52 protein-coding genes (2 of these 52 only partly in view) are annotated in these 56020 nt (G+C 66.7%); 31 read left to right on the top strand and 21 right to left on the bottom strand.

Annotated features, from left to right (window positions below):
• From DVT68_RS05465 to DVT68_RS05430, 8 genes are all read left to right on the top strand, one after another.
• Positions 1-314, top strand: the 3' portion of a protein-coding gene (locus DVT68_RS05465) for a DUF885 domain-containing protein (protein WP_114823984.1). It extends 1489 nt beyond the left edge of the window; only the last 314 of its 1803 coding nucleotides appear in the window; the start codon falls outside the window, past its left edge; the stop codon is at positions 312-314.
• Between the two features lie 74 nt (positions 315-388).
• Complete coding sequence (locus DVT68_RS05460) at positions 389-1135, top strand: Do family serine endopeptidase (protein ID WP_147281668.1); 747 nt, start codon at positions 389-391, stop codon at positions 1133-1135.
• A gap of 90 nt (positions 1136-1225) precedes the next feature.
• Complete coding sequence (locus DVT68_RS05455) at positions 1226-2569, top strand: sigma-54-dependent transcriptional regulator (protein ID WP_114823982.1); 1344 nt, start codon at positions 1226-1228, stop codon at positions 2567-2569.
• Positions 2570-2641: 72 nt separating this feature from the next.
• Positions 2642-2938 (top strand): hypothetical protein, encoded by a 297-nt coding sequence (locus tag DVT68_RS05450; protein ID WP_114823981.1) that lies wholly within the window; start codon positions 2642-2644, stop codon positions 2936-2938.
• A gap of 28 nt (positions 2939-2966) precedes the next feature.
• On the top strand, positions 2967-4349 hold the full coding sequence (locus DVT68_RS05445) for a sensor histidine kinase (protein ID WP_114823980.1): 1383 nt from the start codon (positions 2967-2969) through the stop codon (positions 4347-4349).
• A 68-nt stretch (positions 4350-4417) separates the two neighbouring features.
• On the top strand, positions 4418-5374 hold the full coding sequence (locus DVT68_RS05440) for an SPFH domain-containing protein (protein WP_114823979.1): 957 nt from the start codon (positions 4418-4420) through the stop codon (positions 5372-5374).
• 12 nt (positions 5375-5386) lie between these two features.
• The gene (locus DVT68_RS05435; RefSeq protein WP_114823978.1) at positions 5387-5833 is read left to right on the top strand and encodes an NfeD family protein; all 447 of its coding nucleotides are present in this window, start codon (positions 5387-5389) and stop codon (positions 5831-5833) included.
• A 1521-nt stretch (positions 5834-7354) separates the two neighbouring features.
• Positions 7355-8629, top strand: a complete 1275-nt coding sequence (locus DVT68_RS05430) for a threonine/serine exporter family protein (protein WP_114823977.1) — start codon at positions 7355-7357, stop codon at positions 8627-8629.
• 69 nt (positions 8630-8698) lie between these two features.
• Here DVT68_RS05430 and DVT68_RS05425 read toward each other — a convergent pair whose 3' ends face one another.
• The 3 genes from DVT68_RS05425 to DVT68_RS05415 form a co-directional block, all read right to left on the bottom strand.
• The gene (locus tag DVT68_RS05425) at positions 8699-9025 is read right to left on the bottom strand and encodes an H-NS histone family protein (RefSeq protein WP_114823976.1); all 327 of its coding nucleotides are present in this window, start codon (positions 9023-9025) and stop codon (positions 8699-8701) included.
• 285 nt (positions 9026-9310) lie between these two features.
• On the bottom strand, positions 9311-11008 hold the full coding sequence (locus tag DVT68_RS05420; protein ID WP_114823975.1) for a proline--tRNA ligase: 1698 nt from the start codon (positions 11006-11008) through the stop codon (positions 9311-9313).
• A 108-nt stretch (positions 11009-11116) separates the two neighbouring features.
• On the bottom strand, positions 11117-11554 hold the full coding sequence (locus tag DVT68_RS05415; RefSeq protein WP_114823974.1) for a DUF4124 domain-containing protein: 438 nt from the start codon (positions 11552-11554) through the stop codon (positions 11117-11119).
• A 110-nt stretch (positions 11555-11664) separates the two neighbouring features.
• Here DVT68_RS05415 and pssA point away from each other — a divergent pair, with 110 nt between their 5' ends.
• The 3 genes from pssA to rimI are packed head-to-tail and all read left to right on the top strand — an operon-like array spanning position 11665 to position 13393.
• Positions 11665-12438, top strand: a complete 774-nt coding sequence (gene pssA / locus DVT68_RS05410; RefSeq protein WP_114823973.1) for a CDP-diacylglycerol--serine O-phosphatidyltransferase — start codon at positions 11665-11667, stop codon at positions 12436-12438.
• Complete coding sequence (locus DVT68_RS05405) at positions 12438-12917, top strand: hypothetical protein (protein WP_114823972.1); 480 nt, start codon at positions 12438-12440, stop codon at positions 12915-12917. Before pssA ends, DVT68_RS05405 begins: the two co-directional genes overlap by 1 nt.
• Positions 12918-12922: 5 nt before the next feature.
• Positions 12923-13393 (top strand): ribosomal protein S18-alanine N-acetyltransferase, encoded by a 471-nt coding sequence (gene rimI, locus DVT68_RS05400; RefSeq protein WP_114823971.1) that lies wholly within the window; start codon positions 12923-12925, stop codon positions 13391-13393.
• Between the two features lie 338 nt (positions 13394-13731).
• Here rimI and DVT68_RS05395 read toward each other — a convergent pair whose 3' ends face one another.
• The 5 genes from DVT68_RS05395 to DVT68_RS05375 form a co-directional block, all read right to left on the bottom strand.
• Positions 13732-16539, bottom strand: coding sequence for a valine--tRNA ligase (locus tag DVT68_RS05395; RefSeq protein WP_114823970.1), 2808 nt, complete (start codon positions 16537-16539; stop codon positions 13732-13734).
• 275 nt (positions 16540-16814) lie between these two features.
• On the bottom strand, positions 16815-17882 hold the full coding sequence (hemE, locus tag DVT68_RS05390; protein WP_114823969.1) for a uroporphyrinogen decarboxylase: 1068 nt from the start codon (positions 17880-17882) through the stop codon (positions 16815-16817).
• A gap of 81 nt (positions 17883-17963) precedes the next feature.
• Positions 17964-18224 carry a WGR domain-containing protein gene (locus DVT68_RS05385; RefSeq protein ID WP_114823968.1) on the bottom strand — a complete coding sequence of 87 codons (261 nt, stop codon included), beginning with the start codon at positions 18222-18224 and terminating at the stop codon, positions 17964-17966.
• A gap of 193 nt (positions 18225-18417) precedes the next feature.
• On the bottom strand, positions 18418-19518 hold the full coding sequence (gene aroB / locus DVT68_RS05380; protein WP_114823967.1) for a 3-dehydroquinate synthase: 1101 nt from the start codon (positions 19516-19518) through the stop codon (positions 18418-18420).
• Positions 19515-20054, bottom strand: a complete 540-nt coding sequence (locus tag DVT68_RS05375) for a shikimate kinase (RefSeq protein ID WP_114823966.1) — start codon at positions 20052-20054, stop codon at positions 19515-19517. The genes aroB and DVT68_RS05375 overlap by 4 nt, the downstream gene beginning before the upstream one ends.
• A gap of 58 nt (positions 20055-20112) precedes the next feature.
• Between DVT68_RS05375 and DVT68_RS05370 the strand changes: the two genes are divergently transcribed.
• Positions 20113-20967, top strand: coding sequence for an SDR family oxidoreductase (locus DVT68_RS05370; protein ID WP_114823965.1), 855 nt, complete (start codon positions 20113-20115; stop codon positions 20965-20967).
• A gap of 297 nt (positions 20968-21264) precedes the next feature.
• Entirely contained in the window at positions 21265-21609 is a 345-nt protein-coding gene (locus DVT68_RS05365) for a YbjQ family protein (RefSeq protein WP_114823964.1), read from the top strand.
• An 11-nt stretch (positions 21610-21620) separates the two neighbouring features.
• Here the strand turns inward: DVT68_RS05365 and DVT68_RS05360 are convergent, their stop codons facing one another.
• Positions 21621-22451 (bottom strand): kinase, encoded by an 831-nt coding sequence (locus DVT68_RS05360; protein ID WP_114823963.1) that lies wholly within the window; start codon positions 22449-22451, stop codon positions 21621-21623.
• Between the two features lie 40 nt (positions 22452-22491).
• Between DVT68_RS05360 and pdxH the strand changes: the two genes are divergently transcribed.
• Genes pdxH through DVT68_RS05345 form a run of 3 tightly spaced genes read left to right on the top strand, consistent with a single transcriptional unit; the run spans position 22492 to position 24382 of the window.
• Complete coding sequence (gene pdxH / locus DVT68_RS05355; RefSeq protein ID WP_114823962.1) at positions 22492-23079, top strand: pyridoxamine 5'-phosphate oxidase; 588 nt, start codon at positions 22492-22494, stop codon at positions 23077-23079.
• Between the two features lie 36 nt (positions 23080-23115).
• The gene (locus DVT68_RS05350) at positions 23116-23553 is read left to right on the top strand and encodes a secondary thiamine-phosphate synthase enzyme YjbQ (protein ID WP_114823961.1); all 438 of its coding nucleotides are present in this window, start codon (positions 23116-23118) and stop codon (positions 23551-23553) included.
• 4 nt (positions 23554-23557) lie between these two features.
• A complete protein-coding gene (locus DVT68_RS05345) occupies positions 23558-24382 on the top strand; it encodes a cobalamin-binding protein (RefSeq protein ID WP_114823960.1) in 825 nt (274 codons plus the stop codon).
• A 749-nt stretch (positions 24383-25131) separates the two neighbouring features.
• On the opposite strand, the gene DVT68_RS05340 is transcribed toward DVT68_RS05345, so the two are convergent.
• Genes DVT68_RS05340 through proC form a run of 3 tightly spaced genes read right to left on the bottom strand, consistent with a single transcriptional unit; the run spans position 25132 to position 28635 of the window.
• Positions 25132-27189 carry a M13 family metallopeptidase gene (locus tag DVT68_RS05340; protein WP_114823959.1) on the bottom strand — a complete coding sequence of 686 codons (2058 nt, stop codon included), beginning with the start codon at positions 27187-27189 and terminating at the stop codon, positions 25132-25134.
• 49 nt (positions 27190-27238) lie between these two features.
• Positions 27239-27814, bottom strand: coding sequence for a YggT family protein (locus tag DVT68_RS05335; protein WP_114823958.1), 576 nt, complete (start codon positions 27812-27814; stop codon positions 27239-27241).
• Entirely contained in the window at positions 27811-28635 is an 825-nt protein-coding gene (proC, locus tag DVT68_RS05330) for a pyrroline-5-carboxylate reductase (RefSeq protein ID WP_114823957.1), read from the bottom strand. Before proC ends, DVT68_RS05335 begins: the two co-directional genes overlap by 4 nt.
• Before the next feature lie 318 nt (positions 28636-28953).
• On the opposite strand from proC, the gene DVT68_RS05325 reads away from it, so the two are divergent.
• Together DVT68_RS05325 and DVT68_RS05320 are read left to right on the top strand one after the other, a co-directional pair.
• Positions 28954-29991 (top strand): type IV pilus twitching motility protein PilT, encoded by a 1038-nt coding sequence (locus DVT68_RS05325; protein WP_114823956.1) that lies wholly within the window; start codon positions 28954-28956, stop codon positions 29989-29991.
• Positions 29992-30030: 39 nt separating this feature from the next.
• A complete protein-coding gene (locus DVT68_RS05320) occupies positions 30031-31197 on the top strand; it encodes a PilT/PilU family type 4a pilus ATPase (protein WP_114823955.1) in 1167 nt (388 codons plus the stop codon).
• 84 nt (positions 31198-31281) lie between these two features.
• Here the strand turns inward: DVT68_RS05320 and DVT68_RS05315 are convergent, their stop codons facing one another.
• Complete coding sequence (locus DVT68_RS05315) at positions 31282-31647, bottom strand: BON domain-containing protein (protein ID WP_114823954.1); 366 nt, start codon at positions 31645-31647, stop codon at positions 31282-31284.
• A 334-nt stretch (positions 31648-31981) separates the two neighbouring features.
• Between DVT68_RS05315 and DVT68_RS05310 the strand changes: the two genes are divergently transcribed.
• A complete protein-coding gene (locus DVT68_RS05310; RefSeq protein ID WP_114823953.1) occupies positions 31982-32755 on the top strand; it encodes a hypothetical protein in 774 nt (257 codons plus the stop codon).
• A gap of 170 nt (positions 32756-32925) precedes the next feature.
• Here DVT68_RS05310 and DVT68_RS05305 read toward each other — a convergent pair whose 3' ends face one another.
• The 6 genes from DVT68_RS05305 to gshB all read right to left on the bottom strand — a co-directional run bounded on the left by DVT68_RS05305 (position 32926) and on the right by gshB (position 38749).
• The gene (locus DVT68_RS05305; RefSeq protein WP_114823952.1) at positions 32926-34689 is read right to left on the bottom strand and encodes a hypothetical protein; all 1764 of its coding nucleotides are present in this window, start codon (positions 34687-34689) and stop codon (positions 32926-32928) included.
• 93 nt (positions 34690-34782) lie between these two features.
• On the bottom strand, positions 34783-35709 hold the full coding sequence (locus tag DVT68_RS05300; protein WP_114823951.1) for an aspartate carbamoyltransferase catalytic subunit: 927 nt from the start codon (positions 35707-35709) through the stop codon (positions 34783-34785).
• Between the two features lie 26 nt (positions 35710-35735).
• Complete coding sequence (ruvX, locus tag DVT68_RS05295) at positions 35736-36161, bottom strand: Holliday junction resolvase RuvX (RefSeq protein WP_114823950.1); 426 nt, start codon at positions 36159-36161, stop codon at positions 35736-35738.
• Complete coding sequence (locus DVT68_RS05290; protein ID WP_114823949.1) at positions 36158-36733, bottom strand: YqgE/AlgH family protein; 576 nt, start codon at positions 36731-36733, stop codon at positions 36158-36160. Before DVT68_RS05290 ends, ruvX begins: the two co-directional genes overlap by 4 nt.
• A 172-nt stretch (positions 36734-36905) precedes the next feature.
• A complete protein-coding gene (locus tag DVT68_RS05285; protein ID WP_233523351.1) occupies positions 36906-37775 on the bottom strand; it encodes a cell envelope integrity TolA family protein in 870 nt (289 codons plus the stop codon).
• A complete protein-coding gene (gene gshB, locus DVT68_RS05280) occupies positions 37772-38749 on the bottom strand; it encodes a glutathione synthase (RefSeq protein WP_114823948.1) in 978 nt (325 codons plus the stop codon). Before gshB ends, DVT68_RS05285 begins: the two co-directional genes overlap by 4 nt.
• A 458-nt stretch (positions 38750-39207) precedes the next feature.
• Here gshB and pilG point away from each other — a divergent pair, with 458 nt between their 5' ends.
• From pilG to DVT68_RS05245, 7 genes are all read left to right on the top strand, one after another.
• Positions 39208-39564, top strand: a complete 357-nt coding sequence (gene pilG / locus DVT68_RS05275) for a twitching motility response regulator PilG (RefSeq protein WP_199535991.1) — start codon at positions 39208-39210, stop codon at positions 39562-39564.
• Positions 39565-39595: 31 nt separating this feature from the next.
• Entirely contained in the window at positions 39596-39967 is a 372-nt protein-coding gene (locus DVT68_RS05270) for a response regulator (protein ID WP_114823946.1), read from the top strand.
• Positions 39968-39974: 7 nt separating this feature from the next.
• A complete protein-coding gene (locus DVT68_RS05265) occupies positions 39975-40514 on the top strand; it encodes a chemotaxis protein CheW (protein WP_114823945.1) in 540 nt (179 codons plus the stop codon).
• A 108-nt stretch (positions 40515-40622) separates the two neighbouring features.
• Positions 40623-42653 (top strand): methyl-accepting chemotaxis protein, encoded by a 2031-nt coding sequence (locus DVT68_RS05260; RefSeq protein ID WP_114823944.1) that lies wholly within the window; start codon positions 40623-40625, stop codon positions 42651-42653.
• Positions 42654-42735: 82 nt separating this feature from the next.
• Positions 42736-48795 carry an Hpt domain-containing protein gene (locus DVT68_RS05255; RefSeq protein WP_114823943.1) on the top strand — a complete coding sequence of 2020 codons (6060 nt, stop codon included), beginning with the start codon at positions 42736-42738 and terminating at the stop codon, positions 48793-48795.
• On the top strand, positions 48788-50470 hold the full coding sequence (locus DVT68_RS05250; RefSeq protein ID WP_114823942.1) for a chemotaxis protein CheB: 1683 nt from the start codon (positions 48788-48790) through the stop codon (positions 50468-50470). Before DVT68_RS05255 ends, DVT68_RS05250 begins: the two co-directional genes overlap by 8 nt.
• Positions 50467-50943, top strand: coding sequence for a chemotaxis protein CheW (locus DVT68_RS05245; RefSeq protein ID WP_114823941.1), 477 nt, complete (start codon positions 50467-50469; stop codon positions 50941-50943). The genes DVT68_RS05250 and DVT68_RS05245 overlap by 4 nt, the downstream gene beginning before the upstream one ends.
• Before the next feature lie 116 nt (positions 50944-51059).
• Here the strand turns inward: DVT68_RS05245 and DVT68_RS05240 are convergent, their stop codons facing one another.
• A complete protein-coding gene (locus DVT68_RS05240) occupies positions 51060-51794 on the bottom strand; it encodes a 16S rRNA (uracil(1498)-N(3))-methyltransferase (RefSeq protein ID WP_114824404.1) in 735 nt (244 codons plus the stop codon).
• 174 nt (positions 51795-51968) lie between these two features.
• Here DVT68_RS05240 and DVT68_RS05235 point away from each other — a divergent pair, with 174 nt between their 5' ends.
• Entirely contained in the window at positions 51969-52325 is a 357-nt protein-coding gene (locus DVT68_RS05235) for a hypothetical protein (RefSeq protein ID WP_114823940.1), read from the top strand.
• Between the two features lie 6 nt (positions 52326-52331).
• Here the strand turns inward: DVT68_RS05235 and DVT68_RS05230 are convergent, their stop codons facing one another.
• Entirely contained in the window at positions 52332-53693 is a 1362-nt protein-coding gene (locus DVT68_RS05230) for an adenosylmethionine--8-amino-7-oxononanoate transaminase (protein ID WP_114823939.1), read from the bottom strand.
• Between the two features lie 62 nt (positions 53694-53755).
• On the opposite strand from DVT68_RS05230, the gene gspN reads away from it, so the two are divergent.
• The 4 genes in view from gspN to cysQ are tightly spaced (at most 9 nt apart) and all read left to right on the top strand, a layout consistent with a single transcriptional unit that may run on beyond the window.
• Positions 53756-54541 (top strand): type II secretion system protein N, encoded by a 786-nt coding sequence (gspN, locus tag DVT68_RS05225; protein ID WP_114823938.1) that lies wholly within the window; start codon positions 53756-53758, stop codon positions 54539-54541.
• Entirely contained in the window at positions 54538-55326 is a 789-nt protein-coding gene (locus DVT68_RS05220; protein ID WP_114823937.1) for an inositol monophosphatase family protein, read from the top strand. Before gspN ends, DVT68_RS05220 begins: the two co-directional genes overlap by 4 nt.
• A gap of 9 nt (positions 55327-55335) precedes the next feature.
• Positions 55336-55893: an ADP compounds hydrolase NudE gene (nudE, locus tag DVT68_RS05215; protein WP_114823936.1), complete on the top strand. Its 558-nt coding sequence runs from the start codon at positions 55336-55338 to the stop codon at positions 55891-55893.
• Positions 55890-56020, top strand: the beginning of a protein-coding gene (gene cysQ, locus DVT68_RS05210) for a 3'(2'),5'-bisphosphate nucleotidase CysQ (protein WP_114823935.1). It continues 697 nt past the right edge of the window; only the first 131 of its 828 coding nucleotides appear in the window; it begins with the start codon at positions 55890-55892; its stop codon lies beyond the right edge, outside the window. Before nudE ends, cysQ begins: the two co-directional genes overlap by 4 nt.

The following is a 56020-nucleotide window of genomic DNA, read 5'->3' as shown; positions in this document are numbered from 1 at the left end:
AGCGCTGGACGCGCCAGCAGATGGTGGACTTCTTCCATGCCCATTCCAGCGAGGACGAGCCGGATGTGCAGGCGGAAACCGACCGCTACATCACCTGGCCGGGCCAGGCGCTGGCCTACAAGATGGGCCAGCTGAAGATCCTGGAGCTGCGTGAGCGCGCGAAGAAGGAGCTGGGCGACAAGTTCGACATCCGCTCCTTCCACGATGAGATCCTGGGCAGCGGCGCGCTGCCGCTCGACGTGCTGGAAGCGCGTACTGACGCTTGGATCGCCGCGGTGAAGTCCGGCAAGGCGCCGGTGCATCCGAAGTCGTGAGAAACGGGGCGCGCCGCCATTGCGCGGCGCGCCTTGCGGAGGGATGCATGAAGGGAAGGACAAGGACATGGCTGATGTCTGCGCTGCTAATGCTGCCGGTGGCGGCGTCGGCGGGACATTGGGTCTACCAGTCCGACAGCACGTTGCGTTGGCATGACGACGGGCGATACCTGCACCTGGCCGTCGACAAGCGGGGTGGGGTGGATGTGCTGGGCGTCACTCCGGCCGGCCTGTGGGGCCTGACCGAGGGTGACACCATCGTGCAGGCGGACGGTCGTCCGGTGACTGATGTGGCCGGCTTACTGACTGCGCTGCGCGTCCACGGCGAGACGCCCCTGCCGCTGGTAGTGCGCCACGCCGGCGTCGAGCTCGGCATGCTGCTGGCCAGTGAGGCGCGGACGCTGGTGGCCATGCACCAGCCCGCTGCGCCTTCCGCCGCGTCGCCGGGGCCGGCCAATGCTGTACCGGGCCACCTGGTATTCCAGAGCGACAACAGCCTGCGCTGGAGTAGCGAGGGACGCCGCCTGCATCTGGTTACCAGCAAGGGCAAGGATGGCGTGGACGTGGTGGCGCTGGAGCCGGAGTCGCTTTGGGGCCTGGCCAAGGGCGACCGCATCCTTGCGATCCGGGGCGAGCCGACGCATAACGTGGCCGAGTTGCTGGGGCGTCTGGGCGCATCGGGGGATGCGCCGATTCCGCTTACGGTGCGCCGCGGCGACACCGAGCAGACCATCCAACTGGCCGCTGGCGCCCACGAACTGGTAGCGGGCGCTGCACCCGTTTCCCCGCCGTCACCACCACCTGCGACTAAGGCCCACTGAAGTCATACGGAGTGGTTCGCGACGAATGACGCGAACCGTGTCAACCTTTTGGCGTGGAGCTGCATCCACGTCTACATGTGCAAGCGACGAATGCGAACCGTACTGATCATTGACGATAACCCGGCCGTGGGCGAGGCGCTGTCCCTCGCGCTTTCGCTGCATGAAATCCGTCCGCTGACCGCGCTGACGCCCGAGGAGGGCCTGGCGCTGCTGGAGAGCGAGCGGATCGACGTGGTGATCCAGGACATGAACTTCACCGCCGACACCACCTCCGGCGAGGAAGGCATCAACCTGTTCCGGGCCATCCGCCAGCGCCATACCGACCTGCCGGTGATCCTTCTCACTGCATGGACCCATCTGGAAACCGCTGTGGAGCTGGTCAAGGCTGGCGCCGCCGACTATCTCGCCAAACCCTGGGACGACGCCAAGCTGCTGGCGACGGTGGAGAACCTGCTGGAGCTGTCCGAATCCACCCGCGAGGTCACGCGCGCCCGCAACGAGCGGCGCAAGCGCCGCGAGGACCTGCAGCGCCGCTACGAACTCGATGGACTCGTGTTCGCTTCCGATGCGATGGCGCGCACGCTGGAGCTGGCCTGCCAGGTGGCGCGCTCGGACGTGCCGGTGCTGATCACCGGCCCCAACGGCGCCGGCAAGGAACGCATCGCCGCCATCGTGCATGCCAACTCCGGAGCCAGGCGCGGCTCGTTCATCGCGGTCAACTGCGGCGCGTTGCCTGGTGAGCTGATCGAGGCCGAGCTGTTCGGCGCCGAGGCCGGCGCCTATACCGGCGCCAACAAGGCGCGCGAAGGCCGATTCGAAATGGCCGACGGCGGCACGCTTTTCCTGGACGAGATCGGCAACCTGCCGCTGTCGGGCCAGGTGAAGCTGCTGCGCGTGCTGGAGACCGGGCAGTTCGAGCGGCTGGGCTCGGGCCGCACCCGCCATGTGAAGGTGCGCGTGCTCAGCGCGACCAATGCGGACCTCAAGGCCATGATCCGCGCAGGCAGCTTCCGCGAGGATCTGTACTACCGCCTCAACGTGATCGAGGTGAACCTGCCGGCGTTGTCCGAGCGCACCGATGACATCCTGCCGCTGGCCGAACATTTCCTGGACGGTCGCGCCGAATTGACCGACGCCGCGCGTGAGGCGCTGCTGTCCTATCCGTGGCCGGGCAACGTGCGCGAACTGAAGAATGCGATCGAACGCGCGGCGCTGCTGGCGGCGGACGGTCGCATCACGCCCGAACAGCTCAACCTTCCGCAGGGAGCGGTCTCGGCGGTACGCAACCTGGACGAACCCAGCCGCGAGACGGTGGAAGCGGCGCTGGAGAAGGCCGGCGGCGTGGTCAGCCGCGCCGCCTCGGCGCTCGGACTGTCGCGCCAGGCGCTGTACCGTCGCATGGAGCGTTACGGCCTGGCGCAGGCCAACGGATGAACCGGTTGGCGTGGGCAATTGCTCCCACGTCCGAGGGCGAGGATGATGCCCGTCGTGCCGATGGAGTCTCTCATGCGCTGTCGCCACCTGCTGTACGTCACTGCACTGCTGTGCGCCAGCGCCGCCGCGCAGGACGCGGCGCGGCCCAACGACAGCTGGAACGCCGCGCCTGCGCCGGCCAGCAGCAGCGATGGCGCCTACCGCAGCTCGCTGAGCGCGGCCACCAGGGACGCCCAACGTTTCAACTTCAGCAACCAGCCGCCGAAAGACAACTTTCCGCCCGATCAGGGGCCGATCCGCGTGATCATCAACAACGGCCATGGGCCACATGTGAACTGCATACCGATGGCGAGTGGCGCGTGTCATTGAAGCCGGCGTGGACAGGGAGGGTTGGCCGATGCTGCGTGGCCTGAGTTCGCTCGAGGCCCGCATGGTGCTTCTGCTGGGCCTGGCCGGGCTGGCTGGCGCGCTGGTGTTCGCCGGCGTCACGCAGTGGCCGTTGCCGCAACTGCTGGTATGGATGCACCACGACCTTGGCATCGACCTGGGCGCCCCGGCGCATTTCAGTTTCTACGGCGGCCTGCTGATCTCCGTGGCGTTCCTGCTGCCGTTGTCGATCTGGCTGGGGCATCGCGTGATGTCGCCCGTCACCAAGTTGTTGCGCGCGTTGGAAGGCGCCGTGGCCAGCTATCGCGACGGCGATTTCAGCTTTTCCATCGCCTCCAACCGCCGCGACGAACTCGGCCAGCTGATCCGCATGCACAACACGCTGGGGCACACCTTGCGTGACCAGCGGCAGAATCTAGCCCAGCGCGAGTTGCTGCTGGATACGGTGGTGCAGAACACGCCGGTGGCGCTCGTGCTCACCGATGCCGGCGGGCGCGTCACCTACGCCAATATCGCGGCCCGGCACCTGTTCAACGAGGGGCGCACGCTACACGGATTGAACTTCGTCGAATTGCTCAGCGACAGTCCCGAAGCGCTGCGTCGCGCGGTGGAAAGCGGCGAGGACGCGCTGCTGACGGTGGAAATGGACGGCAGCGAGGAAACCTTCCACCTGTCCCAGCGCAACTTCCGCCTGCAGGGACGTCCACACCGGCTGCAGCTGTTCCGGCGCATGACGCGCGAGCTGTCGCGCCAGGAAGTGTCCACCTGGAAACGGGTGATACGCGTGATCAGCCACGAGCTCAACAATTCGCTGGCGCCGATTTCCTCGCTCGCGCATTCCGGGGCTGAGTTGGCCCGTCGCGGCGATGTCAGCCGCTTGCCGGGCGTGTTCGCCACCATCGGCGAGCGCGCCAAACACCTGCACAGCTTCATCGCCGGGTATGCGAGCTTCGCCAAGTTGCCGGCGCCGCAACCGATATCGATCGCCTGGCAGCCCTTCCTCGAAAGCCTGTCGCTGCACTGCAAGTTCAAGCTGCGCGGGGCCTTGCCCGAGCAACCGGGCTGGTTCGACGCCGGGCAGATCGAACAGGTGCTGATCAACCTGGTGAAGAACGCCCACGAGTCCGGCAGTGCGGACGACGAGGTGTCCCTGTCCCTCGCGGTGATCGGGCGCGATCTGCGCATCGAGGTGGCCGACCGTGGCCCCGGCATGAGTGAAACCGTGCTCGCCCAGGCGTTGCTGCCGTTCTACTCGACCAAGCGCTCGGGCACCGGCCTGGGCCTGGCGCTCGCGCGCGAAATCGTCGAGGCGCACGGCGGGCGCATCGCCCTGGCCAACCGCGAGGAAGGCGGGTTGCGTGTCAGCCTGCTGCTGCCGCTGGGACCGAGATAGCCTGACGCCCGGCGGCCACGGCGCTCGCCTATACTCCGGGCATCTTTCATGGACGCGGGGGATCGGCAATGGGTCAGCTGTTGGCGTTGTTGGTGGTTGTGGTCGTCGTCATCGTGCTCGCCAGGCTGGTGCGCATCGTGCCGCAGGGTTACGAGTGGACCGTGGAACGCTTCGGTCGCTACACCCGCACGCTGAGCCCGGGCCTGCATTTCCTGGTGCCGTTCATCTACGGCATCGGACGCAAGATGAACATGATGGAGCAGGTGCTCGACGTGCCCTCACAGGACGTCATCACCAAGGACAACGCGGTCGTGCGGGTGGACGGCGTGGTGTTCTACCAGGTGCTGGACGCCGCCAAGGCCGCCTATGAGGTCGCCAACCTCGAGCAGGCCGCGCTGGCGCTGGTGATGACCAACATCCGCACCGTGCTCGGTTCGATGGACCTCGATGAATCTTTGAGCCAGCGCGATGCGATCAACGCCAAGCTGCTCACCGTGGTCGACGAGGCCACCCACCCGTGGGGCGTGAAGGTCAACCGCATCGAGATCAAGGACATCGCGCCGCCGCGCGACCTGGTCGATTCGATGGCGCGCCAGATGAAGGCCGAGCGTGAGAAGCGCGCGAACGTGTTGGAGGCTGAAGGCTTCCGGCAGGCCGCCGTGCTCAAGGCCGATGGCGAGAAGCAGTCGGCGATCCTCGCCGCCGAAGGCAAGAAGGAGGCCGCCTTCCGCGAGGCCGAGGCACGCATCCGCCTGGCCGAGGCCGAGGCGCAGGCGACCAAGATGGTGTCCGACGCGATCGCAAGCGGCAACGTCAACGCGCTCAACTACTTCGTCGCCAACAAGTACGTCGAGGCGCTGAAGGAAATGGCGCGGTCGCCCAACCAGAAGATGCTGCTGTTGCCCATGGAAGCGACCGGCATCCTTGGTTCATTGGCGGGCATCGCCGAGCTGGCCAAGGAGTCGCTGGGCCAGCAGAGCCAGGCCAGCGACACGGGGCGCCGCGTGCCGCCTCCGATGGGCTGACGGAGCAGCACGATGGAAGACTTCGCGCTGCACTACATGTGGTGGATCATCGCCCTGGTGCTGATCGCCCTGGAGGTAATCCTTCCGGGCTACTTCATGCTGTGGGTCGGCATCGCCGCCGGCGCCACCGGGTTGGTGATGCTGGTCGCGCCAGGCCTGTCGATGTTGAGCCAGGCACTGGTGTTCGCCGCATTCACCTTCCTGTCCTGCGCCGCCTACTGGTACGGCCTGCGTCCGCGCCTGGCGCGTGACGAGCCGGGCGACGCCACGCTCAACCGACGCGGCGAACAGAAGATCGGCCACCGTTACGTACTGGCCGAGGCGATCGTCAACGGACGCGGCAAGGCGAAGGTCGGCGACAGCCTGTGGCTGGTGCGCGGACCGGATCTGCCGGTGGGGAGCATGGTGGAGGTCGTGGGGGTGGATGGGACGACGTTGTTGGTGAGGGAGGTGGAGTAGGAGCGGCGTGGCGAGCATCAGGGGTTCCGAAAGGTCACTCCTGCCGCGCGCTGGCCAAACACGTCATCCTTGCTAGGCGCGTTTCAACAGCTGAAGGGTGGTCAAGCAGGACGGGGCGCGAAGCGCTGAAAGCGCCCGCAGGGCGGCCCCGAAGCGCATTCTTGCCTCACGCTCCCACACCGGTCATCCCAGCGAATGCTGGGATCCAGTGACTTTGGCTCTTGGTTGTATGTTTGGCGTCCCCGCCAGCTTGCCGCCTGCGCGGCGGGCGTTTCGATCGCCTGCCGGCGCTCGAGTCACTTTTCTTTTGCTGGCCCAAAAGAAAAGTAACCCAAAGAAAATGGCCTTAAAGGCTCGTAGCGATATGTGGAATACAAGCCTGGCCGACTGCGGCCAGCCGGATCGGCTTCGTGCTACCTCAGGGACCGCGGCTACCCCGCAACGCGCCGTCGCGGAGAGGGGGCGCAGCGCTGCACGGCATACAAGCCGCGACGATTACGGCAAGCCGAATTCGTCGCGTGCTACCTCACGGACAGCGGCTACGCCGCGGGGCGGCGTCGTAGTGAGGACTCAAGGCAGTATTGCCCCTGTGCCATCTCACTTCGCAGCGCTCTTTGCTCCCTCTCGCCTTCAGGCGACCCGAACGAAGTACCCGTGAGAGAGAGGGTTGGGGCATTGCCACCTTTATGGCGGTGAGGGCCCGCTCTCGCGACCGGCACTTTCCAGTGCATTCGCAGGCGCTCCGCGCACATGGCCTTACCGTCAAACGCTGTTCCCGGGCTTTAAGCCCTCTCCGCATCGGCGCCCCGCGGTGTAGCCGCTGTCCGTGAGGTAGCAAGGCGCCAATCAGGCTGGCCTCAGTCGTCAGCGCTGGTATGTCGGGCAACGCTGCGCTCCCTCTTCGCCATGGCGCGTTGCGGGGTAGCGGCTGTCCGTGAGGTAGCACGTCACCGATCCGGCTGGGTCCAGTCCGCCGGGTTTGTATCCCGCGTATCGCTACGAGCCCTTGAGGCCATTTCTTTGGGTTACTTTTCTTTGGGCCAGCAAAGAAAAGTGACTCGAGCGTCGGCAGACGATCGAAACGCCCGCCGCGTAGGCGGCACGCTGGCGGGAACGCCAACCATAGAACCAAGAGACAAAGTCACTGGATCCCAACTTTCGCTGGGATGACGGGTGGGAGCGTGAGGCAACGAGGCTGTTCGGGCCCGCCCTGCGGGCATTCCGCGCGCTGTGCACTTGCCTGCGAAGCTCCCCTTCGATGACCAGACAGCATCACGAAGAGATGCCGAACAGAGAACATGAAGCAGCGCGCTCCAGTCCTGCCGGATATCCGCGAGGGCTACCCCATCATCGACCGCAATCCCGTGCGCCACTCCCACACCCGCAACCTGAAGCGCTCACCCCACTTACCATCCTCACCCCTGACAACAGCCATCCAAATCAGTTCTACTAGCAGTCATGCTGATGGCCACACTGCGCTTCGACCACCATGACTGACACTTCCACACCAGCGTGCGCGCGATGAATCAAGCCGCGGTCCTTACCCCGCTGGCGCTGGCGCCGCTCAATACGCGCATAGCGTTTTTGCTTGAGCTGGCCCGGCGCCTGCATCAATACGGCACGGCGGCGCCGCGCCTGGAAAGCGCGATCGGCGGCTCGGCGCAGCGGCTGGGGCTGCAGGCGGATGTGTGGTCCAGCCCCACGGCGATCATCATTTCCTTCACCGATCGCACCCAGGGCGAGGAGGAGGTGGCGCAGGTCACCCAGGTGATGCGCCTGTCGCCGGGCGATGTGAACCTGGCTCGCTTGTGTGAGGCCGATGCGATTGCCGACAAAGTGATCGCCGGCGACATCGAATTGCGCGACGGCTTCCGGCGATTGCGGGAGTTGGGGCGTCCCGATACACGTCGGGCCCAGGCTGGCGTGATCGCGAGCTACAGCTTGGCGGCGGCGAGCGTGGTGGCGTTGCTTCTGCATAGCTCGTGGGCGGACCTGGTCACGACGGCGCTGATAGGGCTCATCATCGGCACCATCACCGTGCTGTCCGCCACGCGGCCGCGACTGGCCGTGGCGAGCGAGGCGATCAGTGCACTGGTGGCCACCTTCATCGCCATCCTGGTCAGCGAGTTCCTGGTGCCGTTGGCGATCAAGTCGGTGATACTCGCAGGACTGATCGTGCTGATGCCGGGTATGGCGCTGACCACGGCGGTGCGCGAGATATCGAGCCAGCACCTGGTGTCCGGCGTCGCGCGCATGGGTGGCGCCATCGCCACGCTCATCAAGCTCACCTTCGGCACGGTTGCGGCCACTCAACTGTGCAGCGCCTTCGGCATCGAGGGTCGCGACTACGCACTGCCCCCGCTGCCGGCCTGGACCGACTTTCCGGCCCTGCTGGTGGGCGCCATCGCCTTTGCCGTTTCTTTCCGCGCCGCGCGGCGCGACTACCTGGTGGTCATGGCGGCGGTGGTGCTCGGTTACCTGGCGACCCGCTGGGGTGGCGCCCTGGCCGGAAGGATTCCAGCGGCGCCGTTCGGCGTGTTCCTGGGTGGGTTGGTGCTGGGCAGCCTGGCCAACCTATACGCGCGATTCGTGCACCGACCGGGCGCGATCATCCGCGAGCCGGGGATCATCCTGCTGGTGCCGGGTAGCGTGAGTTTCCGCAGCATGTCCTATCTGCTTGAGCGCGACACCACGCTGGGCATGGATACCGGCATCCTGCTGGTGACGCTGTTGATTGCGCTGGTGGCGGGGCTGTTGTTCGGCGACTTGCTCATTGCTCCGCGCCGTTCGCTCTGACAGGCATTATCCGGAATGGAAAACGCCGGCTTTGGCCGGCGTTTTGGTCAATGCGATCCCCGGTGGCGATCAGATCGCCAGGTCCTTTTCCTTCTTGCCGGCTTTCAGTGCATCGTTGAACCAGCGCGGGCGCTTGCCGCGGCCAGACCAGGTCTGTTCCGGATCGGCCGGATTGCGGTACTTCGGCGCGACCGTCGTCCCGGCGCGGCGGGACTTGGCGGCACGGGCGTGGCCGAAAATATCCTCGAACGTATAACCCTCGGCCTTGATCAGCGCGTGGATCTTCTCGCGCAGCTTGACCACCTTTTCCTTGCGCAATTCCTGCTGGCGAGTCTGCGCCTTGCTGATCAGGTCATTGAGCTGGTTGTGGTTGAGATTCTTGATATCAACGGCCATGAGTAACTCCCGGGGGTGAGCAATTGGCGAATGAGCGGCATTGCTGCTTGAGGCAATGCTTCGGTTAAGTCTTTGGATTCTTACCGATGCATCCAGATAATGCAAAGTGTAATAAACCATTGCCGGAGTGAATAAAAGGCATTAGACATTCGGCGGTTATTGCCGGCTAATGCGCCGATTAGCGCGGATGGAAAAGTGAATCCGTCCGGGAGTGCAAGGCGCATGACCCAAAAAACGAAAACGGCCGCTTTCGCGGCCGTTTTCACCGGGACAATCCCGGCGCCGTCAGCCGAGCAGGGCGAACAGCTCGTCCTGGGTGATGGCGCGCGCTTCGGCCTCGTGGCGGGCGCGATATTCCAGCGTCCCGGCAGCAAGACCGCGTTCGCTGACCACCACGCGGTGCGGGATGCCAATCAGCTCCATGTCGGCGAACATGGCGCCCGGGCGCAGGCCGCGGTCGTCGAGCGCGACTTCCACGCCGCGCTGCTTGAGCTCGGCATACAGCGCGTCGGCGGCCTGGGCGATGTCAGGCGAGTTCTTGGGATTGATCACGCACACGGCCACGCGCCACGGCGCCATCGGCTCCGGCCAGATGATGCCGGCGTCGTCGTGGCGCTGTTCGATGGCGGCGGCCACGATGCGGCTGACGCCGATGCCGTAGCAGCCCATCAGCATCACCTGGGCCTTGCCGTTTTCGTCCAGCACGGTGGCCTTGAGCGCCTCGGCGTACTTGTTGCCGAGCTGGAACACGTGGCCGACCTCGATGCCGCGAGCGATCTGCAGCGTGCCCTTGCCGTCCGGCGAAGGATCGCCGGCGACCACCTTGCGGATGTCCTCGACGCGGGTGACGCGGGCGTCACGATCCCAGTTGGCGCCGGTGTAGTGCGTGCCGTCCAGATTGCCGCCGCAGACGAAGTCGGCCAGCACGGCCGCATCGCGATCGACGATGACCAGGATCTCGGCGGGCAGCCCCGCCGGGCCGATGAAGCCGGGGCGCGCGCCGGTCGCGGCGAGGATTTCCTCTTCGCTCGCCAGTTCCGACTCGCCGGGCATGCCCGCCAGCTTGCCGGCCTTCACTTCGTTGACCTCATGGTCGCCGCGCACGCACAGCGCCACCAGGCCCTCGGCGCCACGCACCAGGATGGTCTTCACGCACTGCTGCGGCGTGACCTTGAGGAAGGCGGCGACCTCTTCGATGGTCTTCTGCGTGGGCGTGTCCACGCGCGTGAGTTCGGCAGACGGGGCAGGGCGCGTAGTGGTCGGCGCCAGCGCCTCGGCCTTCTCGATGTTGGCCGCATAGTCGGAACCGTCGGAGAAGATCAGCGCGTCCTCGCCCGAATCGGCCAGCACCTGGAACTCATGGCTGGCATTGCCGCCGATGGCGCCGGTGTCGGCTTCCACGGCGCGGAACTTCAGGCCCAGGCGGGTGAAGATGCGCGTGTACGCCTGGTACATCGCGTCGTAGGTGCCGGCCAGCGACTCCTGCGTGAGATGGAAGGAGTAAGCGTCCTTCATCAGGAACTCGCGCGCGCGCATCACGCCGAAGCGCGGGCGGATCTCGTCGCGGAATTTGGTCTGGATCTGGTAGAAGTTCACCGGCAGCTGCTTGTAGCTCTTCAGCTCATTGCGCGCGTAGTCGGTGATCACTTCCTCGGCGGTAGGCGCGTAGCAGAACTCCTGCTCCTTGCGATCCTTGATCTTCAGCAGCTGCGGGCCGAACTTCGCCCAGCGGCCGCTTTCCTCCCACAGCTCCTTGGGCTGGATGGTCGGCATCAGCAGCTCGACCGCGCCAGCGCGGTCCATCTCCTCGCGCACCACGGATTCCACCTTGCGCAGCACGCGCAGGCCCAGCGGCGCCCAGGTGTACAGGCCCGCGGCGAGCTTGCGGATCATGCCGGCGCGCAGCATCAGCTGATGGCTGGCGATTTCGGCGTCGGCAGGGACTTCCTTGACGGTGGCCAGGTGGAATTGGCTGAGGCGCATGTGGCGGATCCGGCGAGTGAAAGAGGCCGATTATAGCCATCCGCAGCGCCGGCTCCGCAGTGGGCCCATCCGGGAATTTCAGATGGGCCGACGTGGGTTTGCGATGGCTCAGGTGCCCGGGCAGTACTGCTTGTACTGGGCTTCGGCGGTGGAGGTCTGCTGTTGGCGCTGGTCGGCGTCGATCACCTTCTGCTGGCCGTTCTGCTCCATCACCACGGGACTGGACCCCTTCAGGGTGTCGAGGTTGCCCTTGAGGCTGCTGCAGAACTTGGCGCGGTTCTCCGGGGTGTCGGCCATGGGCTGCGCCGGCTGGGATGACTGGGATGGCTTGGCCGAAGCCGTTTCGCTGCTGCTGTTGCCCGAGGGCGCCGGTGCGGCCAGGGGTTCCACCGTGCCGGTGGTGGTGACCTTGTTGTACTTGGTGCCCTGCGGCGGCGGCGCATCGGAGTAGTGCACCGTGCCATTGGCGTCGGTCCACTTGTAGGCCTGGGCCGCCACCATGGGCGCGGCGATCAGTAGAGCGGTGGCGATCAGCAGACGGCGCATTGGGGCGTTCTCCGAGGCATGAGACAGGGTCCGCATTTGTTAACACCCCCTCCGCCCGGACTCAAGCGGAGGATGGTTTACACTGCGCGTATTCCGTCACGGATTGCTTCATGAGCGAGACTACACCCGCCCGCCCGCCGCGCCACCGGGGCATTTACCTGTTGCCGAACCTGTTTACCACCGGCGCCATGTTCGCCGGTTTCTACGCGATCGTGGTGAGCATCGGGGGGGACTTCAGCTCGGCGGCCATCGCGGTGTTCGTGGCGGCATTGCTGGACGGCATGGACGGCCGGGTGGCGCGCCTGACCAACACCCAGACCGAGTTCGGCGTCCAGTACGACTCGCTGTCGGACCTGGTCAGCTTCGGCCTGGCGCCGTCCCTGGTCATGTACACCTGGTCGCTCTCCACGCTCAAGGACTACGGCCCCACCTGGGGCAAGATCGGCTGGGCGGCGGCCTTCATCTATGCCGCCTGCGCCGCGCTGCGCCTGGCCCGCTTCAATACCCAGGTCGGCGTCATCGACAAGCGCTATTTCCAGGGGCTGGCCAGCCCGGCGGCGGCGGCCGTGTGCATGTCCTTCGTGTGGAGCATGGACAAGTTCGGCATCGTCGGCGAGGAGGTCTGCTTCCTCACTGCCGTGATGGCCGTGGTGGTTGGCCTGCTGATGGTCAGCCGCTTCCGCTACTACAGCTTCAAGTCGTTGCCGATGGGCGATGGCCGGGTGCCGTTCCTGTGGATCATCGTGGGCGTACTGATCCTGGTACCGTTCTTCGTCGATCCGCCGCGCGTGCTGTTCGTGGTGTTCTCCCTGTACCTGTTGTCCGGACCGGTGATGACCTTGTGGGGCCGCGCCACCCATCGCCGGCGCCGCGGGGTGGCGTGATGGTTGCGGTCGCCCAAGCCTCGCCGGCCCATCGCGAGCGTGTACTGCGCGCGATGGGCGTGACGCCATGGGTGCGGCGGGCCGCGCCACCGGCTGCAGTGGCCACGGCGGAGCCGGCAGAACCGAAGATGGCGCTGAGCGGCGACTGCGTGGTGGTGCTGCCAGCCGGGTGCTCGGCCCGTGAGCTGGATTTGCTGGGACGCGCCCTGGTCGCCTGCGGCCCGGTCGTGGCCCGCGCGCCGCGGATCGAGGTCAATGACGGCAGGTTGCCGGCGGCGCCAGAGGCGCGGGCCTACCTGGTGATGGGCGAGGCCCAGGCCCATGCCTTGGGGCGCGAATTGCCAGCGGCCGTGCTCGGCCGGGCCCATATCGTGCTGGCGGACGAGCCGGCCAGCGTGCTGGCCTCGGGCGCGGGCAAGCGCCGGCTGTGGAACGCGCTGCGAAGCCTGCGACGCGCCCTGGCCGCGCCGTCGGAGTAGCGACCATGGTTGCCGTGGCCCGTCCCCATGCCGAGCTTCGCGCCATGCACCGCGAGGACGTCCCGGACGTGGCGGCGATGGAGGCGGTGTCCTACGAATTCCCCTGGACCCCCGGCATCTTCTCGGATTGCCTGAAGGCCGGTCATCCGTGCTGGGTGATGTGGGTGGATGGGGTCATCGCCGGCTACGGCGTGCTGTCGGTCGCCGCCGGCGAGGCGCACGTGCTCAACATCTGCGTCGGGCCCGATCATCGTGGCCTCGGGCTGGGCCGCTTCCTGATGCGGCGCCTGCTCGACATCGCGCGCTGGAACGGCGCCACCCGCGTGTTCCTGGAAGTGCGCCCGTCCAATCCGGTGGCGCAGACGCTGTACCTGTCGATGGGCTTCGAGGAGATCGGGCGCCGTCCGAAGTATTACCCGGCCAAGGATGGGCGGGAGGATGCCATCGTGATGGCCAAGGATCTGGTGGGGGGCTGAGGCGCTCGGGAAAGGTCTTCCCGCGGCTCCCCCGTTCATCCCTGCGAAAACGCCTCCTGATTCGTCACCCCAGCGAAGGCTGGGGTCCAGTGCCTTTGCTTTTCGCTGCCGACGTGACCCATCCGGTGGTGGAATCGTTCAAGCAAGGGCGAAAGTCACTGGGTCCCAGCTTTCGCTGGGACGACGAGTCGGGGGCGTGGGGGACGAGTGGCCCCTCACCACCGTAAAGGTGGCAATGCCCCCGTGAAGGTGGCAATGCCGCCGTGAAGGTGGAAAGGCCACCGCAAAGGTGGCAGTGCCTCAACCCTCTCCCCGCAGGGGAGAGGGAGCGAAGGCCCTCAGCCCAACTTTTGCGACTGCTCGCGCAACGCGGTGAGCTGGACGCCCCAGTCGGTGATGCGCTGCCGTTCCTGGGCGACCACTTCCGCCGGCGCGTTCGCCACGAAGTTGGCGTTGCCGAGCTTGCCTTCGCACTTCTTGATCTCGCCCTCGATGCGGGCGATTTCCTTGGAGAGGCGTGCCTTCTCGGCGCCGAGGTCGATCAGGCCAGCGAGCGGGATCAGCACGCGCATCGAACCCACCACCGCAGCGGCGGCAGCCGGCTCGTTGGCGCCAGACTCGATCCACTGCGGTGCATCCACGCGGGCGAGGAAGCTGATCTGGGCGGCGAACTTGGCCGCGCGTGCGCGATCGGTGGCGTCACCGTCGGCGAGCAGCAGCGGGATGGTCTTGCCCGGGGCGATGTTCATTTCCGCACGGATGCGGCGAATGCCGCTCAGCACGTTCTTGAACCACTCGATCTCGGCGGTGGCGGCGTCGTCGGCGACGATCTCGTCGGCGCGCGGCCACGGACGCTCCATGAGGAACTTCGCGTCGAGGGCGAGCTTCGGCGCCATCGAATGCCAGATCTCCTCGCTGATGAACGGCACGATGGGATGCAGCGCGCGCAGGATGGTTTCCAGCACCACCACCAGCGTGTGGCGCGTGGAGGCCGCGGCGGCCGCGTCGTCACCGTTCAACGCCGGCTTGGACAGTTCCAAGAACCAGTCGCAGAACTCGTTCCAGGTGAATTCGTACAACTCCTGCGCCAGCAGGTCGAAGCGGTAGTTGGCGAAGTGCTGCTCGACATCAACCAAGGTCTGCTTGAGGCGGGTCAGGATCCAGCGCTCGGCCTCGGTCACCGGGCCACCGGGAGGCGCCGGCAGTTCGCCTTCCGGCAGGTTCATCAGCACGAAGCGCGCAGCGTTCCACAGCTTGTTGCAGAACGCCTTGTAGCCTTCCGCGCGCTTGATGTCGAAGTTGATGGTGCGGCTGTAGCTCGCCAACGCGGCGAAGGTGAAGCGCAGCGCGTCGGTGCCGATGGCGGGGATGCCGGTCGGGTAGTCCTTGCGGATGCGCTTTTCCACCTTCTCGCGCACCTGCGGAATCAGCAGCGACCTGGTGGACTTGGCCACCAACGGCTCCAGCTCGATGCCGTCGATCAGGTCCAGCGGGTCCAGCGTGTTGCCCTTGGACTTGGACATCTTCTGGCCTTCCGCATCACGCACGATGGCGTTGATGTAGACGTGCTTGAACGGCACGCGACCGGTGAAGTACTTGGTCGCCATCACCATGCGGGCGACCCAGAAGAAGATGATGTCGAAGCCCGTCACCAGCACGGCGCTGGGCAGGAACACGTTGTCGGTTTGCCAGTTCGCCACGACGTTGCCGTGCTCGTCCTTCGCCGGGCCATCCATTGGCCAACCCAGCGTGGAGAACGGCCACAGCGCGGAGGAGAACCACGTGTCGAGCACATCCTCATCCTGGCGCAGCGCGCCAACTGGCGTCGTCGTGGCGTGCGCACGCGCATCGGCCTCGTCCTCGCCCACGAAGATGTTGCCGGCCTCGTCGTACCACGCCGGGATGCGGTGGCCCCACCACAGCTGGCGGCTGATGCACCAGTCCTGGATGTTGTCCAGCCACTGCGTGTAGGTGGTGCTCCAGTTGTCCGGGACGAACTTGATCTCGCCGCCGCGCACGGCATCGAGCGCCGGTTCGGTGATTTCCTTGCGGCCCTTCTCGCTGGTGAGGTCGAGGAACCACTGGTCGGTGAGCATCGGCTCGATGACCGCGTCGGAACGCTGGCTCACCGGCACCTGCAGCTTGTGCGGCTTGGTCTCGACCAGCAAACCCTCGGCTTCCAGGTCCGCGAGCACGGCCTTGCGCGCCTCGTAACGATCCATGCCGCGATACTTCTCCAGCGCGTTCTCGTTGACCTTGGCGTCCAGCGTGAAGATGTTGATCGGCGCCAGGTTGTGGCGCTGGCCGATGGCGTAGTCGTTGAAGTCGTGCGCCGGGGTGATCTTCACGAAGCCGGTGCCGAATTCGCGGTCGACGTAGTCGTCGGCGATCACCGGAATTTCGCGGCCGGACAACGGCAGGCGCAGCATCCGGCCGATCAGCCGCGCGTGGCGCTCGTCTTCCGGATGCACGGCCACGGCGACGTCGCCCAGCATGGTTTCCGGACGCGTGGTGGCAACCACGACGCTGTCCTTGCCGTCGGCGGTGAAGTAGCGGATCGACCACATATGGCCGTCGCGCTCGACGTTGTTCACTTCAAGATCGGACACCGCGGTACCCAGCGCCGGATCCCAGTTCACCAGGCGATTGCCGCGGTAGATCAGGCCCGCGCGGAACCACTCGACGAACACCTTGCGCACGGCCTCGGACAGGCCGGGATCCATGGTGAAGCGCTCGCGTGACCAGTCAGCGGCGACGCCGAGGCGGCGCATCTGGTTGGTGATGGTGGAGCCTGACTCCTCCTTCCACTGCCACACGCGCTCGATGAAAGCCTCGCGGCCAAGGTCATGGCGCGTCTTGTTCTCGACGGCGAGCTGGTTCTCCACGATCTTCTGCGTGGCGATGCCGGCGTGGTCGGTGCCCACCTGCCACAGCGTGTTCATGCCGCGCATGCGCTGGTAGCGGATCAGCATGTCCATAACGGTCTGCTGGAACGCATGGCCCATGTGCAGCGTGCCGGTGACGTTCGGCGGGGGCAGCAGGATGCAGTACGGCTCGCCTTGGCCAGTGGGCTTGAAGTCGCCGCTGGCTTCCCAGGCGGCATACCACTTCGATTCGATCTGGCCGGGCTCGAAACTCTTTTCCATCGGGGGCTCGCGATTGCGCGCCGGGACGGGCGCGTCTGGTTTGGCGTCAAAGCGTCGATTGTACGGGTGGGGGGGCTGGGGCGCCAAAAGCGCCGCCCTTGGCTCCTTCTCTCCTGCGGGGAGAAGGTTGGGACATTGCCACCTTTACGGTGGTGAGGGGGCGGGGCTTGCCCGATGTCTGATCTGGATATGGGAGCAATATTCGGATAGGCAGGCTTCCGCGAGCCCACCCCTCACCCCACCCTCTCCCCGCAGGGGAGAGGGAGAAAGGCGGCTCAGCCGCGCAGCTGGCGCCCGTAGCTGTGGACTTCGTCCACCAGCACCTTCACGTGCTCCGGGTTCACTTCCGGCGTAATGCCGTGGCCCAGGTTGAACACGTGGCCGGGGTGGTTGCCGTAGCTGTCGAGCACGCGGCGCACCTCGCGGCGGATCACCTCGGGGCCGGCCAGCAGCACGGCCGGATCCAGGTTGCCCTGCAGGGCGACGCGGCCAGCCACGGCCTGGCGGGCGTCGGCCAGGTCGATGGTCCAGTCGACGCCGAGCGCGGCGCAGCCGGTGTCGGCCATGCGGGCCAGGTGCTGCCCGGCGCCCTTGGAGAACAGGATCACCGGCAGCTCGCGGCTGGCGGCGTCCGACTTCAGCGCCTCCACCACCTGGGCCATGTAGCGCAGCGAGAACTCCTGGAAGGCCGCCGGGCCCAGCAGGCCGCCCCAGGTGTCGAACACCATCAGCGCCTGTGCGCCGGCATGGGCCTGGGCGATGAGGTAGGCCGCCACCGAGCGCGCCAGCGTGTCCAGCAGCTGGTGGGCGAGGGCGGGTTCGTTCCAAGTCATCGCCTTCAGGTGGGCGAAGTCGCGCGAGCCGTGGCCTTCAACCATGTAGCAGGCCAGCGTCCACGGGCTGCCGGAGAAGCCGATCAGCGGCACGCGGCCATGCAGTTCGCGGCGGATCAGGCGCACCGCGTCCATCACATAGCGCAGCTCGCCCTCCATGTCGGGCACGCCGAGGCGCTCGATGTCGGCGCGGGTGCGCACCGGATGGGCGAACTGGGGGCCTTCGCCCTGGGCGAAGCTCAGGCCCAGGCCCATCGCGTCGGGGATGGTGAGGATGTCGGAGAACAGGATGGCCGCATCCAGCTCGAAGCGCTCCAGCGGCTGCAACGTCACTTCGCAGGCCAGCTCCGGGTTCTGCGCCAGCGCCATGAAACTGCCCGCGCGGCCGCGGGTGGCGCGGTACTCGGGCAGATAGCGGCCCGCCTGGCGCATCACCCAGAGGGGCGTGGTGTCGGTGGGCTCGCGGCGCAGGGCGCGCAGGAAACGATCGTTTTTCAGCGCTTCAGTCATGAATCAATCCGGGGGAGCGGGGAGCGGACAAGCAGGGGGATGCGGTGCGGCCAGCCACGCCGACGGCCCGGCGCCAGCCCTTCAAGAGCCGTAAGGGCCGTCCACGCCCTGGCTGAACATGACGCGGAAGCCGCGCTTGAGTTGTGCGTCGCGCGCCTTCTCGAACGCCACCAGGGCGTCCTCGCGCTCGAGGAACTGTTCGCGCTTGAGCGTCGCCTTGCCGCCCTGCACGCCGGTCTCGCGGTACAGCGTCCAGCCGCCGAGCAGATCCTGCTCCAGCGCGATCTGGACATAGCGCGGCGCCTCGGCGGTGGCGGTCATGGCTTGCAGGTAGAGGCGCATGGAGGTCGGAGTCGAGTGATCGCAGCGGGCCGTTGAACCCGCATTCTAGAAGGCTTGGCGGGCCGCGGCGAGCGCGACGATCCGCCGCGCCTCAGGGTGGGCGTCGTGCAGTAGCGCTTTCGGAGTGCTTCCGGGGCGAACCGGTGTCACGGTGACACAGGCTTTGGCACGCAGGGTGCGCCCCTGAAGCACATCAACCGGTGGCGCTTTCCAGCACGGCCAGCACGTCGGCTTCATCCACGCCGCTGACGATCTCCGCGCGTCCGATGCCGCGCCACAGGATCAGCCTGAGCGTGCCAGCCAGGTTCTTCTTGTCCAGCCGCATCAGGGCGAGCAACTGCTCGGGCGCCATCCCGCCCGGAATGGCCGTGGGCAAGCCCAGCGTGGTCAGCAGGCGATGCAGGCGCGTGGTGTCCCCGGCCGTGCCCATGCCCAGGCGCTCGGACAACTGCGCCGCCAGCAGCATGCCGACCGCCACGCCTTCGCCGTGGAGCAATACCTGATACTTGCCGGCCGTTTCCAGGGCGTGGCCGAAGGTGTGGCCGAGGTTGAGCAGGGCGCGCTCGCCTTGTTCGGTCTCGTCGCGCGCCACCACACCGGCCTTGTAAACGACCTTGCGCGCGATGGCCTCGACCAGTGGCGCCGTGTCGCGCGCATTCAAGGCCTCGGCGTTTTGCTCGAGCCAGGCGAAAAAGGCCGGATCGCCGATCGCCGCGCCTTTCACCACTTCCGCCAGCCCCGCGCGATATTCGCGGTCAGGCAGGCTGGCCAGCGTGTCGATATCGGCCACCACGGCGCGTGGCTGGTGGAACGCGCCGACCAGGTTCTTGCCGGCTGGCAGGTTCACGCCGGTCTTGCCGCCCACCGAGGAGTCGACCATCGACAACAGCGTGGTCGGCATCTGGATGAAATCGATGCCGCGCATCCAGCACGCGGCGGTGAAGCCGGCCAGGTCACCCACCACGCCGCCGCCCAGAGCCACCACACAGGCATCGCGGGTCGCGCCGAGCTGGGCCAGCGCCTCTAGTGCTCGGCCGACATTGGCGAACGTCTTGTGCGCCTCGCCGTCGTCGAGCAAATACGAGGACCACTGCAATCCTTCCAGTCCTTCTGACACGCGCGGCAGGTACAGCGGCGCCACCGTCGTGTTGCTGATCACCAGCGCATGGCGGCCGCGCAAGGTCGCGCGCCAGCGCGCGTGGTCGGTGAGCAGGCCCGGCCCGATCCAAACCGGATAGCTGCGGGAACCAAGGGCGACATCGATGGTGCGGGAGTTGGTTGTTGGAGTCGTCATGCGGCGTGCTGGCGCTGCCAGTGCTGATCGATGAGAAGGATGCTGCGCGCGCTGGCAGCGTGGACATGCTCCTGGACGCCGGGAATCGCCAGATCGGCGATTTCCCGATAGAGCGGGGTGCGCACCTGCGCCATCGCGGTCAGACGCTCGCCGCGATCGCCGCTGGCCAGCAGCGGACGCTGCTGGTCGTGCGCCAGACGCTCGAGCTGCTGCTCCACCGTGGCCTGCAGCCACAGAACATAGCCGCGCTCCACCAGGGTCCGGCGATTGGCCGGATCGAGCACGGCGCCCGCGCCGGTCGCCAGCACCACGCCACGGCGGCGGCTGCACTCATCGAGCAACTGGCTTTCGCGAGCGCGGAAGCCCGCCTCGCCCTCAACCTCGAACACACGGCTCACCGGCACGCCGCAGAGCTGTTCGATTTCCTGGTCCAGATCGAGGAACTCCAGCCCATAATGCTCGGCGAGCCGGCGTCCAATGGTCGTCTTGCCGGCGCCGGTCGGGCCGATGATGAACAGGTTGCACGATGGATTCATGGGTGAATGCTAACAGGCTGAAACACCTTGCGTGGCGCGGGATGGCGCAGGTTCGTCCATGAGCGCGCGCGTCCTGGTCGCGGGTTGCGGCGACGTCGGTCTGCGCGTCGCGCAGCGACTACTCGCGCGAGGCGACGAGGTGTGGGCCTTGCGGCGCCGTCCGGCCGAGGACGATCGCAGCGGCATCCGCTGGCTACGCGGCGATCTCACCGACCCCGACAGCCTTCGCGGACTGCCGGTGGAAATGGATCAGCTGGTGTATCTGCCCGCGCCCGGAGCGCGCGACCCCGCGGCCTATCGCGCGGTGTTCGTCGAAGGACTGCGTCACCTGATGGGCGCGCTGGATCGGGCAGTGCTGAAGCGCGCGTTGTTCGTTTCTTCCAGCGCGGTCTACGGCGAACACGGCGATGCATGGGTGGATGAAGAAACGCCTCCTGATCCACCAGGCTTCAATGGCGCCGTGTTGTTGGAAGCCGAGCAATGGTTGGCGTCGCAACCGGTGCGTTCGGTGGTGCTGCGCCTGGCCGGCCTGTACGGACCGGGAAGATTGCAGCTGCTGGAACGCCTGCGTTCGGGTGTGGTGCGCGTTCCGCGCTCCACGCCGCACTGGGCCAACCGCATCCACGTCGATGACGCCGCGGCCGGCATCGTGCATCTGCTGTCGCTTCCCGAGCCCGCTCCGCTTTACGTCGGCGTCGATGACACGCCGCTGCCGCTGGACGTGCTCTACGACCATCTGGCCGGTCTGCTTGGCGTTCCCGCGCCGGCTGAAGGAGAGCCGCCAGCCGGCGTGGGCAGCAAGCGACTGAGCAATGCACGGTTGCGCGCAAGTGGGTTCGAACCGCTGTGGCCGGACGCACGCCTGGGCTATGCGGCGTTGCTGTCACAACCCGAACTTCGTGCGGGCGCCTGAATCGACCGGCCCGTTCATTTCTGCATGTTGTTCGTCATTCCAGCGAAGGCGGGAATCCAGTGTCTGCGCTTCTTGACGCTTGAAGGTCGCTGGTTGACTCGCTGCGATCGCCTCTTTGGGAGCCGCCCTGCGCGCTCCGTCCTGTTTCCGTGGCAGTGACGAGCGGAGTGAGGGCTCTCCAAGTCCCGGTTGTCGAGGTTCGGTCAGTGCCGCACGTCGGTAAGAAAAGGCACTGGATCGCCGCCCTTGCGTGGCGGACCATCCCGTTTGTGAAGATCCAGCACCAGGAGTGTCGTCATGCCCGCCAACTTCCCACTTCACATGGTCAGCACCGCCGATGCGCTGCCTGGTTACCGCATCGTCCGTTCGATGGGCATCGTGCGTGGCATCACGGTGCGTTCACGCAGCGTGGTTGGCAACCTCGGCGCCGCGTTGCAGACGCTGGTGGGCGGAAATATTTCCATCTACACGGAGCTGTGCGAGAACGCCCGTGAGGAAGCCTTCGAGCTGATGTTGCACCATGCCGCCGAACGCGGCGCAAACGCAGTGATCGCCATGCGTTACGACGCCAACGACGTGGCTGAAGGTGTCACCGAGGTGCTGGCCTATGGGACCGCCGTCATGGTGGAGCCGGCGGCCTGATCACCGGGCGCTCAACTGTGATTGAGTGCGATCACATGCCGATTGGCGTCATATTCGACCGTGGTGTCGGCCAGTTCCGGCAGCGTGGCCAGGGCGTGACGGCTCAGTCGCTCGAAATGGGCCAAAAAACGCACCATGGATTCGGCGTCCATCGCCAGCGGCGCGTGGCGGGCGAGCAGCTCTTCCTCCTGTTCGCTGCGCCATTTGCGCACCACTTCCCAGTTGGGCGCCTGCAGCACAATGAGCGCGTCGAGCTTGCGCCATAGCGGCTGGTAGCCGCGCAACTGCTTGTTGACCCAGTGGCGCCAGATGCCTTCCGGGTCTTCGCTCCGTTCAAGCTCGTTGATGGGCTCGTCCAGCGCCGCCTGCAGTTGTGGGCGGATGCCTAGCGCCCAGCCCTCCAGGATCACCAGTTGGGGCGGACGGACGACCTTCGACCAGCGCGAGGGTGGCATGCGCGTGTCACGGCCTTTGTCGAAGCGCGGATAGTCGACCGGGAGCTTGTCCGAGGCTTGCGGAAGCGCCGCCAGCACCGACATCAGCAGCTCGATCTCGTGGGTGCCGGGTACGCCGCGGGTACGCAAGAGGGGATGCACCTGGTGTGCCAGAAGCTCCCGCTCGCTGCGCGAGTAGTAGAAGTCGTCCAGCGAGAGCACCTCGGTCGGCCAGCCACGGGCTTCGGCCTGCACCTTCATCTCCCGCGCCAGCGTGCTCTTGCCGCTACCTTGCAGGCCGGACAGGCCCAGCAGGTAGGGACGGCGTGAACGGGCGATGCGACCGGCGAACTGGTCGAGCAAATGCCCGGTCAGGGTCGAATTCTGCGTGCTAGCATCTGGAGACATTTCGCCATGATGGCGCGCCCCGGCCACGATTCAAGACCCCATGCTGAAACGAGAGATTCTGGACACCTTTTTGCAACTGCTGGACGAGGCGAAGGCGAGCGGCGAGCCCGAACCGACCGCCATGAGCCTGGCCACGGTGGACGCGGCTGGGCGGGTCAGTTCGCGCATCGTGCTGCTGAAAGAGGCCGACGACCGCGGCTTCCGCTTTTACACCAACTATGAGAGCGACAAGGGCGCGCAGTTGGAGTCGCATCCGCAGGTGGCGCTGTGTTTCCACTGGAAACAGTTGCGCAACGCCGTGCAGGTGCGCGCGGAAGGCGTGGCGCGCAAGGTGTTGCCTGAAGAGTCCGACGCCTACTTCGCCACGCGTCCGCGCGCCAGCCAGATCGGCGCCTGGGCCTCGCTGCAATCGCAGACCTTGCCTGACCGCGATACCTTCGAGCAGCGCTTTGCCCGCTACGAGAAGGAATTCGAAGGTCGTGACGTGCCTCGCCCGGCGCACTGGGGTGGCTACGTGGTCGAGCCGGACATGGTGGAGTTCTGGTACGGCGCCGACTTCCGGCTGCACGAACGCGTGCGCTGGAGCCGTCATGGCCAGACCTGGACCAGCCGTCTGCTTTATCCTTAGACAAACACCCGACCCCGCCATTCGGAGGCACGAAGCATGCGTGCAGCGCCCGCCGATCACGTCGCCCAGAATGGTTTCACCGTGCATACACGCGGCCGCGGCTTCACCGAGATCACCGACAAGGTGGGCGAGGTGGTGGCGGCCAGCGGCGTGCATACCGGTATGGTCAATATCTTCAGCCTGCACACGAGTTGTTCGCTGCTGATCAGCGAGAACGCCGATCCGACCGTGCGCGAAGACCTGGAACGCTGGCTGGCCCGGGCCGTGCCCGACGGCGACGGCATCTTCCAGCACGACGAGGAAGGTCCTGACGACATGCCGGCCCACGTGCGCGCCATCCTCACCGGCGTCAGCCTGGTGGCGCCAGTGCACGGCGGTCGCATCCAGTTGGGCACGTGGCAGGGCATCTATCTTTGGGAGCACCGCCTGGATCCGCATCAACGCAAGATCACGGTGACGGTGCTGGGACATTGAACGCGTGACCGAACGAAAGCCCACGGCAGACGGCTATCCCCAACGCATCGTCTGCCTCACCGAAGAACCCACCGAAGTGCTCTATGCACTGGGCGAGCAAGACCGCATTGTCGGGATATCCGGCTTCACCGTGCGGCCGCCTCGGGCACGCAAGGAAAAGCCGAAGGTCTCGGCCTTCACCAGTGCGAAGATCGACGAGATCCTCAAGCTCGAACCGGACTTCGTGATCGGCTTTTCGGACATCCAGGCCGACATTGCCCGCGAGCTGATCAAGGCCGGCGTGGAGGTGTGGATCAGCAACCACCGCAGCGTGGCTGGCATCCTCGCCTACATCCGGCGCCTGGGCGCGATGGTCGGGGCGGCGGACAAGGCTGAGTCCTACGCGCGATCGCTGGAGCAGCGCATCGCGGAGGTAGAGGCGGCGGCCACCCGCTTCTCAAGGCGGCCACGCGTGTACTTCGAGGAATGGGACGATCCGCTCATCACCGGTATCCGCTGGGTCGCCGAGCTGATCCGCATCGCGGGCGGTGATGACGTGTTTCCGCAGATGGCGGGCGAGTCGCTGGCCAAGCATCGCATCCTCGCGGACGCCGGCGAGGTGGTGCGGGCGGCGCCGGACATCATCCTGGGCTCGTGGTGCGGCAAGCGCTTCCGCCCGGAGAAGGTGGCGGCGCGCGAGGGCTGGGATGCGATTCCCGCGGTGAAGGCGGGCGACCTCTATGAGATCAAGTCGCCGATCATTTTGCAGCCGGGGCCGGCGGCGTTGAGTGAGGGGTTGGCTGCGATGCATGCCATTTTTGTGGAGTGGGAGAGTCGGGTGCGCGATTGAGGTGTGCTGCGCGTAGGTGTGGAAGCGCTCCTGAGTGACGTTGCTTCCATGCTTCGAGGTGTGCTCGTCATCCACGTGAAGACAATGTGTGTTCGTCACACTCAAAACGTTTTGGTGTGGCCTTGAACGGACACGATTGCTTCTCGCCTTCGCGCTTGTCATCCCAGCGACGGCCGGACGGAGCGTGAAGCGCCGAGAACGCCCGTAGGGCGGCCCCGAAGAGCATCCTTGCCTCACCCTCCCACGCCCGTCATCCCAGCGAAGGCTGGGATCCAGTGACTTGGCTCTGTGTTTGGCGTTGCCGCCAGCGTGCCGCCTACGCGGCGGGCGTTTCGACCGCCTGCCGGCGCTCGAGTCACTTTTCTTTGCTGGCCCAAAGAAAAGTAACCCAAAGAAATGGCCTGACAGGCTCGTAGCGATATGCGGGAAACAGCCCAGGCGACTGAAGCCAGCCGGATCGGTGACGTGGTACCTCGGGGATAGCGGCTACCCCGCAACGCGCCGTCGCGGAGAGGGGGCGCGGCGCTGCATGGCATACAAGCCTTGACGACCGCCACAAGCCGAATTCGCCGCGTGCTACCTCTGGGACAGCAGCTATCCCGCGGGGCGTCGTCGTACTGAGGACTTAGAGCGTGCTGCTTGGCGGTGTGCCCGCGTGTCGCGCACTGCCAGATTGCTTGGCGCATGGTGCCCTCTCTTCGTAGAAGAGAGGGCACAGGGAAGGCGCAATCAGTGACTATCGTCCGGGACTACCAGATCTTCACTCGCTGATTCTCCGGTCGCCACATCGGCTGTCCCGGCTTTACCCCGAATGCATCGTAGAAATCGGGGATGTTGGACAGCGGTCCGTTGACGCGCCACTTGGCCGGGGCATGCACGTCGCTCAGGAGCGCCTCGCGCAGGCGCTCCTCGCGTTCCTGCGATAGCCAGCCCAGCGCATAGCCGAGGAAGAAGCGCTGCAGAGGCGTGTAGCCAGCGACCTTTTCGCCCTTCTGGTATTGCTCGGTCTTCTTGAAAGCATCGAGGCCGATCATCAGGCCGCCGAAGTCGGCGATGTTTTCGCCGAGGCTGGCCTCGCCGTTGATGTGCAGGCCAGGCAGCGGCTCGAAGGCGTTGAACTGCTTGACCATCACGCCAGCGCGCTGCTGGAACTTGGTCGCGTCCTGTTTGGTCCACCAATCGGCCAGGTTGCCCTTGGCGTCGAACTGGCGGCCCTGGTCGTCGAAGCCGTGGGTGATTTCGTGGCCGATGGTGGAGGCGGCGACGTAGCCGTACACCACGGCATCATCGATCTCGTTGTCGTCATAGCCGGGGATGAGGAACTGCGCCGCAGGCAGCACGATCTCGTTGTTGGACGGGTTGTAGTACGCGTTGTAGGTCTGGGGAGTCATCTCCCATTCGGCGCGATCCACCGGCTTGCCGAATTTCGAGACCATGTCGTTGAAGGCCCAACGCTGCGCATTCATCATGTTCTGCGCATAGGATTCGCGGCCGATGCTGAGCGCGGAATAGTCCTTCCACTTGTCCGGATACCCGACCTTCCTGGTCACCGCGGCGAGCTTGGCCTGGGCCTTGGCCTTGGTGGCCGCGCTCATCCAGTCGAGCTTGTCGATGCGCTCGCTGTAGGCGGTGCGCACGGCTTCCACCATCGCGTTGTAGCGCTGCTTGCTGCGATCGGAGAAATAGTCCTTCACGTAGATGCGGCCGAGGATCATGCCCAGCGCTTCGTTTTCGGCCCTGAGTACGCGCTTCCAGCGCGGCTTCTGTTGGGCCTGTCCGGAGAGCGTGCGACCGTAGAAGTCGAAGTGTTCGTTGTCGAAATCGGCGCTGAGGTAACTGGCGTAGGCGTCGGCCAGATGCACGCGGAGGTAGTCGCGCAGAATCGGTAGCGGCGTCTTGGCCAGCAAGGCCTGCAGGCCACCGAAGAATTCGGGCTGGCCCACGATCACGGTGGGCGAATTGAGCTTCCACGCTTGCAGTCGTGCAGGCCAGGCGATCGCCGGCGTGTACTTCGTGCGCAGCTGGTCGGGCGCCATCTTGTTGTAGTTCTTCAGCGGGTCGCGCAGGTCGGCCAGTGGGCGCGACACCTTGGCCAGCGCCGTCTCGAAAGCCATCACCTGGTCGGCGCTGGTCTTCGCGGCGGCATCGTCGGCGCCGAGCAGCTTGAACATGCGGTGCAGGTGTTCGACGTAGGCGGTACGAGCCTTGGCCACGCCCTGTTCGTTGTTGAAGTAATAGTCGCGGTCCGGCAGGCCTAGGCCGCCTTGCGCCAGGTGCACGGCCATCACGTCGCTGGCCTTCTCGTCCTGCGCCACGGCGAAGTCGAAGAACGCATCCACGCCCAGCGGCTGCAGGGCGAACGCCTCGTCGAGAACCGAGTTGAGATCTTTGGTAGCGTCGATGCGCGCCAGTTCGTCCTTGAGGGGGTTCACGCCCAGGCGATTGGCCAGCGCCTCGTCCATGCCGGTGGACCAGAAGTCGCCCACCTTCTGCTCGTCGCTGCCTACGGCGGCATGCGGCTGGGCGGCAGCGGCCTCGCTGATCTTGCGGAGCTTTGCGTACAGGTCGTCCTGCACCACCTGGCCGATGCCCCATGCCGATTCCTCGGCCGGAATCGGGTGGCTCTTGAGCCAGGCGCCGTTGGCGAAGTCGAAGAAGTCGTCGCCCGGATTCACCGTGGCGTCGACGTGGGAGGCGACCACGTCAGGCTTGTTGGCGTCGGGCGTCGCGGCAAAGGCGGCGCCGGTGGCGGCGGCCAGGGCGAGGGCGATCAGGCGGCGGCGCAGGGAATGCGTGGTCGCTTTCATGGGGAAATCCGGTGGATGGAGTAGGGGCGCCGCGTGTGCGGCGCGATGTTCAGACGCCGAGCGCCAGCCGCGCGCCCAGGTCCGTCAGCGGCGAGACCACCAGCAGGCGCGCAAGGATCAGCACGATCATCACGGCCCATGGCGCGAAATCCAGGCCGCCCGCGACCAGCCGGCCGCGCAGCGGCCGCAGCAGCGGATCGACCAGGGCGCCCGCCAAGCGGTAGACCGGGTGGTAGTGCTCGACCTGGAACAGGCTCATCAGCGACCACACGAAGATCAGCACCACGTAGAACATGGCGATGAAGTCCAGCGTGTCGGCGACCGACAGCAGCGCCAAGCCGAGGATGTGCGGGAACATGCCGAGCAAGGCGAACAGCACGATGCGCTTGATCAGCATCAACAGCCACACCAGCAGCAGGGCGGCGAGGTTGACGCGCCGCCAGTTCGGAAGCACGCGGCGGATCGGCGCCAGCACGGGGTTGGTGGTGCGGTAGACGAACTGGCTCAACGGGTTGTGGAAGTCCGCGCGGCTGGCCTCGGCCAGCAGGCGCAGCACGAACAACGCCGCGGCGGCGCCGAACGCCAGCTCGATAAGGAAGGAGAGCGCGTTGACCAGGTAGCTCACGGCGTGTCATCCAGGGCAGCGGCCAGTTCGCCGCCGCGACGCGTGGCTGCGTTCACGGCACGGGCGACGACCTGGTGGAAATGGTCGGCGGCAAAGCTCTCCAGCGCCGCCTGGGTAGTGCCGTTGGGAGAGGTCACCCGCTGGCGCAGCACGCCGGGGTCCTCGCCGCTCTCGGTCAGCATGCGTCCGGCGCCCAGGCAAGCCTGGGCCGCCAGCGCTCGGGCGGTCTCGCGTGGCATGCCCTGGGCGAAGGCGGCGTCCTCCAGGGCCTCCACCATGGCGAAGAAATAGGCCGGGCTGGAGCCGGAGATGGCGGTGACCGTGTCCATCAACGGTTCGTCATCCAGCCAGCGGGTCAGCCCCACGGCGTCCATGATGTGCTGGGCCTGCGCGCGCTGTTCAGGGCTCACCCGGCGGTTGGCGCACAGCCCGGTCGCGCCCGCGCCGATCAGGGCGGGGGTGTTGGGCATGCAGCGCACGATGGGCAGGGCATGGCCGAACCAGCGTTCGAGCTGGTCGATGCGCACGCCCGCGGCGATCGAGATCAGCAGGGGGCGCCGGCGGGCCAGCACGTCCTGCAGTTCGGCATGAATCGACGGCATGATCTGCGGCTTCACCGCCAGCACCAGCACGTCCGCTTCGGCGGCCGCCAGTCGGTTTTCGGCGTAGCAGGCCACGCCGAACTCGCGCCCCAGGTCCTGGCGAGCCTCGGCGCGCGGTTCGGCCACGCTGAGGGACGAGGTGGCGATGCCGGTCTTGAGCAGGCCGCCGATCAGGCTGCGCGCCATGTTGCCGCCACCGATGAATGCAATGCGTGTCATGCGGGTTCCTTGCCGTTACCGGGCGCTACCTTACCGGACCCCGGCCCGCCCGTCCCGTGGCTAAAGTTGCGCCCTCCAGCCCGCCCGGGAGGGGTTTGTGCAAACGTGGTCCGCAGTTTGGGCGCTAGCACTTAGGAAAGACTGGTCGCCCGGCCCTTGGCGCGGGTAGTATCGGCCCGCTGCATGGGGAACCAGGTTTGGACCGTTCGGACGGCATCGGCGCGTAGGCGCGATGGCGTCGTGACCTGGGGTTACCGCCTTTCCCGTGCGGCGAGCTGAAGCTTGCCATCCAGATGATCGGGTTGAGGGGAACGCCAGATGGATATCGCCGAACTGCTTGCCTTCTCGGTCAAGAACAAGGCCTCGGACTTGCACCTGTCCGCCGGCCTGCCACCGATGATCCGCGTGGACGGCGACGTGCGCCGCATCAACATCCCGGCGCTCGAGCACAAGCAGGTGCACTCGCTGATCTACGACATCATGTCGGACAAGCAGCGCCGCGATTATGAAGAATTCCTCGAGGTCGACTTCTCCTTCGAGATTCCCGGCCTCGCCCGCTTCCGCGTCAACGCGTTCAACCAGAACCGCGGCTCCGGCGCCGTGTTCCGTACCATTCCTTCGGAAGTGCTGACCCTGGAAGACCTGGGCGCGCCGGCGGTGTTCCGCGAGCTGATCGAACAGCCGCAGGGCCTGATCCTGGTGACGGGACCGACAGGTTCGGGCAAGTCGACCACGCTCGCGGCAATGGTCGACCACATCAACAAGAACGAATACGGCCACATCCTCACCATCGAGGATCCGATCGAATTCGTGCACACCTCGCAGAAGTGCCTGGTCAACCAGCGCGAAGTGCACCGCGACACCCACGGATTCAACGAGGCGCTGCGCTCCGCGCTTCGTGAAGACCCGGACTACGTGCTCGTCGGCGAGTTGCGCGACCTTGAAACCATCCGCCTGGCGCTGACCGCCGCGGAAACCGGCCACCTGGTGTTCGGCACCCTGCATACCAGCTCGGCCGCCAAGACCATCGACCGCATCATCGACGTGTTCCCGGCCGGCGAAAAGCCGATGGTGCGTTCGATGCTGTCCGAATCGCTGCGCGCGGTGATCTCGCAGTCGCTGATGAAGAAGGTGGGCGGCGGGCGTATCGCGGCGCACGAAATCATGGTCGGCATCCCCGCCATCCGTAACCTGATCCGCGAGGACAAGGTGGCGCAGATGTATTCGTCCATCCAGACCGGCCAGCAGTACGGCATGCAGACGCTGGACCAGAACCTGCAGGACCTGGTGAAGCGTGGCCTGGTCACTCGCCAGCAGGCGATGAGCTATGCGCGCAACAAGGACATCTTCAAGTAAGCCGTTGCCGTTGGTGTTGCATTTTCGGAGGTCCGTGCCATGAGTGATTTCGATTTCACCTCGTTTCTCAAGCTGATGGTGCACAAGAAGGCGTCCGACCTTTTCATCACGGCCGGCGTGCCACCGTCAATGAAGGTGCAAGGCCGCGTGGTGCCGATCACCCAGAGCCCGCTGTCCGCGCAGCAGTCGCGCGACATGGTGCTCAACGTGATGACGCCATCGCAGCGCGAGGAATTTGAAAAAACCCACGAGTGCCAGTTCGCCATCTCGGCGCAGGGCGTGGGCCGCTTCCGCGTGTCGTGCTTCTACCAGCGCAACTGCGTGGGCATGGTGCTCCGCCGCATCGAGTCGAAGATCCCGACCATCGAAGAGCTCACGTTGCCGCCGGTGATCAAGCAGCTGGCGATGACCAAGCGCGGCATCATCATCTTCGTGGGCGGTACCGGTACCGGTAAGTCGACCTCGCTGGCCTCGATGATCGGCTACCGCAACGCCAATTCGACCGGCCACATCATCACTATCGAAGACCCGATCGAATACGTGCACAAGCACGAGGGCTGCATCATCACGCAACGCGAGCTGGGCATCGATACCGACAGCTGGGACAACGCGCTGAAGAACACGCTGCGCCAGGCGCCGGACGTCATCATGATCGGCGAAGTGCGTACGCGCGAGACGATGGAACACGCCATCAACTTCTCCGAAACCGGTCACCTGTGCCTGTGCACGCTGCACGCGAACAACGCCAACCAGGCGATGGACCGCATCCTGCACTTCTTCCCGGAAGACCGCCGCTCGCAGCTGTTCATGGACCTGTCGCTGAACCTCAAGGGCATCGTGGCGCAGCAGCTGATCCCGACGCCCGACGGCAAGGCGCGCCGCGTGGCGGTGGAAGTGCTGCTGGGTACGCCGCTGGTGCAGGACTACATCCGCCAGGGCGAGATCCACAAGCTCAAGGAAGTGATGAAGGAGTCCACCAACCTCGGCATGAAGACCTTCGACCAGAGCCTGGTCGAGCTCTATCACGCCGGCGAGATCTCCTACGAGGACGCGCTGCGCCACGCGGACAGCTCCAACGAAGTGCGCCTGCGCATCAAGCTGGCGCAGGGCGGCGACGCGCATACGCTGTCGCAGGGCCTGGATGGCGTGGAGCTGGAAGGCACCGAGGACAACAACAATTTCGGCGGCGGCCTGCTGCGGCGCTGATCGCATCCCCTGCATGCAAACGAAGAAGGAGCCCGTCGGGCTCCTTCTTCGTTTCAGCGACCGCCTTACGCGACCGGCAAGAGCTTACTTCGCGGTATCGCTGACCGTCAGGCCCCTGGAATCGACGCTCTTGACGCCTTTGACCTTCATGGCGACATGCTCGGCCTTGGTCTTTTCGGTCGCGCTGGTGGCCGTGCCAGTGAGGCTGACCACGCCATCCATGGTCGCGACCGAGATGTCAGTGCTCTTGATGCCCTTGGTGGTGGCCAGTTCCGACTTCACCTTGGTGGTGATCCACGCATCGGCGGTCTTGTCCGGCACGGTCTGGTTGTCGCCCTGCTTCTGCATGGCGGCATCCTGGGCGGCCACCTGCGCGAATGGCGTCGCTGCGAACACGGCCACCAGTCCGGCGGCGATAAGCGTCTTACGGATCAGGTGCTGGTTGCGCATGGGGAGTCTCCGGTAGTGGGGGAGAGGCGGCGCCGCGGCAAGCGGTATCCGCGTGCTCCATCCCAACAGCCCTTTCGTGAATCGACCATGGCCGGGGGATCGGACGGTTCAGCGCCGCCTTACGCTTGCGAAGGACCTGTCATCGCGATGTCCGCAAAATGTTGATGGGCGCCGGCATCGGCGCCATCGGCGAAATACCTTGCGATGCGCGCATGCCGAATCCTTCGTGCGGGTCATGGACGTCCATGGGCGATGCTTGTTAAAGCCAGGGCGGTACGGCACATTGGCGGCACTAGGGCACACCGTATGTGCTGGCTTGATTTCGGGGGGAATCATGGCCGACCTGGAAGTGCGAGTCGTATCCGAGCAGCGCGACGGGCTGCTCATGGAATTGGGCCGCGTCATCAGCGAGCACGATCACGTGCTGGTGCGCCAACGGCTGGTGCACGACGCGAACGGCGCCTGCCTGACCTTGCTGATGCGTGGACCGGACGAGCGCCAGCATGCGCTGGAGCACGCACTGGGCACACACCCGCGGGTGCTGCGTCTCGAGCCCGTGCACCCGGTGTCTCTCACGGCCGCGGCTGCGTCGGTCACGGTGGGGCCGCTGAGGCACGCGACGCCTCCTGCGGCTCGCGCGTCGAACGCCTCGACACTCGCGGCGAGCGCCGATGCGGCGCAGGTGGAACGCATGTTGTCGGGCCTGGCCAAGGACTATCCGCGCATCTTTCCGTGGCTGATCAACCTCGAGTACGCGGTGGCGGCCGAGGCCCGAGATGCCTCGCTGCATCTCGCCGGCCGGCGCATCGGCGCCTGGGTGTTCAAGCGGGATTTCTCGCTGGGCGCGAAGCTGACATTGGCCGATGCTGTCAGGCGCATTGCCCATCCGGCTTTGCGCGCCCTGGTAGCGGTCGAATCGAACGGGCTGGAGCTTCATGTCCGCGGCTGTCCTCTGTGCGAGCCTGGCGCCTCGTCGGGCGGACGCTTCTTCTGCGGGTTCATCGAAGGGCTGCTGGCGGAGTCGGTGAGTCCGCGTGCGGTGTTCGCGCGCGAAACCCACTGCCACAGCCAGGGGGCGCCGATGTGCGTGTTCGAGGTGTCGCACTGAAAGCCGCCAGGCCATCGTCACCGGCGTCGATACGCGAGAAGCGGTAGATCGTCACGTGGGCCACGGCCTGCCTTGCCGGCATCGGTGCTCGACGGGGACCATCCGGCGACGGGCAAAAAAAAACGGGGCGCTCAAGGCGCCCCGTCTTAGTCACGCATGCAGGATGCGGCTTACTTCAGCTCAGTCTGGCTGGTGATCACCAGACCATCGCTGTCCATGCGCGCGTCGCCGCTCAGCGACTTGATGCGATCGGCCTGCGCCTGCATCGACTCGAACTGCGCCTTGGTGCGTTCGACCGTGGCCTTGGCCGCAGCGGCAGCTTCCGCATCGTCAGACTGGGCGGAGGCGGTGAGCTGGGCGATGTGCTCGGCCTTGGCGGCCATCGCCTTGACCCACGCGCGGTACATGTCGCCGCTGAGGCTGAGGCGGCCCAGTCGGCCGGCATCGCCGCCCTGCGCGTTGAGCAGCTCGCCGAGCTTGGCGTCTTCGCCCGCGCCGATGGCCAGGGCCAGCGCCTTCGGACCCATCGCCGCCCACACGGGTGTCCCGAACGGCGCGGTGATCTCCGGCGGCAGGGCCACCGGCTTGCCGTCCATGCCCAGTTTGAGCTGCGAGAGGCCGGACGCGGTCATCTGCGCCATGGCCAGCAGGCCCGCGGGGTTGGAGGTGCCGATCAGGATGCGGCCGCTGAACTTGGGCATGCTGTCGTTGCTGCCGGGCTCGAAGCTATCCAGCGCCACGCGGGCGCCCAGCAGGTCACCCACCGGCGGCACCGCAGCCTGCTGGGACATCATGCCGATCTTGGCGAAGCCCTCGTTGAGGTCGGTCAGCGCGGGGCAGGTGAACGGCTTGGCCGCCACGGCGTCGGCCTGGGCGCTCATGAAGGTGCGCAACTGCGCCATCGGCAGGGCCAGGCTGACGTCGAACGGGGCGGTTCCCGCAGCGCCGAGGCCAGGCATCTCCACCTTCAGGCCCGCAAACGCCTTGGTGATGTCATCGGCCAGGGCCACGTCCCAGCGCAGGTCCTGGTGCTTCACGTCCAGCTTGGTGTAGCCGAAGCTCACCGATGGCGCGCGGGCGGCCACGCGGGCAGCCTCACCCTCGCAGCTCGGGGCCACCTGCAACTGGTTGGCGATCGGCTCCCCGGTCCGGGCCGACTCGGCCTGGGCGCGGGCCTTGCGCAGGGCGTTGAACAGTGGGTCCTTGCCGCCGGCAGCCAGCGGCAGCACGCGGGTCAGGTCGACCAGGCCGATCGCCCACGGCTGGTAGCCCTTGGCCTTGGCGAGCTTGTCCAGACGGCCGTCGTCCTGCAGGTTCTTGGCCGGGCGGTCGAGGCCGAGCGCCAGGCGCAGCGTCGCCTCCGGCACGTCGGTGGGCAGCACGGCGCCCACGGCCTGCTTGCCGACCACCGCCAGCACCACCTGCACGCCGGATTCGGCGGCGACGTGCTTGCGATAGGTCAGCCCACCGACCGTGGCGGTGTCGAACGGCTTGCCATAGGCGGCCTCGAGGCGGCCCACGAAGGCGTCGAATGCCTTCGGGTCGATCAGCTCGAAGCGCACCACCGGGGCCAGCCCAAGCCCGTAGAAGGCCGTGCGGCCCTTGATGTTGAGCCCGGCGTTCTGCGCGAACGCCTCGATGGTCTTGCCGTCCAGCTCGGCGATGAAGGCCTTGAGCAGGCGGGAAGCGTCCGGATCCTTGTCGGCCATCTCGTCCGCGGCCGAACGCAGCTGGGTCAGCTCCGAGGGGAGCTGCGCATCGGCCTGGGTCAGCAGCGCCTTGCGGGTGTCATCGTCGAGCACGTCGAGATTGGCCACCACGTAGGGCGTGTCGGCCGGCACAAAGGCGAGGGGCGCATCCTTGTCCTTGTGATGGCACGCAGCCAGCAGCACGCCGGCGAGGCCCAGCGCAGCAATGCGCGTCGTCGATCGCATGTCTATTCCCTTGGGTGAGATGGGTATTGCGCCGCGCATTATGCCCGGAATCGCAACATGTCGCGGCCCATCAGGACCGCGACACGGCGGGGATCAGCGCCCCAGCACCTCGGCCAGCACGGCCATGCGCACGAACACGCCGTTGCCGACCTGTTCCAGGATGCGCGACTGCGGGCCATCGGCCACTTCGGAGGCGATCTCGATGCCACGGTTGAGCGGGCCCGGATGCATCACCAGGGCGCCCTTGGCGGCGCGCGCCAGGCGACGGTTGTCGAGCCCGAAACGCTCGTAATAGGCCGCCTCGTCGGGCAGGTCGGTGATCGCCATGCGCTCCTTCTGCAGGCGCAGCATGATGACCACGTCGGCGCCTTCGACGGCGGCGTCGAAGTCATCGGTCAGCACGCACTGCGGGAACTCGGCCTGCTCCGGCATGAGGCCGCGCGGCGAGCACAGGCGGATCTCTTTCACGCTCAGTGCGCTGAGCGCATGCACATCCGAGCGGGCCACGCGCGAATGCTTCACGTCGCCGCAGATCACCACGGTGAGCTGCCTGAAATCGGGGCGGTGCTGGCGGATCGTCAGCATGTCGAGCAGGCCCTGGGTGGGGTGGGCCCGGTTGCCGTCACCGGCGTTGATCACCGACACGCCGCTCATGGCGTGATGCACCAGTTCTTCCGGTGTGCCAGATACCTTGTGGCGCACCACGATGGCGTCCAGGTGCATGGCCTCCAGCGTGTGCAGGGTGTCGAACAACGCCTCGCCCTTGCTGGTCGAGGAGAAGCCGATGTCGAAGTTGATGACGTCGGCGCCAAGCCGGCGCGCAGCCAGTTCGAACGAAGTACGCGTGCGCGTGGACGGCTCGAAGAACAGGTTGAGGATCGTGCGGCCGGCCAGCAGGTCCATCTTGCGCGTGCCGTGGGCGCAACCATCGCGCATCAACTCCGCGCGATCGAGCAGTCGCTCGATGGTGTCGCGGGAGAAGTTTTCGAGCGTGGTGAGGTGGCGCAGGCGTTGGCTCATGGCAGGCAGGTCGCTGGATGAAAGGGTCAGTGGCTGGCGCTGGCGAGCCAGCGTTCGAGGATGACGGCGGCCGCCTCGGCATCGATGGTGGCGGCATCGCGGCGCTTCTTCAGTCCCGCGGCGCGCGCGCTGGCAAAGCGCTGGGCAGCTTCGCGCGAGCTGTGTCGTTCGTCGGTGAGTTCGACGGGCAGGCCGTAACGCTGGCCCAGCTTCTCGGCAAAGCGGCGCGCGCCACGACTGGCGGGTTGCTCCTCGCCGTCGAGGGTCAGGGGCAGGCCTACGACCAGTGCATCGGGCAGCCATTCCTTGCGCAATGCATCGAGGCGAACCCAGTCCGGATCGCCGTCACGCACGGGGATCGCGGCCAGGCCGCGCGCGCTGCCGGTGAAACGATTGCCGACCGCGACGCCGAGCAGGCGGCTGCCATAGTCGAAGCCGAGCACACAGCTCATGCGTGGCCCGCGTAGCCGGGAAGTTGCAGCGGATCGACGCCGACCAGTCCGGCCGCGGCGCTCCAGCGCTCTTCCAGCGGGGTGTGGAACACCACCCGCTCGCTCGCCTCGGCGGTAAGCCAGGTGTTGTCCTTCAGTTCCTGCTCCAGTTGGCCTGCGCTCCAGCCGGCGTAGCCGAGCGCCATCACGGCCAGGCGCGGACCTTCGCCATTGGCCATGGCGATCAGGATGTCGCGCGAGGTAGTAACCGACCATTCGGCATTGATGCGGTAGCTCGATTCCCAATGACCGGGCTCGCGGTGCAGCACGAAGCCGCGCTCCTGCTGCACAGGACCACCGATCAGCACCGGCGCGTCGGCCAACTCGAGGTCGTTGCAGTCGAGCTTCATCTGCGCGAGCACGTCGCCTAGCCGGTACTCGGAGAGCTGGTTCACCAGCAGGCCCACCGCGCCGTCCTCGTCATGCTGGCAAATGAAGGCCACGCCGCGCGAGAAGGGTGGCTCGGCCAGGCTGGGCATGGCGATCAGGAAATGACCGGCGAGCGACTGGGGCTGGGTAGAGGAGGCGGGCATGTACGCATTGTAAGCCCGGAAGCGGGGAGGCGCCCAAGCGTTTGCGACGAATGGCTGAGACCGCGCTGGTTCTTCACGCGGTGAGACGTGCAGGTGGCGTGCAGGTGGTGTGCACGTAATGGCGCCCGTCGCCGCGCGCTGCGCGTCGCGCTGAATTCAGCCCAACAGGGCGTCAGCGTGTTTGCAGCATGTCGTTGGGGCCGAACACCCAGGTGCGCGAGATGTACAGCTCGTCGCTGGGCTCCTTCGCGTCGGTGGGCAGGCGCGGGAACGGCGCGGCAAGACGCACGATGCGCTCGGCCGCCGCATCGAGCAGCGGCTGGCCGGAACTGCGGATCAGGTCGATGCTCTTGATCGTGCCGTCGCGATTGATCGCCACGGTGAGCAGCAGGTCGCCGTGCACGCCGCGGCGGCGCGCTTCGGTCGGATAGTTCAGGTTGCCCACGCGCTCGATGCGGTCGGTCCAGCCGCGCATATAGGCCGCGTAGGCATATTCGCGGGTATTGGCCGAATCGATGTAGACCTTCTTGGGGCGCTTGGTATAGCTGTCCTTGCGGCGGTTCACGTCGGCGGAGAGCCGTGCCATTTCCTCCTGCTCGCGCTGTTCCTCGGCGGTGGTCGGCTGGTCGGGCCTCTGTTCCGGCTTGTTCGTATCGGAGTGCACGCTGAACCGGCTGGCGCCGGTGGTGGTCAGCAGCTTGTCCGACGTGGCCTCCTGTTCGGCCGGCGTGGTTGCGTCCACGTGTTGCCGGGCCGTGCCGTTGGCGGCGTTGGGCAGGGGGCCGGAGACCGGCTGGCTGGCGCGCGTCGCCTTGTCGCTCTGGCCGCTGCCGCGATTGCTGGCCTGGGCCAGGAAATCGGCCTTGTCGGGCGCCTCGCGATTGGCCACGTCGACCAGGGTGACGTCCAGCGTGGGCAGGCTGGGCTTGGCCTTCACATAGCTGAAGGTGATGCCGAGGATCAGCACGCCGTGCAGCAACAGCGAGAAAAGCATCGTGGCGCCGATCATGTCGGCGCCGGTGCGGACAGCAGGTTGGCTCACGCGGCGCGGGTTCCGGTTCGTTTCTGCTCAATCACATCGAAGAGCTGGCCGGCAATATTAAGCCCGAACTGGGCATCCAGTTCGCGGGCGCAGGTCGGCGATGTGACGTTGATCTCGGTGAGGTAGTCGCCGATCACGTCCAGGCCCACGAACAGCAGGCCGCGGCGGCGCAGCTCCGGCGCCACCTGGGCCACGATCCAGCGGTCGCGCTCGCTCAGTGGCACGCCCACCCCGCGGCCGCCGGCGGCCAGGTTGCCGCGGAACTCGTCGCCCTGCGGGATGCGCGCCAGCGCGTAGGGTACCGGCTCGCCGTCGACCACCAGGATGCGCTTGTCGCCCTGGCTGATCTGCGGGATGTACTTCTGCGCCATGGTGAAGTGCGGGTGCTCGCCGTGTGGCCCGGTCGCAATCAGCGTCTCCAGCATGGAGTTGAGGTTGCTGTCGCCGGCCCGGACCCGAAAGATCCCGCGCCCGCCCATGCCGTCCAATGGCTTGAGCACGACCTCGCCATGGGTGGCCACGAAGGCGCGCAGTTCGCCCGCATCGCGGGAAACCAGGGTGGGCGCCATGCACTGCGGGAAGTGCATGGCGAACAGCTTCTCGTTGCAGTCGCGCAGGGCCTGCGGACGATTGACCACGGTCACGCCGCCCTGTTCGGCCAGCTCCGCCACCATCGTGTCGTAGACGAACTGCGAGTCCACCGGCGGGTCCTTGCGCATCAGCAGCACGTCGATGCCGCGCAGGTCGCGCCACTCGGGCTGGCCCAGCATGAACCAGCCGGAGGCGTCGTCGCGCACCGAGAGCGGCGCCAGGCGGGCCCAGGGCTCGCCATGGCGAGCCGCCAGATCACCCTGTTCCAGGTAATGCAGCTGGTGCCCGCGCCGCTGGGCCTCCAGCAGCAGGGCGAAGGTGGTGTCCTTGGCGATCTTGATGGAGCCGATCGGGTCCATCAGCACGGCGACCGAAAGGGTCATCGTCATTCTCCGGTAGTAGAGCCTGTTCACACTGCCGCCCGGCTCGGGGCGAGAGCGGGGCAGTGTAAGTCGAGAAGCTGCCGTCGGTTCGCTTTCGGCGGCGAGTTGTCGATGCATCGGTCCGGGGCCCGAAGGGCGCCCGGACGCTCACCCACCAGAGTGGTCCGGTCCGCCCCAGGATCGGAGTTCAACCCGGGCTAGGCTCTCAATTCAATGACGTAGGACGCGACCTGTGAGATTTCAGCTTGACGTCACGTCGGGCAGGCGGTAAACAGCAACGCACGAGTGCCTGCCGGCTGAATGGTCGTCGTACGTCGTACCGACATTGCGGATTTCTCCATAATGGGACTGCTGGCCCCGGGTCAGTGGTCGCACGATTTACCTGAGCCTGGGGCGGGTCGCAGGGGGGTGTTGTGAACTTGAACATAAGTGGAAATGGCCTGGCCGGCCTCAAGGTCATGGTGATCGACGACTCGAAGACCATTCGTCGTACCGCCGAGACCTTGCTCAAAAAAGAAGGTTGCGACGTGCTGACGGCCGTGGACGGTTTCGAGGCGCTCGCCAAGATCTCCGACCAGAAGCCCGCGATCATCTTCGTCGACATCATGATGCCGCGACTCGACGGCTATCAGACCTGCGCGCTCATCAAGAACAATCCACAGTTCCGAAGCACGCCGGTCATCATGCTCAGCTCGAAGGACGGCCTGTTCGACAAGGCCCGAGGCCGCATCGTCGGCGCTGAGCAATATCTGACCAAGCCGTTCACGCGAGACGAACTGCTTGGCGCCATCCATCGTCATGTCAGCACGGTGTAAAACCGGCGACTACAGGGTCTGAGGGGGGCCTGTGGCCAATATTCTCATTATCGACGACTCGCCGACCGACGTGCGCGTGTTCACCACGCTGCTCGAGCGCGCGGGTTACCAGGTCGACTCGATCGGCAACGCCGAGGAAGGCATTGAGCGCGTTCGCTCGAAGAAGCCCGATCTCGTGATCATGGACGTCATCATGCCGGGCATGAATGGCTTCCAGGCCACGCGCACGCTCACGCGTGATCCGGTGACGTCCAGCATTCCGATCGTGATGATCACCACCAAGTCGATGGAGACCGATCGCGTGTGGGGCCTGCGCCAGGGTGCGCGCGCCTTCATCACCAAGCCGGTCAACGAAAAAGACTTGCTGGCCTGCATCAACGACCTGCTGCCAAACGCGGCCTGAGGCGACGATGAGCCAAACTGCCGCGCTTTCGCCCTTCGAACTGCTGGCACGTTACGAGCGACTTTCGCTGGCGCACGCCTCCGGCACGCCGGAGAAGCTGGAGGCCCCGGGCCTCTGGCGCGGCATCGGCTATCGCGCCGGCAATCGCCTCTTCGTCAGCGGCATCGACGAGATCAGCGAACTGCTCGCCGTGCCCTCGCTCACCCCGGTGCCGGGCACGCAGGCCTGGCTGCTGGGCGTGGCGAACGTCCGCGGCAACCTGGTGCCGGTGATCGATCTGGCCCGCTTCCTGTTCGGCGAGCGCACCCAGCTCACCGAGCGCACCCGCCTGCTGGTGGTGCGTCAGGGCGCCGGCAGCGTGGCGCTGATGGTCGACGAGGTGTTCGGCCAGCGCACGGTCGACGTCGAACAGCGTCGCAACGCGGAGCAGGAAGACGACTCTCGTCTGGCACGATTCGTGGATGAGCGAGTGGGAGAACCCCGGCTGGCTGTATTCAGCATGGGCAAGCTCGTGCGTGCACCGGATTTCCGCCAGGCCGCAGCCTGACGGTCAGTCCTTGGAAAGGTAGGACCGGCGCCGACCGAGGCCGGAATCAGAGCGATGTACCGACGTTTCGCCGACATGGGCGGCGAGCGTAGACGGGCGAGGTGAACGATGAGCACTACAGGGGGCGTGGGCAAGGAGCGGGGCTATACAGGCCTCATCATTGCACTGGTCATTGCGTTCGGTTTCACGGGTGTCGACTTCGTCATGCTCACCTTGCGTGGCCGCGAAGACAGCCAGGCTGTGGGCCTGACCACCCAGATCCAGGTGTTGTCGCAGCAGACCGCCAAATACGCCCTCGAGGCGGCGGACGGTAACGTCGACTCCTTCAAGGAGCTGGAGACGAACCGCAACGCCATCGACTCGGCGGTGCAGCGCCTTAATAAGGGCGACGACAAGGGCGGCTTGCCGGCCTATGCCGACAACAACGCCACCCCTGCCGGTCGCGCGGTCGCAGCGCTCACCAATGCCTGGGGCCAGCTCGACGCCGACATCGGCAAGATCCTCTCCAACAAGGCGTTGGTGGTGGATTCGTCCCAGCGCGCCGCGACCCTCTCACGCGACCTGCCGCTGCTGAACTCCAACATGGAGCAGGTGGTGAACATCCTGCAGCAGCGGGGCGGCAGCGCGGAGCAGACTTACACCTCGGCCCGCCAGATGTTGCTGGCTGACCGCATGATCCGCCGAGTGCAGGAAGTGCTGCAGGGCGGCGACGCCTCGCAGCCCGCCGCCGACGGCCTTGCGCGAGACGGCCAGCTGTATGGCTCGGTGCTGAAGGGCCTGCTCGAAGGCAACACCGAAGTCGGCGTGCGCGCCATGGGCGACGCCAACGCACGCAAGATCCTCGCCGACCTGCAGACGCAGTGGGACAACCTGCAGGACCCGGTCGGCAAGCTGGTGGGCGCCGCGGGTAACCTGAGCGAAGTGAAGCGCGCAGGCAACCAGGCCTCGCTGGACTCGCAGAACGTGCTGCTGCGCGCAAACGAGCTGGCTGACCAGATCACCAAGCTGCCGGTGCGTCGCCTGTTCCCCAACCTCTGGCTGGGCATCCTGTCTGCGCTCGGCGCGGCCGCGTTCCTGGTCATCCTGGTCGTGCAGCTGATCGCCGACCAGCGCCGCCGCTTCCAGGAGTCGACCGAACTCAACCAGCGTAACCAGGAGGCGATCATGCGCCTGCTGGACGAAATGGGTTCGCTCGCCGAAGGTGACCTGACCGTCAAGACCACGGTGACCGAGGACATCACGGGCGCCATCGCCGACTCGGTGAACTACGCCATCGACGAGTTGCGCACCCTGGTGACGACGATCAACGAAACCTCCGAGCAGGTGTCGTCGTCGGCGCAGGAAACGCAGACCACTGCGCGCCACCTGGCCGAATCCGCGCAGCACCAGGCGCAGCGGATCAGCACGGCGACCACCGCGATCAACCAGATCGCGAGCCTGATGGACAGCGTGTCCAAGGACTCCGCCGAATCGGCCGACGTGGCCGAGCGCTCGGTGAAAATCGCCTCACGCGGCGCCGAAGTGGTGCGCGAAACGATCTCCGGCATGGACTCGATCCGTGATCAGATCCAGGAGACGTCCAAGCGAATCAAGCGCCTGGGTGAGTCCTCGCAGGAAATCGGCTCCATCGTGGAACTGATCAACGACATTGCCGAGCAGACCAACATCCTCGCCTTGAACGCCGCGATCCAGGCGGCCTCGGCAGGTGAAGCGGGCCGCGGCTTCGCGGTCGTGGCGGACGAAGTGCAGCGCCTCGCGGAACGCTCCGCGAGCGCGACGAAGCGAATCGAAACGCTGGTGCAGACGATTCAGTCCGATACCAACGAAGCGGTGAACTCGATGGAACAGACCACCGCCGAAGTGGTGGCCGGCGCCCGACTCGCGGAAGACGCGGGCAGCGCGCTGGGTGACATCGAGCGCGTGTCGCACGATTTGTCGGCGCTGATTCAAAACATCTCCACGCAGGCACGCCAGCAGTCCACCGCGGCGACCGATATTTCAGTGTCGATGAATGCGATCCAGGAAATCACCTCGCAGACCTCGCAGGGCGCGAGCCAGACGGCCGACTCGATCGGTTACCTGGCCCAGCTGGCGAGTGACCTGCGTCGTTCGGTGGCTCACTTCAAGCTGCCGGGTTGAGTTGTTGGCTGATAACGATTTTCACAGGGGGCAACCTCGTCGGTTGCGTGACAAACCGTTACGTGGCCGCTGAGAGGGGCGCATGAGACTTCAAGACCACATCGATTTCACCACCCTGCAGTGGGTCAAGCCCGAGCTGGACGAGACGCTCGCGCTCGCCCGCGAGGCGTTGGAGTCCTACGTCGACAACCCGGGCAACCGGGGCGCCATGCGCTCCTGCGCGGACAGCCTGCACCAGGTGCAAGGCACCCTGCGCATGGTCGAGCTGTACGGCGCCGCCATGGTCACCGAGGAGATGGAAACGCTCGCCATCTCGCTGCTCGAAGACCACGTGGCCGATCGCGAGGAAGCCTATGCCGCGCTGATGCGCGGCCTGATGCAGCTGCCCGATTACCTCGAGCGCCTGTCCGGCGGTCATCGCGACGTGCCGGTAGTGCTGTTGCCGCTGCTCAACGACCTGCGCTCCAGCCGTGGCCAGCAAGCGCTGCATGAATCGGCGCTGTTCACGCCGAACCTGGAAGTCGTGCTGCCGCAGCAGGCGCCGCATGCGCCCCAGACCATCTCGGTGGAGCGCCAGCGCAACGAGATCAGCAGCCTGCGCCTGCGCTTCCAGCAGCAGTTGCTCGGCTGGTTCCGTGGCCAGGGCAGCGACCAGCAGCTGGGCGGCATGATCCAGACGCTGGATGACATCACCGCGCGCTGCCAGAGCGTGCCCGGTCGCCGCCTGTGGTGGATCGCCGCCGGCGTGCTCGAGGGCGTGCAGCATGGCGCGCTGAAGGACCAGGCGGCCGAAGTGCGCCAGTTGATCGGCAAGGTCGACCGCAGCATCCGCCAGCTGATCGAACACGGTGAAACCAGCTTGCGCGGCGGTGACGCCGACGAGCTCGCGCGCAAGCTGCTTTATGTGGTGGGACAGGCCCGTCAGGGCAGCCCGCGCATGGAGTTGCTGCGGCACACCTATGCACTCGACGCGTTGCTGCCCGAGGCGAGCGAGGTGGAGCACGCACGTGGCTCCATGGCCGGCCACAACCGCGCGCTGCTCGATTCGGTCGCCAAGGCGCTGAAGGACGACCTGCTACGGGTGAAGGAAGCGCTCGACCTGTTCCTGCGCCAGACCGAAGCGGACCCGGCGCAACTGGCCGGTCAGACCGAAGTGCTCGATCGCGTGGGCGACACGTTGGGCATGCTCGCCCTCGGCGTGCCGCGCCGCGTGGTCAACGAACAGCGCCGCGTGCTGGACGAAATCGCCAATCGCGTGCGCGCACCGGACGAAGAGCTGCTGCTCGACGTCGCCGGCGCCCTGCTGTACGTCGAAGCCTCGCTGGACGATCACATCGACAGCCTCGGCGCCGACGAGGAAATCAGCAACGAAAACACCACCACGATGCTGCCGCGCAGCGAGGCGCGCCACATCCTCGCCACGCTCATGCACGAGGCGACGGCCAACACCGGCAAGGTGAAGGAAGCCATCGTCGCGTACGTGGAATCGGGCTGGCAGCCGCAGCAGCTGGCCGATGTCAGTGCGCTGATGGACGAAGTCGCCGGCGCCATGCGCATGCTTTCAGCGCCGCGCCCCGCCGAGCTGGCCGAAGGCATCGGCCGCTTCGTGGGCAACGAGTTGCTGGCGGACCGTCGCGTGCCGGGCAGCTCGCAGATGGATCACCTCGCCGACGCGCTGGCGGCGCTGGAGTACTACCTCGAGGCCGCGCGCGAACATCGCGGCGGGCTGGAGCACATCCTCGACGTGGCCGAGCATAGCCTCAGCACGCTGGGTTACTGGCCGCCGCCGGCCGCGCGCGTGGTCGAGGTGGACGAGCTGGACGAGGCGCCCGAACACATCGTCAAGGCCACCGACGCCGCGCTGGCCGCGGCGCTGGCCAACCAGCCTGAGCTCACCGAGAGCGTCAGCCTGGCCCCGGGCGACGACCTTTCCGGCCTGTTCATTGGCGCCAGCGAGACGCCCCAGCCCGAGCCGCACGAGATCACGGGTCTGCGACTTGCCGACACCGAGCATCTGCATCCCCAGGAGCCTGTGCAGGGCGACGGTGGCGACTGGATCGAGATCGAGGAAGAGGTGTTCGAGGAGGTCCCGGTGGCCGGCGCCGCCGTGGATGCCGGCTTCCAGGGCAGCACCGCGGGCATCGATGACGATATCCGCGAGATCTTCCTGGAGGAAATGCAGGAAGAGATCGACAACCTTCACGCGGCCCGTCAGGCGTGGCTGGCCGATCCGCTGCAACTCGAAGGGCTCACGCCGATCCGTCGTTCTTTCCACACCTTGAAGGGATCGGGCCGCCTGGTCGGCGCCACCCTGCTGGGCGAGTTTGCCTGGAAGGTGGAGAACATGCTCAATCGCGTGCTGGATCAGTCGATCCCGCCGCACGAGGGCGTGCAGGCGCTGGTCAGCGCCGCGATCGACGCCCTGCCTCAGCTGCGCACCGCCCTGACGGGTAGCGGCGTGGTGACGGCGCCGATCGCCGCCATCATGGACACCGCAGAACGGCTGGGCGCTGGCCAGGAAGGCGCGCGCATCGCCGATCTGGCGACGACCGCCACTGAGACAGTGCGCCGCGTCGTGCGTCGACGCGTGCCGCGCGTCAATGCCGATGCCGACGCCATCCCGGCCGCCAGCCTGGCGGGCGTGGAAGCCGCACCGCAGCCAGAGGTTGCGCCGGTCGTTGAGGCCATCTCCGCGCCGGTCATGCCGCCGATCGATCCGGTGTTGCTGGAGATCCTGCGCAGCGAAGTCGCGCAGTACCTGGCGAGTATCCGCACCGCGATCAACCGCGTCGACGGCGAACTGCGCGTCGACGACAGCCTGCTGCGCGCCGTGCATACGCTCCATGGCGCCATCGCCATGGTCGACATTCCGCTGCTGACCCAGCTGCTGTCGCCGCTGGAGAGCCTGCTCAAGCGCCTGCGCGCCGCCGGCCTGCCATTGTCGGCCGAAGGCGTGTTCCTGCTTGGCCGCAGCGCCGACGCCGTCGACTTCGTGATGGCGCAGTTCGATGCGCCGTCGCCGCAGTTGCCGGACATCGACAGCCTGATTCATCGCCTCGCCGAACTGCGCGACAGCCAGCCCGAGCCGCAGGTGGCCCATGTGCTGTTCGAGCCGCATGCGGATGAGATCCACGAAGCTACCGAGGCATCGCACGAGGCGGAGCACGACGACACGCTGGCCGCGTCGCTCGACGCCGCCCTGGTCGACGCTTCCGGTCACGCCGAGCAAGCTGGCGCAGTGGCCGCCTCGGCCAGCGATGCGCAGGTCGATCGCTATGCCGACGAGCTGTTGGCCGCGTTGGGCGAGTTTGACCTCGACGCCCACCTGCCGTCGGGCGAGCAGTTGCATGTCGCGGAGGCCCACGCGGCCGAGCCGGCTGCCACCAGCGCCGAAGACGACGAGTTCGCCGCGGTCTATGCCGAGCTGCTGAACGAGGCCGAGTCGCTCGAGCCCGCGGTGGAGCATGTGTCCTTCGACGACGTGCCGGCGACCGAGCTGACGCTCGATGACGAGGCGTTGCTCGAGGCCAGCTTCGACGACATCCCGGCTGGCGAGATCGCTCACGAGGCGCCGGTTGCCGAGCTGCTGGAGGAGCCGGTCGACGCCGTGCCTGCCAGCCACGAAGCCGCCGAAACCCACACGGCCGCGATCGTCGAGGAACCGGCTCCCGCCGAGGAAGTTGCCGCCGAAGCTGCGACGGCGCCGCAACAGGCTGCCGTGGTGGAGCCGCCGGCCCGCGTCGCTGCACATCATGAAGAGGCCGGCGGCGACAACCTGCTGCTGCCTTCCCAGATCGACCCGGACCTGCTGGAGATTTTCGTCGAGGAAGCCCGCGAGCTGCTCGACCACTCCGACAGCGTGCTGGCCGAGTGGCGCGCCGAACCCTCGACGATCGAACACGTCGCCGAGCTGCAGCGCGACCTGCACACCCTCAAGGGCGGCGCGCGCATTGCCGGCATGACCCCGGTGGGCGATCTGACCCACGCGATCGAAACGGCGCTGGAACGTCCGCTGCACGCCGAATCGGACCACATCGGCGATCTCATCGCCGCGCTCGAGGCCGGCTTCGACACGCTGCATGGCCTGGTCCAGCGCGTGTCGCAGGGCCATGCCGTCGCCTATCCGCAGGCGATGATCGACCGCTTCACGGCGATGGCCAGCGACGAAGAAGCCGCCGCCTCGGGCGACGCCTCTGCGCCGGCGTCGGCGAAGGTGCTGCCGTTCCCGGAACGCGCGAACCTGCCGGAGCTGCTGCCCGAGGAACGCGACGAAGCCCCGAGTTCGCCGCAGGAACAGATCCGCGTCCGCGCCGAACTGCTCGACACGCTGGTGAACCATGCCGGCGAGGTGGCGATCTACCGCTCGCGCCTGGAACAGCAGGTGGCCGGCTACCGCTTCAACCTGGTCGAGCTTGACCAGACCGTGCAGCGTCTGCGCAGCCAGCTGCGCATGATGGAAATCGAAACCGAAGCGCAGATCATCGCGCGCTTCCAGCGCGAGCATCGCGAAGCGGGCATCTCGGTGTTCGACCCGCTCGAGCTCGACCGCTTCTCGCAGCTGCAGCAGTACTCGCGTGCGCTGGCCGAGTCGGTGTCCGACTTGGTGTCCATCCAGGGCATGCTCGATGAACTCACCCGTCAGGCGGAAACGCTGCTGATCCAGCAGTCGCGCGTGAGTTCGGAGCTGCAGGAAGGTCTGCTGCGCACCCGCATGTTGCCGTTCGACACCATGGTGCCGAACCTGCGCCGTACCCTGCGCCAGGCCGCGCAGGAAGAAGGCAAGGGGGCCCAGTTGTATGTGGAAGGCGCCCACGGCGAAATGGACCGCAACCTGCTCGACCGCATCAAGGCGCCCTTCGAGCACATGCTGCGCAACGCCGTGGCCCATGGCATCGAATCGCCGGCCGAGCGTCGCAAGGCCGGCAAGCCGGAAGAGGGCGCGGTGCGCATCCGCGTGGCCCGCGAGGCCACCGAGGTGGTCGTGCGCGTGACTGACGACGGCCGTGGCCTGAACCGTGAGGCGATCCGCAAGCGCGGCGTCGAGCGCGGCCTGATCCGTTCCGATGCCCGTCTCAGTGACGATCAGGTGTTGGCGCTGATCACCCAGCCGGGCTTCTCCACCGCCAGTACGGTGACCCAGCTCGCCGGTCGCGGCGTGGGCATGGACGTGGTGGCGAACGAGATCAAGCAGCTCGGCGGCGCCCTGTCGATCGAATCGAAGGATGGCGCGGGCACGACGTTCGTGTTGCGCCTGCCGTTCACCCTCGCCGTGACCCAGGCCATCCTGGTGCGCATCGGCGAGTCCACCTTCGCCATCCCGATGACCTCGGTGCAAGGCGTGGCCCGCATCAGTCCGGCGGAACTGGCCGAACGCATGGCGGACCCGGAGCCGGGCTTCCCGTACGGCGGCGAGGAGTACAGCATCCACGATCTTTCCGAGCTGCTCGGTACCGTGGCCAGCCACGCCGGCGACGAGGAGCAGTTGCCGCTGCTGCTGACGCGTGCGGGCGACCTTCGCGCAGCGATCCGCATCGACGCGGTGATCGGCTCGCGCGAGATCGTGGTCAAGTCGGTGGGCCCGCAGATCAGCTCGGTGCCGGGCATCCTCGGCGCCACGATCATGGGCGACGGTTCGGTGCTGATCATTCTCGATCTCGCTCCGCTGGTTCGCCATGGCATCGCGCGGCGCCTGCAACGTCTGGACGAAGGCCTCAGCGCGGCGCCGACACCGGTGGCGGAAGAGCCGCGCGTGCGTCCGCTGGTGATGGTGGTCGACGACTCCATCACCATGCGCAAGGTCACCAGCCGCGTGCTGGAACGCCACGAGTACGAAGTGACGACGGCCAAGGACGGTGTCGACGCCATCGAGAAACTGCACGAGCGCGTGCCGGACCTGATGCTGCTCGACATCGAGATGCCGCGCATGGACGGCTACGAGTTGGCCACGCACATGAAGGCCGACCCGCGCCTGCGCGAGGTGCCGATCATCATGATCACCTCGCGCACCGGCGACAAACACCGTCAGCGTGCTTTCGACATCGGCGTGGATCGCTACCTCGGCAAGCCGTACCAGGAGGCCGAATTGCTCGTGCAGATCAACGAAGTGCTCGAACAGCGCGCCATGGAGTCGCTCAATGGCTGAGTCGGCGATCGCGGTAGCGCTGCTGTTCGACGACATTGAGCTGGGTGGGCAGCTGCGCGCGGCGCTCGACGAGCGTGGCGCGCGGATCGTGCACGAGGGAGCGTTGTCCACGCTGAGCAGGGCGCTGCTCGAGCGCACCGGCGCCGAAGTGCTGGTGGTGAATCTCGACGAGGAGGCGGACGACGAGCTCGACCGCCTGTATGAAGTGATCGATGGCGACCGGCCGCGCGTGGTGTTCAATGACGCACAGGCCAGCCGCCGCCTGGACGGTTGGGATCGCGCGCGCTGGGCGCGCCACCTGGCCGTGAAGGTGATGGCGCAGGGCGATCTTGATCCCCCGCGTCCACAACATGCGCCGGTCGTGGCGCAGGCGCCCGAAGTGGCGTTGGCCGAGGTCGCGCCGGCAGCCAGGGAACCGGTTGCCGTCGAGGCCGAGAGCTATGCATTCGACGTGCCGGCCGACCTGGCGCTGGACGACATGGGTCACCAGCCAGCGTTGGTCGAGGAAGCCGAGGTGGAAGCGGAGTCCGAGTCGCTTGCCGCGGAGCTCGAAGCGCTGCTGGCGGCCGACGAGCCGGTGTCCGCGCATGACGACTTCGGCGACGGTCTGAAATTCGGCGCAGACGATGATTTGCCGCCGCTGCACGATGGATCGTTCGGGCTGGACTCCCTGCCTACGCAGGGTCCCGCGCCGGTGCCTGAGGTGTCAGCGGAGCCCGCCGTACGGCCGATGCCGTCGTTTCAGCTCGACCACTTGGCGTTGGCGCCGATCGACGACTCGTTCATGCCTGCCACCACGGCGGCGAGTGCGCCTGGCGCGGAGCCGTCCTCTCTGTTCAACAAGGCGTCGAGCTGGTCGCTGGTCGACGCGGACGACGCGCCCGCCACGTCATCGAAGCCCGTCGAATCGAAGGCGGCCGACTTCGGCATCGAGAAGCTCAGCGCCGCGGATTTTCTCGCCCCGGAAGGCGGCGAAGAGGCCGAGTCGTTCCTGCAGCCGGGCATGACCCTCGAGCTGGTGTCGATCGAAGAGGCCATCGCGCCCTCCGCGACCTACGAAGGCGGTCACGAGATGATGCTCGACGCGCTGGACTCGGCGATTGGCCGGGTGCTGGTGCTGGGCGCCGCGGCCGACAGCGCCGAGGCGGTGTGTACGTTCCTGTCGCGGTTGCCCGCGAGCCTGCGCATGACCGTGGTGCACGTCCAGCATCTGGAAGGCAAATCCGCCGAGGTGGTGGCCGAGCAGTTGGCCCGCTACAGCGAAATGCCGGTACGGGTGGCTGCGCACGGCGCCCGTGCGCGCACCGGCGAGGTGCTGGTGGTGCCCGAGGGGCAGCAGGTGCGCCTGTATCGCGATGGCCGGGTCGAACTGCAATCCCTGGCGGGCCTGGATCTGCAGAGCTCGCCGATCGACGCCAGCTTCACCATGGCCGCCAACGTGTTTGGCCGCAATGCCCAGGCGATCGTGTTCGCGGGACACGCGAATGACGCCCTGGGTGGCTGCCAGGCCATCCATGACCGCGGCGGCCAGGTGTGGGTCGAGGCATCGAGCGAGGGTCACTTCGCCGATATGGTGAACGGCATCGAGGCCGAACGCCTGAATAGTTATGCAGGCACGCCCCCGGAACTGGCGGCGCGTCTGGTCGAGGAGATGTTGATGGAGGGCCGGCGATGAGCGAACTTCCGCTACCACGTGAAATCCGCTGTGTGCTGGTGCCGGTCGGCAACCTGCGCCTGCTCCTGCCCAACGCCACCGTTGCCGAAGTGATCACCCTGCCCACGCCGGAGCCGGTGGAGAACGCGCCATCGTGGCTGCTCGGGCGCATCGCCTGGCGTGGCTGGCGGGTGCCCTTGCTGTCGTTCAGCGCGCTGGCTGGTGGCAACGACGGCGACAGCGAGCAGGCCGTGCGCGTGGCCGTGCTGAAAGCGCTGGGCGGTCATGCCGAACTGCCGTTCGTGGCGGTGATCACGCAAGGCTTTCCGCGCCTGACCACGCTCAATGCCGAGCTGATCATCCCCACCCACGACGGAGCGCCGCTGCCGCCGGGCGTTCGCGCCCAGGTGCTGGTGCGCGACGACGTGGCGGTGATCCCGGATCTGGAAGGCATCGAGGCCGAGCTGATCGAGTTGCTCGATCTGGCGAGCTGAACCGGCATCGTCCCCCGTAGTTGCGTGCCTGGCGCGCAACTGCCGTTCGGGACCGTCAAGGCATCAACGGCGCCTTGCGCCACAGGTGCGCATCCCCAAGCGTGCGTGTCACGCGCTCACACGTCGCCGTGCAAGGCCTGCAGAGCAGCGAGCGCAGCCAGCCCCGCCGTTTCGGTGCGCAGGATGCGCGGCCCCAGCGTGAGTCCGGCAAAGCCCGCCTCGGTGAGCGCGGCGACGTCGCGGACGCCGAGACCGCCCTCCGGACCCACCACCAGCAAACCGCCCGCCGGGGTGAAACGCAGCGCGTTGGCGCGTTGCGTGCCCTCGGGCAGCAAGGCCAGGCGCAGCGCGCCGTCATCGGCCAGTCCCCGCAGCCAGGCTTCCAGCGGTACGGCCGCGACAATCTCGGGCACGCATGCGCGGCCGCTCTGTTCGCACGCGCTGGCGGCCACCGCGCGCCAATGTGCCAGGCGCTTTTCCGCGCGGGCGGGATCGAGCTTGACCTCGGAGCGCTCGGTGAGCAGCGGAACGATGCGCGCCACGCCCAACTCGGTGGCCTTCTGCACGATCAGGTCCATCTTCTCGCCGCGCGCCACGCCCTGCGCCAGGGTGAGTGGCAGCGGTGACTCGTTGTCCAGCGCCTGCGAGGCCTGGATCTGCACCGTCACTTCGCGCTTGCCCACGGCCTGGATGAGGGCCGAATAGTCGCGGCCATCGCCGTTGAACAGGGTGATCGGATCGCCCGCAACCAGCCGCAGCACCCGCGCCACGTGCTCGCCTGCCTGCGACGGCAGGGCCAGCTCGAGGCCCACGGCGAGCGGCTGGTCCACGTGTATGCGGATGGTGCGCATGGTGCGTTCTATGACGACGAAGAGAGCAAGCATAGCGGACCGGCAACCCACCGTCTCATGCGCGCCGCGAGGCGAAATCTGAACGCGTGTGTGACGGCGAAGACGATGCATTGCCTGCCAGCCGGCGCAGGCGCAGCATGGTGGATGCCTCACACTCGTCCCCAGAGGTGGAATATGAACAAGCTCAGTCGCATCTCCGTTCTGGCCCTGCTGGCGGGCCTGGGCGCCGGTTCCATGGCGATGGCGCAGACCGCCACCCCGCCAGCCAATGCCGACAGCCAGTCGATGCATGCACTGCCCGACGGGCAGGTGAGCAATGTCGCGCCGGCCCAGCAGCACAGGCCGGTACCGGCGCCGGGCGACCGCAACTGCCTGCAGAGCACCGGCAGCCTGATTCCGGCCAAGCCAGGCCATTGCCTGACGGCGCCGGGACGCAGCTACAGCCGCCAGGACATCCTCAATACCGGGCGCATCGACACCGCACAAGCGTTGCGGGATCTTGATCCCAGCATCAGCACCGGCGGTCACTGACGCCGGTCAGTCGGACACGGCCAGTGCGATGCCTGACACCGCGGTATCGACCAGATGGTCGATGTCCTGCGGCGTGACCACGTAGGGCGGCATGAAATAGATCACGTCGCCCAGCGGGCGGAGCACTGCGCCGTGTCGCAAGCCGTGGAGGTAGACGCGCAGCCCGCGCCGATCGGCGGCGGGGAACGGCCGCCGGCTAGCCTTGTCCGCCACCAGCTCAACCGCTGCGATCATCCCGGTCTGGCGCACATCGGCGACATGCGGGTGGTCGCGCAGCGGGGCGAGCCGCCTGGACAGGTGTTCCGCCAGCTGGCGGTTGCGGGCGAGTACCGGTTCATCGCGGAAGATCCCCAGCGTTTCCAGCGCCACGCGGCAGGCCAGCGGGTTGCCGGTATAACTGTGTGAATGCAGGAAAGCCTTGCCGGCGCTGTATTCGGCGTAGAACGCCTCGTAGACGGCAGTGTTCGTCAGCACCGCCGACAGCGGCAGGAAGCCGCCGGTGAGGCCCTTCGACAAGCACATGAAGTCGGGCGACACCTGCGCCTGCTCGCAGGCAAACAGAGTGCCGGTGCGGCCAAAGCCCACCGCGATCTCATCGGCGATGAAATGCACCTGGAACTCGTCGCACAACCTGCGCAGCCCGGCGAGGTAGTCGGGGTGGTACATGCGCATGCCGCCGGCACATTGCACCAGCGGCTCCACGATCACCGCGCAGACTTCGTGGGCATGGCGCTCCAGCAAGGCCCGCAACTCACCGAGGCGGCGTTGCGCGACCTGCGGAGCGCTCTCGCCCGGCTCGGCCTCGTAGGCATCGGGCGAGGGCGCCAGGATCGGCGTGAGCAGCAGCGGGGCATAGGTCTTGCGGTACAGCGCCACGTCGCTGACCGACAGCGCGCCCAGCGTCTCACCGTGGTAGCTGCCGGTGAGGGCGATGAAGCGCGTCTTCTCCCCGTGGCCCTGGTTGAGCCAGTAGTGGAAGCTCATCTTAAGTGCGACTTCGATCGCCGCCGAGCCATTGTCCGCATAGAACACGCGATCCAGCCCGGGAGGCGTCACGCGCACCAGCTCCTCGGCGAGCGCCACCGCGGGCTCGTGGGTAAAGCCGGCGAAGATCACGTGTTCCAGCGTGCGCGCCTGCTCGGCCAGGGAGGCGGCCAGGCGTGGATTGGCGTGGCCGAACAGGTTGGTCCACCACGAACTGATGCCGTCCAGGTAGCGACGTCCGTCGACGCCGACCAGCCAGGCGCCGTCGCCGCGGGCGATCGGCACCATCGGAATCGTCTCGTGGTCGTGCATCTGCGTGCAGGGATGCCACAGATGGCCCAGGTCGCGACGCACCAGCGCGTCGGCAGCGGTTAGGGTGTTCATCCGGCTATGATCGGCGTTTGGAGCATTTGCGCTCAAGTCTTGCACCTGCGCTGGGAGTCGGTTTGAAGCACAGCCGTACTGCACTGGTCGGCCTGTTGGCCCTGTTGTCGCTTGCCGCCGTGCTGGTGTGGTTCATGCCGGCGCGCTGGGCGATGCCGTGGCTGGGGCCGCGACTTGGCGGCCTGCGCCTGGAGCAGGTGAGCGGCCTGCTATGGGAAGGGGCTGCTGGCCGTGTGCTGTCGGCACGTGGCGAGGATCTGGGCCGCCTGACCTGGCAGTTGTCGCGACGCGCCTTGCTGGGTGACAACCAGTTGCAGTTGCGACTGCAAGGTGAGCGCGCCGATTTCGCGGGCCGCATGGCCGGCAAGGCTGTCGCCGACGCCCACTGGACGGACGTCCAAATGCGCATCGATCTGGAGTTGCTTGGCAACAGCCTGGCGCTGCCGTTGGGGCAGCCGCGCGGCGTGGTCGAGCTTGCCGCCAGGGACATCCAGTTGCACGGTGGCTGGCCAGAGGCGATGGATGCGCAACTGCACTGGCAGGCCGCCATGCTGCAAACGCCACGTCATGGCGAGTTGCCGCTGGGCGGCCTGCAGATGACGCTGCAAGCCGCCAACGGCGTGATCGAAGGCCACCTGCAGGACGAGGGCGATGGCCCGCTGCGCATCGACGGCCAATTGCAACTGAGCCCGCTGGCGCGACGCTTCACTGCCGAAGCCGCCGTGCGGCAGGCGAATTCACCCTTGCAGCACTGGTTGTCCGGGCTTGGCGCCACGGATGCCCAGGGCATCACTCATATCAACTACACCGGTGGCCTCGCGGCCGCCATGTCCGGGGGGACACGATGAGCCAACTAGACCTGCCACACGCCCTTCAAGCCGCGCGCGACGCGGCGCAAGCGGCGGCCGAGGTCCTGCGCCACTACTGGCGCCGCGGTGTGGAGGTCGAGCTGAAGAGCGACGACACGCCGGTGACTGTCGCCGACCGCGAGGCCGAGCTGGCCATCCGCGAGATCCTGCAGCGGGCACTGCCTCAGGCATCCATCTACGGCGAGGAATTCGGCCGCGACGACCAGGAGCACGAACTGCTGTGGATGGTGGATCCGCTCGACGGCACCAAGAGCTTCGTGCGGCGCACACCGTTCTTCTCGACTCAGATCGCCCTGATGCATCGCGGTGAACTGGTGCTCGGCGTGTCGAGCGCACCGATCTATGGCGAAACCATGTGGGCCAGCGCGGGTGGTGGCGCATGGTTCGAGGGCGATCGCGTGCACGTGGCGGATACCCGCGAGCTGGCCAAGGCCTCGTTGTCGGCGGGCAACATCAAGTCGTTGACCGCCGACGCCCGTTGGGCTGCGTGGGGCGAGCTGATTCGCGACACCAACCGCATCCGCGGCTACGGCGATTTCTGCCACTACCACCTGCTGGCGCGCGGCGGCCTGGACCTGGTGCTGGAGTCGGACGTGAACATCCTCGACATTGCCGCGCTGGCGGTGATCGTGCGCGAGGCCGGTGGCGTGTTCACCGACCTGGATGGCCAGCCGCTTACCCTCGATACGTGCAGCGTGCTTGCGGGCACGCCAGCCGTGCACGCCACCGTGCTTGGGCGGCTCCATGCAGCCTTGAAGGGATAGAATGCCCCGATGCGCAAGCCTCCGATCATCCATGCCACCCGCGACGTGCACGACAGCAGCTTCCTGCGCGTCGAACAGCTCGACCTCGAGTTCTCCAACGGCGAGCGACGCACCTACGAGCGACTGAAGGGCAGCGGCCTTGGTGCGGTGATCATCGTGCCCATGCTCGACGATGAAACCGTGCTGCTGGTGCGCGAATACGGCGCCGGCGTCGGCCGCTATGAGCTGAGCCTGCCGAAGGGACGGCTGGATCGTGACGAGACTGCAGAACAAGGCGCCGACCGCGAGCTCAAGGAAGAAATCGGATATGGCGCGCGCCGGTTGAAGATCCTGCACAACCTGTCGCTGTCGCCGTCGTACATGACGCACATGGCCCACGTGGTGCTCGCGCAGGATTTGTATCCCGAGCGCCTGGAAGGCGATGAGCCGGAGGAACTGGAAGTGGTGCCATGGAAGCTCGATGAGTTGCATACCCTGATCGGGCGCGACGACGTGACCGAGGGACGCTCCATCGCCGCGCTGTTCATGGCGCGCGAATACCTCGCCGGCCGGTTCTCGCCGACATGAGCCAGGCATCGTTCTCCACTCAGTTGCAGCAAATCTGCGCCATTGCCCGCGAGGCGGGCGAGGCCATCCTCGTCGTCTACGGCGAGGAATTCGAAGTGCAGCGCAAGGAAGACCAGTCGCCGGTGAC

Origin of the sequence: Dyella solisilvae (assembly GCF_003351225.1) — a bacterium.
Lineage (GTDB): Bacteria > Pseudomonadota > Gammaproteobacteria > Xanthomonadales > Rhodanobacteraceae > Dyella > Dyella solisilvae.
Note: the sequence above shows the minus strand (reverse complement) of the source record. Positions and strands in the feature narration are given on the sequence as shown.

What these genes read in the sequence shown, in the direction of transcription:
- DVT68_RS05370 (WP_114823965.1), top strand. Translation starts at nt 20,113, where the DNA reads ATGAGCGCGCGCGTCCTGGTCGCGGGTTGCGGCGACGTCGGTCTGCGC.
- gshB (WP_114823948.1), bottom strand. Translation starts at nt 38,749, where the DNA reads ATGACCCTTTCGGTCGCCGTGCTGATGGACCCGATCGGCTCCATCAAG.
- ruvX (WP_114823950.1), bottom strand. Translation starts at nt 36,161, where the DNA reads ATGAGCTGTGTGCTCGGCTTCGACTATGGCAGCCGCCTGCTCGGCGTC.
- DVT68_RS05320 (WP_114823955.1), top strand. Translation starts at nt 30,031, where the DNA reads ATGAGTGATTTCGATTTCACCTCGTTTCTCAAGCTGATGGTGCACAAG.
- DVT68_RS05385 (WP_114823968.1), bottom strand. Translation starts at nt 18,224, where the DNA reads ATGCGCCTCTACCTGCAAGCCATGACCGCCACCGCCGAGGCGCCGCGC.
- DVT68_RS05415 (WP_114823974.1), bottom strand. Translation starts at nt 11,554, where the DNA reads ATGCGCCGTCTGCTGATCGCCACCGCTCTACTGATCGCCGCGCCCATG.
- DVT68_RS05305 (WP_114823952.1), bottom strand. Translation starts at nt 34,689, where the DNA reads ATGCGATCGACGACGCGCATTGCTGCGCTGGGCCTCGCCGGCGTGCTG.
- DVT68_RS05300 (WP_114823951.1), bottom strand. Translation starts at nt 35,709, where the DNA reads ATGAGCCAACGCCTGCGCCACCTCACCACGCTCGAAAACTTCTCCCGC.
- DVT68_RS05440 (WP_114823979.1), top strand. Translation starts at nt 4,418, where the DNA reads ATGGGTCAGCTGTTGGCGTTGTTGGTGGTTGTGGTCGTCGTCATCGTG.
- DVT68_RS05450 (WP_114823981.1), top strand. Translation starts at nt 2,642, where the DNA reads ATGCGCTGTCGCCACCTGCTGTACGTCACTGCACTGCTGTGCGCCAGC.
- DVT68_RS05420 (WP_114823975.1), bottom strand. Translation starts at nt 11,008, where the DNA reads ATGCGCCTCAGCCAATTCCACCTGGCCACCGTCAAGGAAGTCCCTGCC.
- pdxH (WP_114823962.1), top strand. Translation starts at nt 22,492, where the DNA reads ATGCTGAAACGAGAGATTCTGGACACCTTTTTGCAACTGCTGGACGAG.
- aroB (WP_114823967.1), bottom strand. Translation starts at nt 19,518, where the DNA reads ATGACGACTCCAACAACCAACTCCCGCACCATCGATGTCGCCCTTGGT.
- DVT68_RS05250 (WP_114823942.1), top strand. Translation starts at nt 48,788, where the DNA reads ATGGCTGAGTCGGCGATCGCGGTAGCGCTGCTGTTCGACGACATTGAG.
- DVT68_RS05425 (WP_114823976.1), bottom strand. Translation starts at nt 9,025, where the DNA reads ATGGCCGTTGATATCAAGAATCTCAACCACAACCAGCTCAATGACCTG.
- DVT68_RS05360 (WP_114823963.1), bottom strand. Translation starts at nt 22,451, where the DNA reads ATGTCTCCAGATGCTAGCACGCAGAATTCGACCCTGACCGGGCATTTG.
- DVT68_RS05445 (WP_114823980.1), top strand. Translation starts at nt 2,967, where the DNA reads ATGCTGCGTGGCCTGAGTTCGCTCGAGGCCCGCATGGTGCTTCTGCTG.
- DVT68_RS05430 (WP_114823977.1), top strand. Translation starts at nt 7,355, where the DNA reads ATGAATCAAGCCGCGGTCCTTACCCCGCTGGCGCTGGCGCCGCTCAAT.
- hemE (WP_114823969.1), bottom strand. Translation starts at nt 17,882, where the DNA reads ATGACTGAAGCGCTGAAAAACGATCGTTTCCTGCGCGCCCTGCGCCGC.
- DVT68_RS05290 (WP_114823949.1), bottom strand. Translation starts at nt 36,733, where the DNA reads ATGCCCGCCTCCTCTACCCAGCCCCAGTCGCTCGCCGGTCATTTCCTG.
- proC (WP_114823957.1), bottom strand. Translation starts at nt 28,635, where the DNA reads ATGACACGCATTGCATTCATCGGTGGCGGCAACATGGCGCGCAGCCTG.
- pilG (WP_199535991.1), top strand. Translation starts at nt 39,208, where the DNA reads ATGGTGATCGACGACTCGAAGACCATTCGTCGTACCGCCGAGACCTTG.
- DVT68_RS05350 (WP_114823961.1), top strand. Translation starts at nt 23,116, where the DNA reads ATGCGTGCAGCGCCCGCCGATCACGTCGCCCAGAATGGTTTCACCGTG.
- pssA (WP_114823973.1), top strand. Translation starts at nt 11,665, where the DNA reads ATGAGCGAGACTACACCCGCCCGCCCGCCGCGCCACCGGGGCATTTAC.
- DVT68_RS05220 (WP_114823937.1), top strand. Translation starts at nt 54,538, where the DNA reads ATGAGCCAACTAGACCTGCCACACGCCCTTCAAGCCGCGCGCGACGCG.
- DVT68_RS05435 (WP_114823978.1), top strand. Translation starts at nt 5,387, where the DNA reads ATGGAAGACTTCGCGCTGCACTACATGTGGTGGATCATCGCCCTGGTG.
- DVT68_RS05325 (WP_114823956.1), top strand. Translation starts at nt 28,954, where the DNA reads ATGGATATCGCCGAACTGCTTGCCTTCTCGGTCAAGAACAAGGCCTCG.
- DVT68_RS05245 (WP_114823941.1), top strand. Translation starts at nt 50,467, where the DNA reads ATGAGCGAACTTCCGCTACCACGTGAAATCCGCTGTGTGCTGGTGCCG.
- DVT68_RS05315 (WP_114823954.1), bottom strand. Translation starts at nt 31,647, where the DNA reads ATGCGCAACCAGCACCTGATCCGTAAGACGCTTATCGCCGCCGGACTG.
- DVT68_RS05365 (WP_114823964.1), top strand. Translation starts at nt 21,265, where the DNA reads ATGCCCGCCAACTTCCCACTTCACATGGTCAGCACCGCCGATGCGCTG.
- DVT68_RS05395 (WP_114823970.1), bottom strand. Translation starts at nt 16,539, where the DNA reads ATGGAAAAGAGTTTCGAGCCCGGCCAGATCGAATCGAAGTGGTATGCC.
- DVT68_RS05240 (WP_114824404.1), bottom strand. Translation starts at nt 51,794, where the DNA reads ATGCGCACCATCCGCATACACGTGGACCAGCCGCTCGCCGTGGGCCTC.
- DVT68_RS05265 (WP_114823945.1), top strand. Translation starts at nt 39,975, where the DNA reads ATGAGCCAAACTGCCGCGCTTTCGCCCTTCGAACTGCTGGCACGTTAC.
- DVT68_RS05455 (WP_114823982.1), top strand. Translation starts at nt 1,226, where the DNA reads ATGCGAACCGTACTGATCATTGACGATAACCCGGCCGTGGGCGAGGCG.
- DVT68_RS05310 (WP_114823953.1), top strand. Translation starts at nt 31,982, where the DNA reads ATGGCCGACCTGGAAGTGCGAGTCGTATCCGAGCAGCGCGACGGGCTG.
- DVT68_RS05375 (WP_114823966.1), bottom strand. Translation starts at nt 20,054, where the DNA reads ATGAATCCATCGTGCAACCTGTTCATCATCGGCCCGACCGGCGCCGGC.
- nudE (WP_114823936.1), top strand. Translation starts at nt 55,336, where the DNA reads ATGCGCAAGCCTCCGATCATCCATGCCACCCGCGACGTGCACGACAGC.
- DVT68_RS05340 (WP_114823959.1), bottom strand. Translation starts at nt 27,189, where the DNA reads ATGAAAGCGACCACGCATTCCCTGCGCCGCCGCCTGATCGCCCTCGCC.
- DVT68_RS05235 (WP_114823940.1), top strand. Translation starts at nt 51,969, where the DNA reads ATGAACAAGCTCAGTCGCATCTCCGTTCTGGCCCTGCTGGCGGGCCTG.
- DVT68_RS05460 (WP_147281668.1), top strand. Translation starts at nt 389, where the DNA reads ATGTCTGCGCTGCTAATGCTGCCGGTGGCGGCGTCGGCGGGACATTGG.
- rimI (WP_114823971.1), top strand. Translation starts at nt 12,923, where the DNA reads ATGGTTGCCGTGGCCCGTCCCCATGCCGAGCTTCGCGCCATGCACCGC.
- DVT68_RS05405 (WP_114823972.1), top strand. Translation starts at nt 12,438, where the DNA reads ATGGTTGCGGTCGCCCAAGCCTCGCCGGCCCATCGCGAGCGTGTACTG.
- DVT68_RS05230 (WP_114823939.1), bottom strand. Translation starts at nt 53,693, where the DNA reads ATGAACACCCTAACCGCTGCCGACGCGCTGGTGCGTCGCGACCTGGGC.
- DVT68_RS05255 (WP_114823943.1), top strand. Translation starts at nt 42,736, where the DNA reads ATGAGACTTCAAGACCACATCGATTTCACCACCCTGCAGTGGGTCAAG.
- DVT68_RS05260 (WP_114823944.1), top strand. Translation starts at nt 40,623, where the DNA reads ATGAGCACTACAGGGGGCGTGGGCAAGGAGCGGGGCTATACAGGCCTC.